The sequence below is a fragment of the Pseudomonas sp. NY11955 genome (assembly GCF_048068035.1).
Classification (GTDB): domain Bacteria; phylum Pseudomonadota; class Gammaproteobacteria; order Pseudomonadales; family Pseudomonadaceae; genus Aquipseudomonas.
Genome location: NZ_JBLUPS010000003.1, coordinates 1 through 57,545, shown reverse-complemented (window position 1 = coordinate 57,545; position 57,545 = coordinate 1). Strand labels below are relative to the sequence as shown.

General features: G+C 62.4%; 49 protein-coding genes (1 of these 49 running past the window's edge). 18 read left to right on the top strand and 31 right to left on the bottom strand.

What is annotated here, in order from left to right:
* From ACNFBR_RS06015 to ACNFBR_RS05990, 6 genes are all read left to right on the top strand, one after another.
* Positions 1-950: the 3' portion of a microcin C ABC transporter permease YejB gene (locus ACNFBR_RS06015; protein WP_060514466.1), read on the top strand. Its footprint begins 124 nt before the window's first position; only the last 950 of its 1,074 coding nucleotides appear in the window; its start codon lies beyond the left edge, outside the window; its stop codon occupies positions 948-950.
* A 1-nt stretch (position 951) separates the two neighbouring features.
* The gene (locus ACNFBR_RS06010) at positions 952-1,971 is read left to right on the top strand and encodes an ABC transporter permease (protein WP_051098975.1); all 1,020 of its coding nucleotides are present in this window, start codon (positions 952-954) and stop codon (positions 1,969-1,971) included.
* A 1-nt stretch (position 1,972) separates the two neighbouring features.
* Positions 1,973-3,580, top strand: a complete 1,608-nt coding sequence (locus ACNFBR_RS06005) for an ABC transporter ATP-binding protein (protein ID WP_416734068.1) — start codon at positions 1,973-1,975, stop codon at positions 3,578-3,580.
* 143 nt (positions 3,581-3,723) lie between these two features.
* The gene (locus ACNFBR_RS06000; RefSeq protein WP_416734067.1) at positions 3,724-4,293 is read left to right on the top strand and encodes a helix-turn-helix domain-containing protein; all 570 of its coding nucleotides are present in this window, start codon (positions 3,724-3,726) and stop codon (positions 4,291-4,293) included.
* 64 nt (positions 4,294-4,357) lie between these two features.
* Complete coding sequence (locus ACNFBR_RS05995; RefSeq protein WP_416734066.1) at positions 4,358-4,924, top strand: HD domain-containing protein; 567 nt, start codon at positions 4,358-4,360, stop codon at positions 4,922-4,924.
* Positions 4,925-5,070: 146 nt separating this feature from the next.
* Positions 5,071-8,001, top strand: a complete 2,931-nt coding sequence (locus ACNFBR_RS05990) for an aminotransferase (protein ID WP_416734065.1) — start codon at positions 5,071-5,073, stop codon at positions 7,999-8,001.
* 3 nt (positions 8,002-8,004) lie between these two features.
* On the opposite strand, the gene ACNFBR_RS05985 is transcribed toward ACNFBR_RS05990, so the two are convergent.
* Entirely contained in the window at positions 8,005-9,240 is a 1,236-nt protein-coding gene (locus tag ACNFBR_RS05985; RefSeq protein ID WP_416734064.1) for an FAD-dependent oxidoreductase, read from the bottom strand.
* A 79-nt stretch (positions 9,241-9,319) separates the two neighbouring features.
* On the opposite strand from ACNFBR_RS05985, the gene ACNFBR_RS05980 reads away from it, so the two are divergent.
* Positions 9,320-10,225 (top strand): LysR family transcriptional regulator, encoded by a 906-nt coding sequence (locus tag ACNFBR_RS05980; RefSeq protein WP_416734063.1) that lies wholly within the window; start codon positions 9,320-9,322, stop codon positions 10,223-10,225.
* A gap of 48 nt (positions 10,226-10,273) precedes the next feature.
* On the opposite strand, the gene ACNFBR_RS05975 is transcribed toward ACNFBR_RS05980, so the two are convergent.
* The 14 genes from ACNFBR_RS05975 to ACNFBR_RS05910 form a co-directional block, all read right to left on the bottom strand.
* Positions 10,274-10,969 carry a response regulator gene (locus ACNFBR_RS05975; RefSeq protein ID WP_416734062.1) on the bottom strand — a complete coding sequence of 232 codons (696 nt, stop codon included), beginning with the start codon at positions 10,967-10,969 and terminating at the stop codon, positions 10,274-10,276.
* Entirely contained in the window at positions 10,966-13,620 is a 2,655-nt protein-coding gene (locus ACNFBR_RS05970) for a DUF4118 domain-containing protein (RefSeq protein WP_416734061.1), read from the bottom strand. The genes ACNFBR_RS05975 and ACNFBR_RS05970 overlap by 4 nt, the downstream gene beginning before the upstream one ends.
* 160 nt (positions 13,621-13,780) lie before the next feature.
* Entirely contained in the window at positions 13,781-14,332 is a 552-nt protein-coding gene (gene kdpC / locus ACNFBR_RS05965) for a potassium-transporting ATPase subunit KdpC (RefSeq protein ID WP_416734060.1), read from the bottom strand.
* Positions 14,333-14,342: 10 nt separating this feature from the next.
* Positions 14,343-16,397: a potassium-transporting ATPase subunit KdpB gene (kdpB, locus tag ACNFBR_RS05960; protein ID WP_416734059.1), complete on the bottom strand. Its 2,055-nt coding sequence runs from the start codon at positions 16,395-16,397 to the stop codon at positions 14,343-14,345.
* Positions 16,398-16,406: 9 nt separating this feature from the next.
* Positions 16,407-18,101 carry a potassium-transporting ATPase subunit KdpA gene (gene kdpA / locus ACNFBR_RS05955; RefSeq protein WP_416734058.1) on the bottom strand — a complete coding sequence of 565 codons (1,695 nt, stop codon included), beginning with the start codon at positions 18,099-18,101 and terminating at the stop codon, positions 16,407-16,409.
* Between the two features lie 9 nt (positions 18,102-18,110).
* Positions 18,111-18,200, bottom strand: coding sequence for a K(+)-transporting ATPase subunit F (gene kdpF / locus ACNFBR_RS05950; protein ID WP_003251485.1), 90 nt, complete (start codon positions 18,198-18,200; stop codon positions 18,111-18,113).
* Between the two features lie 235 nt (positions 18,201-18,435).
* A complete protein-coding gene (locus tag ACNFBR_RS05945) occupies positions 18,436-19,488 on the bottom strand; it encodes an AI-2E family transporter (protein WP_416734057.1) in 1,053 nt (350 codons plus the stop codon).
* Between the two features lie 12 nt (positions 19,489-19,500).
* Positions 19,501-20,295: a DUF4892 domain-containing protein gene (locus ACNFBR_RS05940; protein ID WP_416734056.1), complete on the bottom strand. Its 795-nt coding sequence runs from the start codon at positions 20,293-20,295 to the stop codon at positions 19,501-19,503.
* 109 nt (positions 20,296-20,404) lie between these two features.
* Positions 20,405-21,259, bottom strand: coding sequence for an alpha/beta hydrolase (locus tag ACNFBR_RS05935; RefSeq protein ID WP_416734055.1), 855 nt, complete (start codon positions 21,257-21,259; stop codon positions 20,405-20,407).
* Complete coding sequence (locus ACNFBR_RS05930; protein WP_416734054.1) at positions 21,256-22,044, bottom strand: alpha/beta fold hydrolase; 789 nt, start codon at positions 22,042-22,044, stop codon at positions 21,256-21,258. The genes ACNFBR_RS05935 and ACNFBR_RS05930 overlap by 4 nt, the downstream gene beginning before the upstream one ends.
* A 92-nt stretch (positions 22,045-22,136) precedes the next feature.
* Positions 22,137-22,511, bottom strand: a complete 375-nt coding sequence (locus tag ACNFBR_RS05925) for a hypothetical protein (RefSeq protein ID WP_416734496.1) — start codon at positions 22,509-22,511, stop codon at positions 22,137-22,139.
* A gap of 112 nt (positions 22,512-22,623) precedes the next feature.
* Complete coding sequence (sixA, locus tag ACNFBR_RS05920) at positions 22,624-23,082, bottom strand: phosphohistidine phosphatase SixA (protein ID WP_416734053.1); 459 nt, start codon at positions 23,080-23,082, stop codon at positions 22,624-22,626.
* Positions 23,079-23,426, bottom strand: a complete 348-nt coding sequence (locus ACNFBR_RS05915) for a DUF4389 domain-containing protein (protein WP_416734052.1) — start codon at positions 23,424-23,426, stop codon at positions 23,079-23,081. Before ACNFBR_RS05915 ends, sixA begins: the two co-directional genes overlap by 4 nt.
* 36 nt (positions 23,427-23,462) lie before the next feature.
* Positions 23,463-24,488: an NAD(P)H-dependent glycerol-3-phosphate dehydrogenase gene (locus tag ACNFBR_RS05910; protein WP_416734051.1), complete on the bottom strand. Its 1,026-nt coding sequence runs from the start codon at positions 24,486-24,488 to the stop codon at positions 23,463-23,465.
* Positions 24,489-24,603: 115 nt separating this feature from the next.
* Between ACNFBR_RS05910 and ACNFBR_RS05905 the strand changes: the two genes are divergently transcribed.
* The 5 genes from ACNFBR_RS05905 (at position 24,604) to fabB (ending at position 31,524) form a co-directional block, all read left to right on the top strand.
* The gene (locus ACNFBR_RS05905) at positions 24,604-26,751 is read left to right on the top strand and encodes a TonB-dependent receptor plug domain-containing protein (protein WP_416734050.1); all 2,148 of its coding nucleotides are present in this window, start codon (positions 24,604-24,606) and stop codon (positions 26,749-26,751) included.
* A complete protein-coding gene (locus ACNFBR_RS05900) occupies positions 26,751-27,641 on the top strand; it encodes an ABC transporter substrate-binding protein (RefSeq protein WP_416734049.1) in 891 nt (296 codons plus the stop codon). Before ACNFBR_RS05905 ends, ACNFBR_RS05900 begins: the two co-directional genes overlap by 1 nt.
* Positions 27,638-29,569, top strand: coding sequence for an ATP-binding protein (locus ACNFBR_RS05895; RefSeq protein WP_416734048.1), 1,932 nt, complete (start codon positions 27,638-27,640; stop codon positions 29,567-29,569). Before ACNFBR_RS05900 ends, ACNFBR_RS05895 begins: the two co-directional genes overlap by 4 nt.
* A gap of 207 nt (positions 29,570-29,776) precedes the next feature.
* Positions 29,777-30,292 carry a 3-hydroxyacyl-[acyl-carrier-protein] dehydratase FabA gene (gene fabA, locus ACNFBR_RS05890; RefSeq protein ID WP_416734047.1) on the top strand — a complete coding sequence of 172 codons (516 nt, stop codon included), beginning with the start codon at positions 29,777-29,779 and terminating at the stop codon, positions 30,290-30,292.
* An 11-nt stretch (positions 30,293-30,303) separates the two neighbouring features.
* On the top strand, positions 30,304-31,524 hold the full coding sequence (gene fabB, locus ACNFBR_RS05885; protein WP_416734046.1) for a beta-ketoacyl-ACP synthase I: 1,221 nt from the start codon (positions 30,304-30,306) through the stop codon (positions 31,522-31,524).
* A 170-nt stretch (positions 31,525-31,694) separates the two neighbouring features.
* Here fabB and ACNFBR_RS05880 read toward each other — a convergent pair whose 3' ends face one another.
* Complete coding sequence (locus tag ACNFBR_RS05880) at positions 31,695-32,702, bottom strand: amidohydrolase family protein (RefSeq protein ID WP_416734045.1); 1,008 nt, start codon at positions 32,700-32,702, stop codon at positions 31,695-31,697.
* Between the two features lie 117 nt (positions 32,703-32,819).
* Here ACNFBR_RS05880 and ACNFBR_RS05875 point away from each other — a divergent pair, with 117 nt between their 5' ends.
* Complete coding sequence (locus tag ACNFBR_RS05875) at positions 32,820-33,683, top strand: pirin family protein (RefSeq protein ID WP_416734044.1); 864 nt, start codon at positions 32,820-32,822, stop codon at positions 33,681-33,683.
* 132 nt (positions 33,684-33,815) lie between these two features.
* Here the strand turns inward: ACNFBR_RS05875 and ACNFBR_RS05870 are convergent, their stop codons facing one another.
* From ACNFBR_RS05870 to ACNFBR_RS05855, 4 genes are all read right to left on the bottom strand, one after another.
* Positions 33,816-34,541 (bottom strand): dienelactone hydrolase family protein, encoded by a 726-nt coding sequence (locus ACNFBR_RS05870; protein WP_012273344.1) that lies wholly within the window; start codon positions 34,539-34,541, stop codon positions 33,816-33,818.
* 61 nt (positions 34,542-34,602) lie between these two features.
* The gene (gene htpG / locus ACNFBR_RS05865) at positions 34,603-36,507 is read right to left on the bottom strand and encodes a molecular chaperone HtpG (protein WP_416734043.1); all 1,905 of its coding nucleotides are present in this window, start codon (positions 36,505-36,507) and stop codon (positions 34,603-34,605) included.
* A 69-nt stretch (positions 36,508-36,576) separates the two neighbouring features.
* Positions 36,577-37,059 carry a PaaI family thioesterase gene (locus tag ACNFBR_RS05860; RefSeq protein ID WP_416734042.1) on the bottom strand — a complete coding sequence of 161 codons (483 nt, stop codon included), beginning with the start codon at positions 37,057-37,059 and terminating at the stop codon, positions 36,577-36,579.
* Entirely contained in the window at positions 37,056-37,532 is a 477-nt protein-coding gene (locus ACNFBR_RS05855) for a PaaI family thioesterase (RefSeq protein WP_416734041.1), read from the bottom strand. Before ACNFBR_RS05855 ends, ACNFBR_RS05860 begins: the two co-directional genes overlap by 4 nt.
* A 154-nt stretch (positions 37,533-37,686) precedes the next feature.
* On the opposite strand from ACNFBR_RS05855, the gene ACNFBR_RS05850 reads away from it, so the two are divergent.
* Entirely contained in the window at positions 37,687-37,989 is a 303-nt protein-coding gene (locus ACNFBR_RS05850; RefSeq protein WP_012273348.1) for a hypothetical protein, read from the top strand.
* A gap of 67 nt (positions 37,990-38,056) precedes the next feature.
* Here ACNFBR_RS05850 and ACNFBR_RS05845 read toward each other — a convergent pair whose 3' ends face one another.
* Together ACNFBR_RS05845 and brnQ are read right to left on the bottom strand one after the other, a co-directional pair.
* A complete protein-coding gene (locus tag ACNFBR_RS05845; RefSeq protein WP_416734040.1) occupies positions 38,057-38,806 on the bottom strand; it encodes a DUF599 domain-containing protein in 750 nt (249 codons plus the stop codon).
* 260 nt (positions 38,807-39,066) lie between these two features.
* Positions 39,067-40,380, bottom strand: a complete 1,314-nt coding sequence (brnQ, locus tag ACNFBR_RS05840; protein WP_416734039.1) for a branched-chain amino acid transport system II carrier protein — start codon at positions 40,378-40,380, stop codon at positions 39,067-39,069.
* A 462-nt stretch (positions 40,381-40,842) separates the two neighbouring features.
* On the opposite strand from brnQ, the gene ACNFBR_RS05835 reads away from it, so the two are divergent.
* From ACNFBR_RS05835 to lanM, 3 genes are all read left to right on the top strand, one after another.
* Complete coding sequence (locus ACNFBR_RS05835) at positions 40,843-40,995, top strand: hypothetical protein (protein ID WP_416734038.1); 153 nt, start codon at positions 40,843-40,845, stop codon at positions 40,993-40,995.
* A 77-nt stretch (positions 40,996-41,072) separates the two neighbouring features.
* Positions 41,073-41,228, top strand: a complete 156-nt coding sequence (locus tag ACNFBR_RS05830; protein WP_416734037.1) for a hypothetical protein — start codon at positions 41,073-41,075, stop codon at positions 41,226-41,228.
* An 80-nt stretch (positions 41,229-41,308) separates the two neighbouring features.
* Positions 41,309-44,380, top strand: a complete 3,072-nt coding sequence (gene lanM, locus ACNFBR_RS05825; RefSeq protein ID WP_416734036.1) for a type 2 lanthipeptide synthetase LanM — start codon at positions 41,309-41,311, stop codon at positions 44,378-44,380.
* 63 nt (positions 44,381-44,443) lie between these two features.
* Here lanM and sucD read toward each other — a convergent pair whose 3' ends face one another.
* From sucD to sdhC, 9 genes are all read right to left on the bottom strand, one after another.
* Positions 44,444-45,328, bottom strand: coding sequence for a succinate--CoA ligase subunit alpha (gene sucD, locus ACNFBR_RS05820; protein ID WP_016393102.1), 885 nt, complete (start codon positions 45,326-45,328; stop codon positions 44,444-44,446).
* Complete coding sequence (gene sucC / locus ACNFBR_RS05815) at positions 45,328-46,494, bottom strand: ADP-forming succinate--CoA ligase subunit beta (RefSeq protein ID WP_003254205.1); 1,167 nt, start codon at positions 46,492-46,494, stop codon at positions 45,328-45,330. The genes sucD and sucC overlap by 1 nt, the downstream gene beginning before the upstream one ends.
* 172 nt (positions 46,495-46,666) lie before the next feature.
* The gene (lpdA, locus tag ACNFBR_RS05810; protein ID WP_416734035.1) at positions 46,667-48,103 is read right to left on the bottom strand and encodes a dihydrolipoyl dehydrogenase; all 1,437 of its coding nucleotides are present in this window, start codon (positions 48,101-48,103) and stop codon (positions 46,667-46,669) included.
* A gap of 93 nt (positions 48,104-48,196) precedes the next feature.
* Positions 48,197-49,420 (bottom strand): 2-oxoglutarate dehydrogenase complex dihydrolipoyllysine-residue succinyltransferase, encoded by a 1,224-nt coding sequence (gene odhB / locus ACNFBR_RS05805; protein ID WP_416734034.1) that lies wholly within the window; start codon positions 49,418-49,420, stop codon positions 48,197-48,199.
* Between the two features lie 42 nt (positions 49,421-49,462).
* Positions 49,463-52,294: a 2-oxoglutarate dehydrogenase E1 component gene (locus tag ACNFBR_RS05800; RefSeq protein WP_416734033.1), complete on the bottom strand. Its 2,832-nt coding sequence runs from the start codon at positions 52,292-52,294 to the stop codon at positions 49,463-49,465.
* Positions 52,295-52,540: 246 nt separating this feature from the next.
* A complete protein-coding gene (locus ACNFBR_RS05795) occupies positions 52,541-53,245 on the bottom strand; it encodes a succinate dehydrogenase iron-sulfur subunit (RefSeq protein ID WP_016711649.1) in 705 nt (234 codons plus the stop codon).
* An 11-nt stretch (positions 53,246-53,256) separates the two neighbouring features.
* On the bottom strand, positions 53,257-55,029 hold the full coding sequence (gene sdhA / locus ACNFBR_RS05790) for a succinate dehydrogenase flavoprotein subunit (protein WP_012273354.1): 1,773 nt from the start codon (positions 55,027-55,029) through the stop codon (positions 53,257-53,259).
* 3 nt (positions 55,030-55,032) lie between these two features.
* Entirely contained in the window at positions 55,033-55,401 is a 369-nt protein-coding gene (gene sdhD / locus ACNFBR_RS05785) for a succinate dehydrogenase, hydrophobic membrane anchor protein (protein WP_003254214.1), read from the bottom strand.
* A complete protein-coding gene (gene sdhC / locus ACNFBR_RS05780) occupies positions 55,395-55,781 on the bottom strand; it encodes a succinate dehydrogenase, cytochrome b556 subunit (RefSeq protein WP_008091902.1) in 387 nt (128 codons plus the stop codon). Before sdhC ends, sdhD begins: the two co-directional genes overlap by 7 nt.
* Positions 55,782-56,133: 352 nt before the next feature.
* Here sdhC and gltA point away from each other — a divergent pair, with 352 nt between their 5' ends.
* A complete protein-coding gene (gltA, locus tag ACNFBR_RS05775; protein WP_003254218.1) occupies positions 56,134-57,423 on the top strand; it encodes a citrate synthase in 1,290 nt (429 codons plus the stop codon).
* Positions 57,424-57,545: the final 122 nt, after the last annotated feature.

Below are 57,545 nucleotides of genomic sequence, written 5' to 3'. Positions count from 1 at the left end.
TCGAAGGTTTCGAGGGCGCCACCAGCCGCATTGCCGGTGGCGGCGCCGAGGTTTCCGTGGCCGGCTCCAACTACCGCGGCGCCCAGGGCCTGGACCCGGCGCTGATCGCTGAAATCGAGCGCATGTACGGCTTCGACAAGTCGCCGCCCGAGCGCCTGTGGATCATGATCAAGAACTACGCCCAGCTGGACTTCGGCGACAGCTTCTTCCGCGATGCCAAGGTCATCGACCTGATCATCGAGAAGATGCCGGTGTCGATCTCGCTAGGGCTGTGGAGCACGCTGATCATGTACCTGGTATCGATTCCGCTAGGCATCGCCAAGGCGGTGCGCCATGGCAGCCACTTCGACGTCTGGACCAGTTCGGCGATCATCGTCGGCTACGCCATCCCGGCGTTCCTGTTCGCCATCCTGCTCATCGTGCTGTTCGCCGGCGGTAGCTACTTCGACTGGTTCCCGCTGCGTGGCCTCACCTCCAACAACTTCGACGAGTTGAGTACCACCGGTAAAGTGCTGGACTACTTCTGGCACCTGGTGCTGCCGATCACCGCGCTGGTCATCGGCAACTTTGCCACCATGACCCTGCTGACCAAGAACAGCTTCCTCGACGAAATCAACAAGCAGTACGTGGTCACCGCCAAGGCCAAGGGCCTGAGCCGTTCACGGGTGCTGTACGGCCACGTGTTCCGCAATGCCATGCTGTTGGTGATTGCCGGTTTCCCCTCGGCGTTCATCGGCATCTTCTTCACGGGCTCGTTGCTGATCGAGGTGATCTTCAGCCTCGACGGCCTGGGCCTGATGAGTTTCGAAGCGGCCATCAACCGCGACTACCCGGTGGTCTTCGGCACCCTGTTCATCTTCACCCTGCTAGGGCTGGTGGTGAAATTGATCGGCGACCTGACCTACACCCTGGTCGATCCACGCATCGACTTCGCCAGCCGGGAGCACTGACATGGCCTTGTCCCCCCTCAACCGCCGGCGCTTCGAGCGCTTCAAGGCCAACCGCCGTGGCTGGTGGTCGCTGTGGCTGTTCCTGATCCTGTTCGGCCTGAGCCTGGGCGCCGAGCTGATCGCCAACGACAAACCGATTGCCGTGCGCTACGACGGCGAATGGTATTTCCCGGCGTTCAAGCGCTACCCGGAGACCACCTTCGGCGGCGAATTCCCGCTGGAAGCCAACTACAAGAGCCCCTACATCCGCGAGCTGCTGGCCAAGAAAGACAGCTTCGTGCTGTGGGCGCCCATCCCGTTCAGCTACCAGAGCATCAATTACGACCTGCGCGTACCCGCCCCGGCGCCGCCCTCGGCGGACAACTGGCTGGGCACCGACGACCAGGGCCGCGACGTGCTGGCGCGGGTGATCTACGGGTTCCGCATTTCGGTACTGTTCGCCCTCACCTTGACCGTGGCCAGCTCCATCGTCGGCGTCATCGCCGGCGCCCTGCAAGGTTTCTATGGCGGCTGGGTCGACCTGGCCGGGCAGCGCTTCCTGGAAATCTGGTCGGGCCTGCCGGTGCTGTACCTGCTGATCATCCTCGCCAGCTTCGTGCAGCCCAACTTCTGGTGGCTGCTGGGCATCATGCTGCTGTTCTCGTGGATGAGCCTGGTGGACGTGGTACGCGCCGAGTTCCTGCGCGGACGCAACCTGGAGTACGTGCGCGCCGCCCGCGCACTGGGCATGCGCAATGGCCCGATCATGTACCGGCACATTCTGCCCAACGCCATGATCTCGACCATGACCTTCATGCCATTCATTCTCACCGGCGCCATCGGCACCCTCACCGCCCTCGACTTCCTCGGCTTCGGCCTGCCCGCCGGTTCGCCGTCGCTGGGCGAGCTGGTGGCCCAGGGCAAGTCCAACCTGCAGGCGCCATGGCTGGGTATCAGCGCCTTTGCCGTGCTGGCATTGATGCTGAGCCTGCTGGTATTCATCGGTGAATCCGCCCGCGATGCCTTCGACCCGAGGAAGTGACATGAGTGAACAGAACCTGATCGAAGTGCGCGACCTGGCGGTGGAGTTTGTCACCGGCGACCAGGTCAACCGGGTGGTGGACGGCATCAGCTTCGACATCCGCAAGGGCGAGACACTGGCCCTGGTGGGCGAGAGTGGCTCGGGCAAATCGGTCAGCGCGCACTCGATCCTGCGCCTGCTGCCCTACCCGCTGGCCCGTCACCCCAGCGGCAGCATTCGCTACGAGGGCAAGGACCTGTTGCAGCAGAACGAGAAAACCCTGCAGCGCATTCGCGGCAACCGCATTGCGATGATCTTTCAGGAGCCGATGACCTCGCTTAACCCGCTGCATTGCATCGAGAAGCAGATCAACGAAATTCTCCTGCTGCACAAGGGCCTGACCGGCAAGGAAGCGACTGCGCGCACCCTGGAGCTGCTGGAGATGGTCGGCATCCCCGAGCCACGCAAGCGCCTCAAGGCCCTGCCCCATGAATTGTCTGGCGGGCAGCGCCAGCGGGTGATGATTGCCATGGCGCTGGCCAACGAGCCGGAACTGCTGATCGCCGACGAACCGACCACGGCCCTGGATGTGACCGTGCAGTTGAAGATTCTCGACCTGCTCAAGCAACTGCAGGCGCGTTTGGGCATGGCACTGCTGCTGATCAGTCACGACCTGAACCTGGTGCGCCGCATCGCCCACCGCGTGTGCGTGATGCAGCGCGGGCAGATCGTGGAACAGGCTGAATGCGCCACACTGTTCAGCGCCCCGCAGCACCACTACACACAGATGCTGATCAATGCCGAGCCCAGCGGGCTGCCCGCGCACAACCCGGTAGGAGCACCGTTGCTGGAGGTGGATGACCTCAAGGTGTGGTTCCCGATCAAGAAGGGTTTTCTGCGGCGCACGGTCGACCATGTGAAAGCGGTGGACGGGGTCAACTTCAGCTTGCCGCAGGGGCAGACGCTGGGCATCGTTGGCGAGTCCGGCTCGGGCAAGTCCACGTTGGGCCTGGCGATCTTGCGGCTGATTTCCAGCCAGGGCGGCATTCGCTTCCACGGGCAGAACCTCGAAGGGCTGAACCAGCAAGCCGTGCGCCCGCTGCGGCGTGAGATGCAGGTGGTGTTCCAGGACCCGTTCGGCAGCCTTAGCCCGCGCATGTGCGTGGCGGACATTGTCGGTGAAGGGTTACGTATTCACCGCATTGGTACTGCGCAGGAACAGGAAGCGGCGATCATTGCGGCGCTGGAGGAGGTAGGCCTGGACCCACGCACGCGGCATCGCTATCCCCATGAGTTTTCCGGCGGGCAGCGGCAACGTATTGCAATTGCTCGGGCACTGGTGCTGAAACCGGCGCTGATTCTGCTCGACGAGCCCACGTCTGCGCTGGACCGCACCGTGCAGCGGCAGGTGGTGGAATTGCTGCGCAATCTGCAGCAGAAGTACAACCTCACGTACCTGTTCATCAGCCACGACCTGGCGGTGGTCAAGGCGTTGAGCCATCAGCTGATGGTGATCAAGCATGGGCATGTGGTGGAGCAAGGGGATGCGCAAGCGATCTTCCATGCGCCGCAGCATCCATATACGCGGCAGCTGCTGGAGGCAGCGTTCCTGGAGGTTGAGGCTTCGTGACGCGCAAAGGCAAGCACAGGACCTGTAGGAGCAGCCTTGTGCTGCGAAAAGGCCGGTAGAGCAAAAGATCACCTTCGGCTGCAATGGCCTCTTCGCAGCCCAAGGCTGCTCCTACCGGGACCGGGCCAGCATGGAGGATAGATATGACCCTTTCACCTTCACTCCGCAGCACCCCCATTGGCCCCATGCTAAAACATTGGCGCCTGTTGAACCGGGTCAAACAACTGCACGCCGCACAGATGTTCGGGGTGTGCCAGTCGACCATTTCTCGCTGGGAGTCCGGCGTGCAGGACGCCGAGCCCGAGCAGCGGGCACGTATCGAAGCCTTGCTCAAAGCGAGGCTCAGCAGCGCCGCGGACCACGCACTGGCGCGCCTTGTGTCGGGCAGTTCACAACCTGTGCACCTGGTATGCGACCTCACCCACCGCCTGCTGGCCTGCTCGTCCGCCCGTGAAGCTGAGTTCAGTGTGCCCATCGCTGATTTGCTGGGTGTCTCACTGTGGCCATTCGCAACAGAGGAAATCGCCAGCCAGGAACAACGCTTGGCAAGCATCGGCTGGCGCGACAACCTGGCCTCGCCGACGCTGGAGTTCACCACTGGCACGAATGACTCGGCACTGGTGCCCATCCAGCACAGCCTATGCCGTTGGACGCGGTTCACCCTGTCGGATGGCTCGACCGCCAGGCTGGTCGAAACCCTCGCGCATATTTAATGCGTGGACGCAGGCAAGCGGCGGGTCGAAGATCGCCTTCTGCAATAGCAAAAGGTTACTCGCCGTGCAAAACCAAAACCTTCATGGAAAACTCGAATTCCTGCGCCAAGCCGAAAAGCTCAAAAGCGTGACACGCAGTGCCCATACCTCCACAGGGCGACGTGAAAGCAGTGCCGAGCACAGTTGGCGGCTGGCGTTGCTGGCACTGGTTTTCGAAGAGGAGCTGGGTGATGTCGATATCTGCAAAGTGCTGAAACTGTGCCTGGTCCATGACCTTGGAGAAGCGCTGAGTGGGGATGTGCCTGCACCGCAAGCACATGCGGTTCCAGACAAAGGGGCGAATGAACGGCAGGACCTGATTGCCATGACTTCGATGCTGGAACCTTCGATGCAGGACAACATCGTTGGCTGGTTCGATGAGTACGAGGCGGCCAGTTCGCCGGAGGCCAAAGTGGTCAAGGCATTGGACAAGATCGAAACCCTCCTGCAACACACCCAAGGCGATAACCCGCCCGGTTTCGACTACGCGTTCAATCTTGAATATGGGCGCCGTTACACCGATGCCATCCCGTTCCTGGCCTCGTTGAGGCAAGTAATCGATGAGCAGACCCGCAAACGCCTGAACAGCTGACCTAGTGCTTGTGGGGCCGGCCTTGGGTCGCATCACTGGCTGACAGCCCCCATTATCAGAAATTCTGAAAACAATCGTCTTCCATCATCAGCTGGATCGGGCATAAATTCTCCACCGTCAACTCCCAGCAGCAATGGTAGAGCCTCATGTCCAGCCCACAACATCAGCCCGCATCCCCTGCCCTGGCCACGCTGATCCAGCGTTCCGGCCTGCCCAGCCCAGCGCTCAGCGAAGCCCAGGCACAGGCCTTGCTACAGACGCACTACGGCCTTGCCGGCAACCTGGCCGCGCTGGGCAGCCAGCAAGACCTGAATTTCCGCGTGAGCACGCCACAAGGCGGCTTTGTGCTCAAGGCCTGCCATGGCAGCTATGCCCAGCAGGAACTGGAAGCACAGCACGCCGCCCTGGCCTACCTGCGCAATCAAGGTTTGCCGGTGCCGGCTGTATGCCCGGCAGTCGACGGCCAGGGGTTGCTGGCACTGGACATGGACGGGCAACCACTGCGCGTACGCCTGCTCGAGTACATCGAAGGTCAGCCGCTGACCCGCCTCAAGCACATGGGGCCACGCCTGATGGCTGAACTGGGTGGGCTCTGTGCGAAGCTGGACAAGGCCCTGGTCAACTTCGACCACCCCGGCCTTGCGCGCACCCTGCAATGGGACCCGCAACACGCCCAGGCGCTGATCCAGCACCTGTTGCCTGTTCTACAAGATGCCGAGCAACGCGCCCGCATCGAGCAGGCCACCCAGCTGGCAGCCGAGCGGTTGTCGCCACTGGCCAATCAACTGCCAAGCCAGGCCGTGCACCTGGACATCACCGACGACAACACCGTGTGGGCCCGTGATGACGAGCGTCAGTGGCAACTGCAAGGTGTCATTGATTTCGGTGACCTGCTGCACACCTGGCGCATCGCCGACCTGTCGGTGACCTGCGCGGCGCTGCTGCATCACACCGAAGGCGACCCGCTGCGGATCCTGCCGGCAATCAGTGCCTACCAAGCGCTCAACCCACTGACAGAAGCCGAACTGCACGCCCTGTGGCCACTGGTAGTCAACCGCGCGGCGGTACTGGTGCTGAGCAGCGCGCAACAACTTGCCGTGGACCCAGGCAACCAGTACACCCGCGACAACGTCGCCCATGAATGGGAAATCTTCGACACCGCCACCGCCGTGCCCTTCGCGCTGATGGAAGCGGCAATCCTGCAGGCTGCCGGCCTGCAACCTGCCACGCCAGACCTGAGCGCCTGCGCCCACTTGCTCCCCGAACTGGCCGGGCAGGCGGTAACACGGGTGGACCTGGGGGTACTCAGTACACACTGCGAGGCCGGAAACTGGGAGCAACCCGGTTTCGACCAGCACCTGCTGACTTCGCAAGCCGCTCCGGCTTGCAGCCTGCATGGGCAATATCGCCTGTCGCAAACCCACATTGATCGCCCCGAAGAGCCAGCCACCTGCGCCCTCGGCGTTGAGCTGCACGTAGCCAACGGTAGCCAGGTGCAAGCGCCGGAAACCGGCACCTGGCAGCGCCACGGCGATGGCCGTGGCTGCCTGCGCACCACCCACTGGGCTTTGTGGCTGCAGGGCCTGGAAGACGCACCGGCAGACGGCCAGGCCGTGGAAAAAGGCCAGTCCCTGGGCAGCAGTTGTGGCTTCCTCAGCGTGCAGTTGTGCCTGGACAACGGCGTCCAGCCGCCGCTCTTCGCCACCCCGTCCCAAGCTGCCGCCTGGCTGGCCCTGTGCCCGTCGCCAGCCGCGCTGCTGGGCTTCGATTGCGATGCCGAACCGCTACCCGATCCGCAAGCCCTGCTGGCCCGCCGCGACGCTAGCTTCGCCCGCTCGCAAAAGCACTACTACGCGCAGCCTCCCCACATTGAACGCGGCTGGCGCAACTACCTGATCGACATGCAGGGCCGCTCGTACCTGGACATGCTCAACAACGTCGCGGTGCTGGGCCATGGCCACCCCCGCATGGTCGCCGAGTCGGCGCGGCAGTGGTCGCTGTTGAACACCAACTCGCGCTTCCACTACGCGGCAATTACCGAGTTCTCCGAACGCCTGCTGGGCCTGGCACCCGAAGGTTTCGACCGGGTATTCATGGTCAACAGCGGCACCGAAGCCAACGACCTGGCCATTCGCCTGGCCTGGGCCTACAGCGGCGGGCGTGACCTGCTCAGCGTGCTGGAGGCCTACCACGGCTGGTCGGTAGCCACCGACGCCATCTCCACATCCATCGCCGACAACCCGCAAGCCCTGGAAACGCGCCCGGACTGGGTGCACCCGGTCGAGGCGCCGAACACCTTCCGTGGCCGCTTCCGCGGTACCGACAGCGCCGCCGACTACCTGCAGGACGTCGACGCCAAGCTGGCTGACCTCGACGCCCGTGGCCGCCAACTGGCGGGCATCATCTGCGAACCGGTGTACGGCAATGCCGGCGGTATCTCGTTGCCAGCAGGCTACCTGCGCGAAGCCTATGCCAAGGTGCGCGCCCGCGGTGGCGTGTGCATCGCCGACGAAGTACAGGTCGGCTATGGCCGCCTGGGCGAGTATTTCTGGGGCTTCGAAGAACAGGGCGTGGTGCCCGATATCATCACCATGGCCAAGGGCATGGGCAATGGCCAGCCGCTGGGCGTGGTCATCACCCGCCGCGAAATCGCCGAAGCGCTGGAGGCCGAAGGCTACTTCTTCTCCTCGGCCGGTGGCAGCCCGGTCAGCTGTCGCATCGGCATGGCGGTGCTCGACGTGATGCAGGAGGAAGGCCTGTGGGACAATGCCCGCGACACCGGGCGCTACTTCAAGGCCCGCCTGCAGGCGCTGGTCGACAAATACCCGCTGGCCGGCGCGGCACATGGCTCGGGCTTCTACCTGGGGTTGGAGCTGGTGCGCGATCGCGCAACCCTGGAGCCGGCCACGGAAGAAACCATGACGCTGTGCAATCGCCTGCGTGACCTGGGCATCTTCATGCAGCCGACCGGCGATTACCTGAACATCCTCAAGATCAAGCCACCGATGTGCACCACCCGGGCGAGCGTGGACTACTTCGTCGACAGCATCGACCGGGTGCTGGGCGAAGGGCTGTAAGGATCAAGGCGTGGGCCGAATGGCCGCGGCCCACGCCTGCAATGCCTCAGTCGCTGCCATGGCGATCTGTTCATCCGTGCGGCCACTGAACTGCCGTTCGATCGCATCGGCAGCAATCAGCCCGGCAATGGTGGGCTTGCCTACGGCATCGGTCAGGTCCAGCCATTCACCCCAGCTGGCAGGCTGGTCGTACCAGCGCAGATAACCGGAGCGCGAATACGGCCACCAGCGCCCGTCGAACTGCAGAATCACCTTTTCCAGCTTGCCCATCCCCAGATGGGCCAGCGCTTGTTGCTGGGTTTCAGGTAGTGCGGGAGTAAAGTGCAACGCTTTCAATACCCCCACAGGGACGGTGCAAATGCAGAAATCACACACTTCGTCATTCACTTTGACGCCTGTGCTCGACCAGTCGATGCGCATTACCGGAGTGTTCAGGCGAATATCCAGACGCTTGGCCAGCAGATCGACCAGTTCGCTGTAGCCGCCTGGCAACATGCGATCGCCATACCCGACACCCTCTTCGTCCAACGCACTGACCGACAACCGCTCCACCGGCAAGCAGGCTTCCAGTACAAGGTTGGCGTCGATGGCGAACTGCGTGGCACGTGCGTGCGCAGGCTCGAGTGTGACCATGTAGCGGTTGATCGCCTCAGCCAAAGTCAGTCGCCGATCCAGGCGCTTGGTCAAGGCAATCCAGGCGGCGTCGACATCCGGCAGATCGCCGTCGCTTGCCGCTGCAAGCGGGCAACTGAAGTCGGTCTCGATGCAAGCCAACCCATGTTGCAGCGCTACGGCGGCCAATGGGTTTTCAGCGAAATGCTGAAGCCATGCCGCCCCCTCATCCGCTTTCACGCCGCCCAGCTCGACAGTGTGCGTGCGCCCACCTGTTCGCCCACGTGCCTCCAGCACCGTGCAATCGATACCCTCCGCCCGCAAGCGCTGCGCGGCAGCCAGGCCTGCGCAACCCGCACCAATCACGATCACCTTTCGCGCGCCGGCACTCAAGGCTGCCTCGGCGGCACGCAGTCCATCATTCCAAGCGCCATGCGTCATCGCCGGCGCACCGGCGTTACAGGCTTCTCCGGCAATGACCAAGCGCTCATGCAGCACTTGGCCCAAGGCCGTTCGATGCTGCGGCGTCCCCCCAGGCAACAGCGCGCTGTAGGCTCCGAGGCTGAAGGGGTCTGAACTCCAGTGAGTGACATGCCATGCGGTTGGTCTATGCACGCGCTTCTCCATGAAAGGGGACTGTCCTGTATGGCCATTAATCTTCATAATTTCTAGTAACAAAAGATGATCATCATCAGGTTTACTGACAATGGCCTTTACCAGCGACTCCCTGGCAATTTTCCTCGCGGTGCTGGATGCCGGCTCGTTCTCTGCCGCCGCCCGCAAGTTGGGCCGTGTGCCTTCAGCCGTGAGCATGGCGATCGCCCAACTGGAAGCGGAACTGGACTTGCCGCTGTTCGACCGGGCCACACGCAAGGCCTTGCCCACCAGCGCCGCCCTGGCGCTGGAACCTCAGGCCAGGCAGGTGATCTGCCAGCTCAACCTGCTCGACGCCCAGGCCCTGCAATTGCACAAGGGCCTGGAAAAACGCCTGACCATCGCCATGGCGCCCGAACTGCAGACCGGTCGCTGGAGCCAGCCACTGGAAATGCTCGCCCAGGAATTTCCCAGCCTGGAAATCGAGATACGTTCAGCCACCCAGACCGAAGCCATTCGCCTGCTGCACGATGGCAGCGTGCAGTTGGCACTGGTGTTCGAACGGCCCGGCATCGACGAGCGCGAGTCCTTCCTCGAAGCCGGCAGCCAGTTGCTGGTGGCCGTTGCCTCACCGCGTCATCCCGCCGGGCAGAACAGCGGCACGCCACTGCCCGAGGAGGCCTTTGCCGAACAACGGCAGATCATCGTGGCCTCGGGCAAGGCCACCGGGTCGGACCCGCGCATGGTGCTGTCGCGGCGTATCTGGCTGACCGACAGCTACCTGGCCACGCTGGACCTGGTGCAGTCCGGGCTGGGCTGGGCCTACCTGCCGCAGCCGTTGGTCGAACCACTGATCGCTTCGGGCGCGCTGGCCGAGGTGCGCTTCGACAACATGGCCAGCCGCCTGCGCTTGTGGGTGGACATCATTTGGGTCAAACCGCGTCCCTTGGGCTTGGGAGCGCGGCGCTACCTGGAAGTCATTCGCCAGTTGTTCGAGAAGGAGCCCCCCAGGGCATGAGCCCCTTCAGGGCATTACCGCCCTGTTCTCCTAGACTGCCACAGCGGATCATGCGGCCGGCGCCACCAACCTGTACCCCACCCCCGCCTCGGTGATGATGAACCGTGGCGCCGTGGGGTCATCGCCCAGTTTCTGGCGCAGGTGCCCTACGACGATCCGCAGGTAATGGGTGTCCTCCACATGCGTCGGCCCCCAGATATCCTTGAGCAGTTGCTGCTGGGTGATCACCCGCCCAGGGTGCCCGGCCAACAGCGCCAGCAGGGCATACTCCTTGCGCGTCAGCGCCACCTCAACACCCTCCAGGGTCACTCGGCGAAAGGCGAAATCCACGGTCAGCGGCCCAAAGCTGGCCGCCACCTCCGAGCCACCGGCCTGTGGCACCTGGCGCAGCAAAGCACGTACCCGCGCGAGAAACTCCTGGATACCGAACGGCTTGGTCACATAGTCATTGGCACCGCCATCCAACGCATCGACTTTCTGCACTTCACTGGCACGCACCGACAGCACCATCACCGGCACCGCGCTCCATTCGCGCAGGTCGCGCAGCACTTGCTGGCCGTCCATGTCCGGCAGCCCCAGGTCAAGCACCACCAGGTCCGGCTTGCCCAGTGCCGCCTGAGCCAGCCCTTCAGCACCCGTGGCCGCCTCGAGCACTTTGTAGCCTTGCGAGGCCAGGCTGATGCGCAGGAACTTGCGGATCTGCGGTTCATCGTCGATGACCAACAGCGTGGCGGAGTGGCTCATGGGGTTTCGCTTTCGGCTTCAGGTTGAAGGGGTAGCGGCAAGCATAAAGTGATGCCGGTGCCCTGGCCATCGATGCCTTCGCCCACCAGAATCTGCCCGCCATGGGCGCCGATCATGCCCTGGCAGATAGCCAGGCCCAGGCCGGTGCCCTGCCCGCCCCGGTCGCCGCGAGCGGCGGTATAGAACATGTCGAAGATCTTCTCGCGGTCGGCTGCGGGGATGCCGGGGCCCTGGTCGCTGACGGTAAAACGCAACTGGTCATCATGCACCGCCACCTGCAACTCCAGGCGACCGTTGACCGAGGAGAAGCGTGCGGCGTTTTCCAGCACGTTGACCAGCGCCTGTTCGATCAGCGCCGCATGCACGAACAGCAATGGCAGCTCGGCCGGCACGTCGGTGTGCACCCGCAGCGGTGCCAGCACCACGCGCAGGCGGTTGAGCGCACTGCCGACGATGTCCGCCGGGGCTACCCAGTCGCGGGCCAGCTTGAGGCCACCGTGGCCCAGGCGGGTCATGTCCAGCAAGTTCTGGATGTAGCGATCGAGGCGCTCGGCCTCGTTGCGGGTGCCCTCCAACAGCTCGCGACGGTCTTCAGCCGGGATCGCTTCGCCCAACGCCAGCAGGCTGTCGATGCTGCCACGCATCGCCGTCAACGGCGTGCGCAAGTCATGGGATACAGAGGCCAGCAAGGCGCTGCGCAGTTGCTCGGTTTCGCCGTGCAGGCGCGCGGCTTCCAGTTGTTCGGCCAGGCGCGCACGGGCCAGGGCCTGGGCCAGTGGCTGACCAAGGGCGGTGAGCAGGCGCCGGCGCGGGTCGCTGAGCGGCTGGCCGGTGCGCGGGCGCACGCCCAGCAGGGCCAGCGGCTGCTCGTCCACCGCCAGCGGCCACCACCACCAGCGGCCATTGGGCAAGGTGTCGCTGCCATGGCCGGCGGCCTGGCCATGCTGCCAGGCCCAATCGGCGGCGGCCCGTTCGGTGTCGCTGAAAGCATGGGCTTCGCCACTGGCCACTTGCAGTTGGCCTTCGGCGTTGCGCTCCAGCAGGCACACCTGCATGTCCTGCCAACCATCCAGGTGTTGGCCGGCGGCGCTGAACACGGCTTGACGGTCGGTGGCCACGGTCAGCCGACGCGACAGGTCGAGCAACTGGCTAGTCTGCGCCTGGGTCTCGCGCAGCGCCTGTAGTTGGCGGCGCTGGCGCGCGGCCAGGTTGCCGGTGAGCGCGGCCATGAGCAGGAAAAACACCAAGGTCAGCACGTCTTCTTCGCGCTGGATACTGAACGAGAAGTTGGGCGGGATGAACAAAAAGTCGTAAGTCAGGAACGACAGCGCGGCGCAGGCCAACGCAGGCCCCAGGCTGCTGCGCACGGCCACTAGCAACACCGCCGCCAGAAACACCAGTGAAATGTTGGGTAACGCCAGCACACTCGACACTGCCCAGGCCAGGCCCGCCGCCATCACGGTGGCCAGCAACGCCAGCAGGTAATGGCGCCACACCCATACCCGCCGCACCGCCGAACGGGGCGCAGGCGGCTGCACGTCGCGGTCCAGCACGTTGATTTCCAGGCCATGGCTTTCGCGCAGCAGCCGCGCCGCCACCCCGGCGCCGAACAAGCGCCGGCGCAGGCGGTCGCGGGACTGCCCGACCAGCACCAGGCTGGCCCGCCGCTCGGTGGCATGCTGGATCAACGTGCGCGCCACTTCGCCAGCACGCAGCAGTACCACCTCCCCGCCCAGGCGCTCGGCCAGTTGCTGCGCGGCCTGCAAACGATGCCGTGCGGTTTCGTCACGCAGGCGGCCGTTGTCCACATGCACCAGGCTCCAGGGCAAATGGCGGCGCTGAGCCACACGGCTGGCATGGCGCACCAGGCGTTCGGCCTGGTCGTCGCCATCCACACCCACCAGCAACCGCCCACGCAGGGCCGGGGCTTCCTGGCCGCGCTGACGATAGCCGTGGGCCAGGTCGGCATCGACCTGGGCAGCCGCGGTTTGCATGGCCAGTTCGCGCAGGGCGGTGAGGTTGGTTTGCGAGAAGAATGCGTCGATGGCCGCCCGTGCCTGTTCCGGCACGTACACTTTGCCTTCGCGCAGACGTTCGAGTAGCTCTCGCGGTGGCAGGTCGATCAGCACCAGCTCGAAGGCTTCCTGCAGCACCCAGTCCGGCAGCGTTTCGCGCACTTGCACACCGGTAATGTCGCGCACCTTGTCGTTAAGGCTTTCCAGGTGCTGGACGTTGACCGTGGTGTACACGTCGATACCGGCGGCCAGCAGCTCCTGCACGTCCTGCCAGCGCTTGGCGTGGCGGCTGCCGGGGGCATTGGTGTGGGCCAGTTCGTCGACCAGAGCCAAGGCCGGCGCGGCTTGGAGCAGGCCGTCGAGGTCCATTTCCTCCAGCGTGACGCCACGGTACTGGCTGCGCAGCAAGGGCTGCTGCTGAAGGCCGGCCAACAGCACTTCGGTCTCGGCGCGGCCGTGGGTTTCGACAACACCGGCCAGCACCTGCACACCCTGGCGTTGCTGGGCGTGGGCGGCCTGGAGCATGGCAAAGGTCTTGCCGACGCCGGGGGCGGCGCCGAGGAACACTTTCAACCGGCCTCGGCCTGTGCGCGGGAGGTTAGCCAACAGCGCATCTGCGCGGGCGGAATCACTCATGTTTCATCCTTCAATATTTGCCACAGCCGAGCAAAACCGGGCCTGCTTTGCAGGCCTTCGCGGGCTTGCCCGCTCCCACAGGATGTATGCAACACTCAGTAGCTTCGCTGTACCTGTGGGAGCGGGCAAGCCCGCGAAGGGCCGCAAAGCGGCCCCATTATCAGTGGCTCAGTTGCTCAAGCTTCTGGTTCAACGCCAGCACATTGACCACCGGTGGGCCGATCAATGGTTGGAGGGTGGCCTCTTCCTGCAAGGCTTGCAAGCGCTCCACCGGCAACTGTCGCGCCGCCGCCACCCGCGGAATCTGGTAGGCCACCGCCTCCGGCGGCAGGTGAGGGTCGAGGCCGCTGCCCGAAGTGGTCAGCAATGCCTGCGGCACTGGCCCCTGCTGCGCCTGATACAGTGCCGCCGCCTCGCCCTTGACCCGTTCCGCCAGCGCCGGGTTGCTCGGCGACAGGTTGCTGGCGCTGCTCGCCACGGTGGCGTAGGCGCCTGCCGAGGGCCGTGAATGGAACCAGCCATCGCCCTGGAAGTCCTGGGCGATCAATGCCGAACCCCGCACCTGGCCTTGCTCATCGCGCACCAGGCTACCGTTGGCCTGGTTCGGGAAAGCGACCTGGGCAATACCGGTTACCGCCAGCGGATACAGCGCACCCGTCACCAACGTCATCAACAAAGCCAAGCTCAACGCCGGGCGTACATATGCAGTCATGGCGGCCTCCTCAGACCAGGTTCAGGGCGTTGAGCAGCAGGTCGATCAGCTTGATCCCGGCAAACGGCACCGCAATGCCGCCCAACCCGTAGATCAGCAGGTTGCGCCGCAACAGGTGCGCCGCGCTGGCTGCCTGCACCCGCACACCACGCAGCGCCAGCGGGATCAGCACGATGATGATCAGTGCGTTGAACACAATGGCAGACAGGATCGCACTCTGCGGGCTGGCCAGCCGCATCAGGTTGAGCACGCCCAGTTGCGGGTAGATAGCCGCGAACAGCGCCGGCAGGATGGCGAAGTACTTGGCCACGTCGTTGGCAATGGAGAACGTGGTCAACGCACCACGAGTAACCAACAGCTCCTTGCCGACCTGCACGACGTCCAGCAGCTTGGTCGGATCGCTGTCCAGGTCGACCATGTTGGCCGCCTCGCGCGCGGCCTGGGTGCCGTCGTTCATGGCCATGCCTACATCAGCCTGGGCCAGTGCCGGGGCGTCGTTGGCACCGTCACCACACATGGCCACCAGGCGACCGTCGTTCTGCTCCTGGCGAATGCGCGCCAGTTTCTTCTCGGGCGTGGCCTCGGCCAACACGTCATCCACCCCTGCTTCGGCGGCGATGGCCGCGGCGGTCAGTGGGTTGTCGCCGGTCACCATCACCGTGCGGATGCCCAACTTGCGCAGCTCGGCGAAACGCTCGCGGATACCGGGCTTGACCACGTCCTTGAGGTGGATCACGCCAAGCAGGCGCTTGTCGATGCACACCAGCAATGGCGTACCGCCGCTCTGCGCGATGCGCTCCACTTCGCGGGCCAACGCCGGGGGCATTTCCAGGCGTTGCATGCCGACGAATGCCAGCACCGCATCGACGGCGCCCTTGCGGTAGCGGTGCTGCTGGAAGTCAATGCCCGACAGGCGTGTCTCGGCACTGAAGGCCACCGCTTCGAACTGCCCGGCAGGCGGTTCGACAAAGTCATGCAACTGGCGCAGGTATTCAACAATCGACTTGCCTTCGGCGGTGTCGTCGGCCAGCGAGGCCAGCAAGGCGCCCTCCCCCAACTCGCGGGCGGTAATACCCGGCGCGGCATGCAGCGCGCTGCAGCGGCGGTTGCCGAAGGTGATGGTGCCGGTCTTGTCGAGCATCAGCGTGTGCACGTCACCGGCGGCCTCGACCGCGCGGCCTGAACGGGCAATAACGTTCAGCCGTACCAGCCTGTCCATGCCGGCGATGCCGATGGCCGACAGCAGGCCGCCGATGGTGGTGGGGATCAGCGTCACCAGCAGCGCGGCCAGGAAGATCAGCGGCAGGCTGCCACCCACGAAGTGGGCGAACGGCTGCAGGGTCACCACCACGATCAGGAAGATCAGCGTCAGGCCGATCAGCAGGATGTCGAGGGCGATCTCGTTCGGGGTCTTCTGCCGCTTGGCGCCTTCGACCAGGGCGATCATGCGGTCCAGGGTCGACTCGCCCGGGTTGCTGGTAATACGGATCAGCAGCCAGTCGGAGACCAACCGTGTATTGCCGGTCACCGCCGAGCGGTCGCCGCCGAACTCGCGGATCACTGGCGCGGACTCGCCGGTGATGGCCGCTTCGTTGACGGCCGCGATGCCTTCAAGCACCTCGCCGTCACCGGGAATCATCTCGCCGGCAATCACGCGTACCACGTCGTCCTTGCGCAGCGTGCTGGCGGCAACCGTTTCGTAACTGCCATCACGCTGGCGCCGCTGAGCGGTCAGGCCCTGGCTGCCGGCCTTTAGGCTGTCAGCGCGAGCCTTGCCCCGGCCTTCGGCGAGAGCTTCGGCAAAGTTGGCGAACAGCACGGTAAACCACAGCCACAGGGCGATTTGCACGGCAACGCCGGTACTCACACCGCTGCCGGGGGCGAAGCACAGCACGGTGGTCAGCACGGCGGTCAGCGCTACCACCAACATCACCGGCGAGCGCTTGAGCTGGCGCGGGTCGAGCTTGACGAACGCCTGCACCAGCGCCGGGCGCCACAGCGCGGCGAAGCGGGTCTGGTCTTTGGCACTGTGCCGGGTATTCACTTCAGGAATGGGCATGTTCATGATCGGTCCTCAAAAACCCAGGCTCAGGTGTTCGGCGATTGGCCCAAGGGCCAGGGTCGGCAGGAAGGTCAGGCCACCGACCAGCAAAATGGTCACCAGCAACAGGCCGGTGAACAGCGGGCCGTGAGTGGGGAAGCTGTTCTGCCCCTGCAGCGCGCTTTTCTTCGCCGCCAGGCTGCCGGCCAAGGCCAATATCGGCAGGATGTAGCCGAAGCGGCCGATGAGCATGGCCAGGCCGATCATCAGGTTGTGGTACACCGTGTTGGCAGCGAAACCGGCAAACGCCGAACCGTTGTTGGCGGTGCCCGAGGTGTAGGCGTACAGCAGCTGGCTGAAGCCATGCGCCCCTGGGTTGCTGACCGCCCCCGCCGGGCCAGGCAGGCTGGCGGCGATGGCGCCGAGCACCAGCACGCCGACCGGCATCACCAGCAGGGTTGCCACCAGCAGCTGCACCTCACGGGCCTGCAGCTTCTTGCCCAGGTACTCCGGCGTACGGCCAATCATCAGCCCGGCCAGAAACACCGCAATCAGCACGAACAGCAGCATGCCGTACAACCCGGCGCCGACGCCGCCGAAAATCACCTCGCCGACCATCATGTTGACCATCGCCACCATGCCGGTCAGCGGGTTGAGGCTGTCGTGCATGGCGTTGACCGAACCGTTGGAGGCGGCGGTGGTGGTCACCGTCCACAACACCGAACCGGTGGTACCGAAGCGGCTTTCCTTGCCCTCCATGGGGGCTGCCTGCTGCACCTGGGCGCTTTCCAGCGCTGGGTTGGGCTGGTGCTCGGCCCACAGCGCCGTGCCGCCGCCGATCAGGAACAGGGCAAGCATGCAGGCCAGGATGGCGCGGCTCTGGCGCAGGTCTTTCACGTAGTGGCCGAAGGTGAACACCAAGGCCACCGGAATAAGGATGATCGACGCCACTTCGAACAGGTTGCTCCAGGCCGTGGGGTTCTCGAACGGGTGCGCCGAGTTGACACCGAAGAAACCGCCACCGTTGGTACCCAGTTGCTTGATGGCGATCTGGCTGGCGGCCGGGCCCAGCGGAATGGTCTGGTCAGCACCTTGCCAGGTAAGCGCGTGGGCGTAGTCGGCAAAGGTCTGCGGCACGCCCTGCCATACCAGCAACAGCGCCAGCAGCAAGCACAGCGGTAGCAAGCCGTAGAGAGTGGCACGGGTCATGTCGGCCCAGAAGTTGCCTAGCGTTGTCGCGCTGCGCCGGGCAATGCCGCGGCACAGGGCAACCAGCACGGCCAAGCCGGTGGCGGCGCTGACGAAGTTCTGCACGGTCAGGCCAAGCATCTGGCTCAGGTAGCTGACCGACGCCTCACCGCTGTATGCCTGCCAGTTGGTGTTGGTGACGAAACTGACGGCGGTGTTGAAGGCCAGCGACCACTCCTGGCCTGGCAGGTGCTGCGGGTTGAATGGCAGGTAGCCCTGCAACAACAGCACGGCGAACAGCAGCAGGAAGCCGGCCAGGTTGAACGCCAGCAGGGCCAGGGTGTACTGCCGCCAGTTCTGCTCTTGGTTGGCGTTCACACCCGCCAGCCGGTAACAGGCCCGTTCGACTGGGCCCAGCAGCGGCGACAGCCAAGTCCGCTGGCCTTCCATGACCTTAAAGTAGAACCGCCCGAGCCAGGGTGCAGGTAGCAGCACGATGGCGAAGAATGCCAGGAGCAAGGCGAAATCATAACTGTGCATGGCCGCTCCCTAGCTGCGATCGGCGCGCAGCAGCGCCACCAGCAGGTAAAACGCCAATGCCACTGCCAGCAGCAGTGACAGCCCGTCGAGCATGTTCATGTGTGGTTCTCCCCGTGGTGCGGCTTGGGCCGCTTTGGGGAAATTGTCCGAGGGAGGGGCGTAAAGGGGCGAGATCGGGGGGTGGGGCTGGTTATAAAGAATGCGTAAAGATCATTGTGGGTTATCTGTCATGGCCCTTTCGCGGGCACGCCCGCTCCCACAGGTACTGCACAGGCCTTGAAGGCTATGCAGTACCTGTGGGAGCGGGCGTGCCCGCGAAAGGGCCAATACAAGACTAACGCTGTGGTGGCTGCTGTGCGGCGTTACGGCTCCAGTCCAGCAGCAGGCTGTAACCGACCGCCAGCAAGGTCGGGCCGATGAACAGCCCAATGAAACCGAAGGCAAGCAAGCCACCGAATACACCCAACAGCACGATCACCAGCGGCAAGTTACCGCCACGGCTGATCAAATAAGGCTTGAGCACGTTGTCCACGCCGCTGATGACGAAGGTACCCCAGATCCCCAGGAACACCGCCATGCCATACTCGCCCTTCCACACCAGCCACCCGGTGGCCGGGATCCAGGCCAGTGGCGGGCCCATGGGGATCAGGCTGAGCATGAAAGTCACCAGACCCAGCACGATCGCCCCGGGCACCCCGGCGATCAGGAAGCCGATGAGCGCCAGCAGGCCCTGCGCGGCCGCCGTGCCGATCACCCCGTTGACCACCCGCTGCACGGTGCCGGCTACCAATTGCAGGTAATACTCGGCACGCTCGCCCATCAGCCGGTGCAGCAAGCGCAACACGAAGGCAGCCAGGCGTGGCCCGTCGCGGTAGAAGAAGAACACGAACACCAGGCTCAGGGTCAGTTCCAGCACGCCGCTGCCGATCTGCGCACTGCGCGCCAGCAACCAGTTGCCCACCTGCCCGAAGTAGGGCTTGGCCGAGGCCAGCAAGGCCGCGCCCTGCTGGTCGAGCGATTGCCACCAGTTGACCAGCCGCTCGCCGACAAACGGAATGCCGCCCAGCCAGTCCGGCGCTTCGGGCAGGCCGTCGACCTGTACGTCACGCACGAAGGCCGTAGCATCGCGAATATGATCGGCCAGGTTGAACCCCAGCCACACCAGCGGTAGGGCCACGATGAGGATCCAGGCCGTGGTCAGCAGGCTGGCCGCCAGTGTCTCACGCCCGCCCAGCAAGCGCGTCAGCAGGCGCATCAACGGCCAACTGGCAAAGGCCAGGATGGCGCCCCACAGCAACGCCGAAATGAAGGGCGCCATCACCCACAGGCCGGCACCCAGCAACGCCAGCAGCAGAATCTGGACCAGCAGGCGATCATTGTTAACCATGGTGGTGCTCGTTCAACGAATCAGTTCAAGGTGCAGGCCGTCTGTAGGCGCACTGCCGACTTCAAGGCGGCCAACGCGCACCCCGGCCTTGACCAGCGCCTCGCGCCAGGCTTCGGCTTGGGCGCCGCTGAGGCTGGCGCGCAAGGTGCTGTCGAGGTTCAGGCTGCGGGCCAGCAAGTTCACCCAGGTGTCTTGCGGCGCAGCAAGGTCAGGGTAGTCGAGCTTGCCGGTGTCACGCATTTCACGCAGCACCGTGGCGGCGGTAGGCAGCAATTCACCCAGCGGGCTACCGGCGACGAACTCTTCCACATGCAGGTAGGCGCGGCGGTTACCACGGGTGACGCTGTACAGTGCAACCAGCGTGTCGGCCTCGTCTGCCGAGCGCCGGAGCAGGATGAACGCCTGCTGTTCGTCGCCACCGTTGAGGCGGGCATTGGCGAATACATCGTTGGCCCACAGGCTGGCCTCACCACAATCGCGCCCCTGGCACCAGAACAACGGGTAGCCACCGTCGCGCTGCAGCGCTTCGCGAGCGCTGGTGAACGCTTCGCGGGCAGTACGTTCGACGGGCAACTCGTAGGTCACCGAGCTGACTTGGCCGCGGCTCTCGACCTTGTCGTCGACCCGCAGGCGGCCACTGATCTTGCGTAGTGGGCCCATCGGGTAGACGCGCTCCTGCTCCACGGCTGGGCGTTGGTCGACAACTTTGGCGTCCTGCGGTACCGGCAGGACGCCGGCCCACGACATGGGGCTGGCAAACACCAGGCAGGCGGCGATGGCCCTGCGGATGGCAACAGGCGCGCTCATTGGCGAACCAGGTGGCGCTCAGCGCCGAAAAGAAGCTCCAGGATGTCTGGCAGTTGCATGGTTGTCTCCCTGTTCAACCCGCCAAGCCTCGACACTTGTCCGGTGCAAGTCAAGCAAAGCCAAAGAAGCGATTGATACAGTCTGCGACAAGGGCCGCGCCCTGCTCATCGTTCAGGTGCAGGTGATGGCCGCCAGGCAACGTCACCTGCTCGAAGGGTAGCTGCTCCAGCAGCGCGGTGTGGCGCGCCAGCATGCCGTCGGCAGCTACCACCAATCGTGCCGGGCAACTCACACGCCGCACATAGGCCATGGCCTGTGCTTCACTCAGGCGTACGGGTGATGGCAGTGTCAGGCGGCTGTCGCTGCGCCAGCTGTAGCCACCGGGCACCGGCATCAGGCCTCGTTGGGCCAGCAGCTCGGCGGCCTCACGGCTGACCGCTACCATGCCTTTCATCCGGGCATGCACACCCTCTTCCAGCGTCGCGTACACCGACTTGCGCTTGCCATCCAGCCGCAACTGAGCTTGCAAAGCCATCCCCAAGCGCTCGCCTGCGTCCTGCTCGGCGCCGGTCGGGGGGATGACGCCATCGATCAGGACAAGGTGGCTGACCCGCTCCGGCAGCGCACCTGCCAGTTGAACCGAGATGATCGCCCCAAGCGAGTGGCCCAGCAGGGCAAAACGCTGCCAACCCAGCTGCTCGGCCACACGCAGCACGTCATGGGCATAATCGGCCAGGGCATAACCGGCGCCGAGCGGGCGGTGCTCCGAGTAACCATGCCCGGCCAGGTCCAGGGCGACGATGCGCAGCCCGTTCAGTAGCGGCGCCAGGCGGGCGAAGCTGTTGGCGTTGTCTAGCCAGCCATGCAGGGCAATCACTGGCAGCCCGTCTTCGGGACCGAACAGGTGTGCAGCCAGTTCGATATGGCCCAGGCTCAGGCGGATTTCCTCAACCTGCGCGCTCATGCCTGGCTCCAGCGGTCGAACAGGCCCTTGATCAGGCTGGCGGTGTCGGCCGGTCGCTCCAGCGGGAACATGTGCCCACCCGGCACGCTGTGGTATTCACCTTTGAGCATGCCACGCACGGCCAGGGTGTGGTGGCGGCGAATGACGTTGCTACGGTCGCCGCGCACCATGGCCAGCGGCACCTGCAACTGCCGCGCGGGGGCGGGGCTGGTATGCGGGATGCTGCGGTAGATACTGATTTCCGTAGCCGGGTCGAAGCGCAACTGAAGGCCTTGCTCCACCGCCTGCAGGCCGTGCTCTACATAAGCGTCGAGGCAGTCGGGGTCAAAATGGCGGAACAGTGACTTGCCGGCAAAATAGTCCCGCGCACTGTCACGGTCCTTGAACGTGTCGCGGCGCCCCAGGGTGCGCCCGGCCGGAGTGATTCGGTCGATGAAGCCGAAGCGCTTGGCGGTGCGCAGCAGCCACTGGTCGGCACGGGTGAGCACTGGCGAATCGAGCATCACCACCCCGCGGTAATACTCGGGGCAACGCAAGGCTGCGTGCAGGTGCAACACCCCACCCAGCGAATGGCCGACACCCCAGACCGGCTGATCTTGCTGCGCCAGGTGATGCAATAGTTCATCGACCAGGCTTTGCCAGTTCTCGTCCACTGGAAAACGCGGGTCATGCGCGTGCTGGGCCAGGTGCTGCACCTGGTAGTCTGGCGCCAATGCTGCGAACAGCTTGCCATAGGTGGCCGAGGGGAAACCGTTGGCATGGGCGAAGAAGATCTGCTGCGACATGGCGCCTGATCCGGACGGGAGTGATGGCCCATTGTCGGCATCACGGGGCGGTTCGGCAATGTCCGTAAAGGTCATCGGCGAGGGCGATCAGGTCATGACGAGCGGTCGAAACTGCTCAGAGACCGGCGCAGGCAGGCCTGCATGTAGGCCAATTGGCTCTCCAGCGCTTCGCGGGCCAGGCGCTGGTCCTGGTAGTCCAGTTGCAGCCGGCGCAGGGCCAGGCAACTGGTTTGCAGCAGGTGGGAGACGCGCAGGCAGGCATCCTGCAGCGCGCGCAGGTCTTGCTCGCATTGTTGCCTTGCAGAAGGTTCCAGTTCGAGGTTGCCGTTTACCTTCTGCATCAGCTGGTAAAGCTTGGCATCGGCCGAGTCGCGCAGCAGGCTGTATTGGGCGAAATCCAGCGAAGCCCCCTGGTCAACTTGGTCTATGGTGGCTTGCAGGTCCATGGAGCTCAACAGCTCCTGCATCACACTGCTCATCCGTTGCTCCCTGCCTGATCGCTTTCGAGCAACGCTAGCAAGAGCCCGTCAAGCGCGGCAACTGACAAAAATGCCAGTTGCCTTATCGACTATTGGGGGCTCATGCGGGTGAGTTGATTGCCCGAAGCGTCATCAACCCAGCCAGTGGCCAATCACCTTCCAGCTCCGCCAGGCTTGCCGTGCTCATGGCCGCCGGCTGCTGCTTGTGACCATGCTCCAGCACCCCGACCAAGGTACCTACCAGCGGTTGGTGGCTGACCAGCAGCACATGCTCGAGCCCCAAGCGCTCGAGCTCGCCGATGACCTGCTGCACATCACTCTCGGGCGTCAGCCAAGGCACGGTGCGCACCGGTTCGGCGAAGCCCAGGGTGTCATGCACCAGCGCCGCCGTCTGCTGGGCGCGCACGTAAGGGCTGGCGACAATCGCCTGCAACGGTTGCCCCAGCAGACGAGCAGCACTGTGCAGCACCTGCTCGCGACCATGGCCGGTCAGCCGACGCTCGGCATCGGTATTGGCCCGTGGCTCTGCTTCACCGTGGCGCAGCACCCACAGCTTCACAGCTTGGGCTCCTCGTCACGCACCGGGTGCGGGGCCGGCGCCACGGCGTGGGCGGCTTCACCTTCTGGCGCACGCGGCGTCGGCCAGTCAGCGAACGGCCACGGCTTCTGGTCGCTGTGGAAACTGCCGAAGCGGCCGATCTGCGCCAGGTACTGGCTCAGGCTGTCGCCGAAGTTCATCAGGCTGGCGCTGGGTGCGCCGTACACCAGGCGGTAAATCAGTTGCACCAGCACCAGGCCAGCCAGCAGCAGTTCAGCCAATTGCCAGACCACCAGGAACACCAGCATCCAAAGGACCCGCAGGATGATCGACTCGCGCTGGGCGCGCTCGGGCGTATCGTTCATGTGTTGCTCCTTGCTTGTGTCAGAGCCGCCAAGGGCTCAGTTGAAACCGCTGATGGAAATGAAATCGACATCGGTCTTGGGCTCGGCGCGCATCAGGTGTTCGATCACCTGGTTCAGCGTGCGGCCTTCGAACAGAATGGCATGCAGGCCTGCCACCAGCGGCATGTACACCTGCACTTCCTGGGCCTTGGCCTTGAGCACCTTCAGCGTGTTGACACCTTCGGCCACTTCGCCCAGGCGGTTGACCGCTTCTTCCAGGCTATGCCCCTGGCCCAGCGCGTAGCCAACCTGATAGTTGCGGCTCTTGGGCGAGGAGCAGGTGACGATCAGGTCGCCGACACCGGCCAGGCCGAGGAAGGTCATGGGGTTGGCGCCCTGGCTGACGGCGAAGCGGGTCATCTCGGCCAAGGCCCGGGTAATCAGCATGCTCTTGGTGTTCTCGCCCATCCCCAAGGCCACGGCCATGCCGGCGATGATCGCGTAGACGTTCTTCAGCGCCCCGCCCAGCTCGACGCCGAAACGGTCGGCACTGGCGTAGACGCGGAAGGTACGCCCGTGCAGCACGGCCTGTACCTGCTGGCACAGTTTTTCGTCTTCACTGGCCACCACGGTGGCGGTCAGTGCGTGCTCGGCGATCTCACGCGCCAGGTTGGGGCCCGACAAAACGCCGATGCGCGCCTGAGGGGCGATTTCTTCGAGGATCTGGCTCATCAGCTTGAAGCTTTGCGCTTCGATGCCCTTGGTCAGGCTAACCAGGCCCTTGCCGCTCAGCAGCTCGGCATGCGGTGCCAGCACGCTGCGCAGGGCGCTCGACGGCAGGGCCACGAACACCAGCTCGCTGGCCTGCAGGGTGGCCAGCAGGTCGTTGACCGGCTCGACGCCATCGTGCAGACGGATGCCCTTGAGGTAGCGCGGATTCTCGCGATTGACGCGCATGGCCTCGGCCTGCACCGGGTCGCGCATCCATTGGCGCACCGGCACACCGTTTTCCGCCAGCAGGTTCGCCACGGCGGTGCCGAAGCTGCCGCCTCCCAGAACTGCAACAGGTTGCTGTTCAGTCATATCCAATCCGTTAAAGCCAAAAGTTAAGTGGCGACCCCGCCATTATACGGCTCGCCTGCTACAGAACCAGTACAGGTAACCCAGATCACTGGCAAATACGCCAAGGTCAGTTACCATGCCTGTTTCAACCCTGATACAAGGCTGCTCCGTGTTCCCTGGCACGCCCCCGTACCCGCGTCTGCTCATACTGACCGCCCTGCTCGGTGGCCCGGCCGTGGCCGACGACCTGTTCATCGACACTACCGACCTGCCACAGGTTCTGACTGCCACCCGCTTGAAACAATCCCCGGCGGCGGTGCCAGGCAGCATGACCGTCCTGGACAGCGAACTGATCCGCGCCAGCGGTGCCCGTGACATCCCCGAGCTGCTGCGCCTGGTGCCAGGCATGATGATCGGCTACGGTGCCGGCAACCAGCCCACGGTCAACTACCACGGCAGCAACGTCAACGACGCACGGCGCATGCAGGTCTTGATCGATGGCCGCTCGGTGTACCGTGCAGGCCTGGCCACGGTGGACTGGAGCGACATCCCGCTGGCCATGGAAGATATCGAACGCATCGAGGTGTTCCGCGGCCCGAACACCGTCAGCTACGGTGCCAACGCACTGATGGCGGTGGTGAACATCCTCACCCGCAACCCCGCGGACAGCCATGGCACACGGCTGAAGATGACCCGCGGCCAGGACGGCATCAACGATTTCTACGCCAGCCACGGCTTCGGCTGGGATGGCGGTGACATGCGCCTGTCGGTGTCGGGCCAGCAGGACGACGGCTTCGATGAGAACCAGTTCGGCCAGGATTACCGCGACAGCCGCCGCTTGACCCGCTTCAACCTCAGTGCCAGCCACAACCTGGCGGTCGACCAGACCCTGGAATGGCAACTGGCGGCAAAGGAAGGCAGCAATCAGCGGCCTTACACCTATAAGCCGGTATTCCCCTATGTCACCCAGCAAGGTGACAACGCCGACGTCAATGCCAAGGACTACGCGGGCTCGGTACGCTGGAACATCGACTTCAACCCCGAGCACAGCCTGTATGTCCAAGGCTCGGCGCAGCACTTCGACCGTCAGCAGGTCTGGCGCGCCTGCGATGCGGCGCTGTCATTCAGCCCCGAACTGACCCGGCTGTGGCAGATGAACCCCAATTTCGCCGAGCAGGTGGCGCGGGGCGCCAACAACCCACCCTCCAGCAACAACCCGCAAGAGCAGGCCCTGGTCGATGCCATCAAGGACCAATGGAACAACCAGGGCGGTAGCAACGTGGTCTGTGGTGACGTCGACCAAAGTACCCGCGAAACCCGCTACGATCTGGAAATCCAGGACACCCTGAGCCTGTCCGACAGCCTGCGCCTGCTCAGCGGCATGAACTACCGCTATGACCGTGCCGACTCGCAGACCTACTTCAATGGCAGCCTCGACGACCAGACCTGGCGCCTGTTCGGTCAGTTGGAATGGCGCGCCGACGAGCACTGGATCCTGCAGGGCGGGGCCATGTTCGAAGACTCGCGCCTGTCTGGCAGCTCGCTGACTCCACGCGTCGCGGTGAACTACCTGATCACCCCGCGCCATGGCCTGCGTGCGGTGTATTCCGAGGCAGTGCGCTCGCCCGACATGTTCGAGAACAACGTCAACTGGAGCTACACGGTCAAGAACCTCAGCCCCAACGCGTTCGGCCAGCAGCACGCTGAATACTTCGTCAAGACCCGTGGCCCCGGCAACCTCGACCAGGAACGCATGCGCTCACGGGAGCTGGGCTACAACGGCTACTTCAGCGACATCGACCTGAGCATGGATGTGAAGCTGTTCTACGACGAGATCACCGGCATGATCAGCGAGCCGCTGAAGAACAACCAGTACATCGCCAGTAACGCCAACAAGGCCCGTTTCAGCGGCAGCGAGGCGCAACTGGACTGGCGGCCCACCCTACGCGACCGCCTGCGCCTGACCTATGCCTACGTCGACGCCTGGGCCAGCAACCCCGATGACCGCCGCCTCAGCGCCCACAACAGTGGCTCGGCCGGGTGGATGCGCGAGTGGGGTGCAGGCTGGTCGAGCGCCCTGTTCTACTACGGCGACGACGCCCTCAACCAGTACCGTTATGAGCGTCTGGACCTGCGCTTGGCCAAACGCTTTCGGGTGTATGGCACCGGCCTGGAGCTGGCCGCACTGTGGCAACAGCGCCTGGACGACGAACCCACCACGGCATATCAGAACCGCTACGACAGCCGTCACCGCCTGAGCGTCAGCGCGGAGCTGGAGTTCTGATGGCCGTGTTGCTGCGCCTGCTGTTGCTGTGCCTGTGGCCACTGGGGCCACTGTCGGCCAGTGAGATCCTCCTGGTGGGGGTGGAGGACCAGCCCGGCATCCGCAGTTTCGTCGCCGCGCTGGAAAGCCGTCGGCCCCACGACCATGTCCGCTTCCAGACCACCGCCGACCTGCCTCGCCCAAGCAAGCTCAAAGCGGACCAGCGCCTGATCCTGCTCGACAGCGCCGCACTGGAATGGCGGCTGGGCGAAACCGCCGGCCCACCGGCCCTGGTCATGCGGGTTAGCCGGGTACAGGCTGAACAGCGCCTGGGAAAGTCGCGCCCCGCGTTCCTCACCTTGCTGTGGAGTGACGCGCCGCTGGGCCGGCAATTGCGCCTGGCGCGCTACCTGCTGCCGCAGGCCCAGCGCATCGGCGTGTTGTACGGCGAGCACAGCGGCTTCTTGCTCGACGAGTTGCGCCATGCCGCCCGCCCGCTGGGCCTTGAAATTATCGCCCAGGACTGGTCCGACCCTCGTGACAGTCGGCCGCTGCAGCATCTGCTGGGCAGCAGCGATGTGCTGCTGGGCCTGGATGACCCCAACCTGTACAACTCCAAGACCGCGAAGAACCTGCTGCTGAGCAGCTATGGCCGACAAATGGCGCTGATCGGTCCGAACGCCGGTTTTGTCCGCGCCGGCGCCCTGGCCAGCACCTACAGCGACCAGGATGACTGGCTGGCCGAACTCGACCAGTTGCTCGACCAGCCGCCGGCACGCTGGCCACGCAGCCTTTACCCGGCGCGCTACGGCGTCAGTGGCAACCAGCAGGTGGCCCGCGCCCTAGGCCTTGAACCGATCGATCCGAACGCCGCCGCCAAGGCCCTGGCCGCAGGAGAACCCACCCCATGAGCAAGCGCTTGAGCTGGGACATTCATACCCGCACCCAGATCATCAGCCTCGGCCCTGCCCTGCTGCTGACCTTGCTGTTGATCAGCTTCTTCACATTCGTGCGCATCCAGGACCTGCGCCAGGAGCTCAACCACACCGGGCAACTGATCGCCAACCAGTTGGCACCGGCGTCGGAGTACGGGGTTATTTCGGGCAACAACGAAGTGCTTGAAGGGCTGATGCGCGCCACCCTCAGCATCCCGCATGTGCGCTTCCTGGAAGTGCAGGACAGCCGCAACCACATTCTCGTCTACGTCGAGCAGTCCGACGAAAGCGCCAACCGCGCACAGCAGGTGGAAGTATTCCAGGCGCCCATCCGCCTGCAACAGATCCGCCTGGACAACGACTTTCTGCAACAGGGCAAGGCCACCACCCCGGCCATTGGTGACGACTACCTGGGCCGGGTGATCGTCGGCATGTCCGATGACGCCTTCAGCCAGCGGCAACAGGAAATCGTGATCAAGGCCGGGATCCTGGCACTATTCGCCCTGCTGTTCACCTTTTTGCTGGCACGCCGCCTGGCCCTGAGCCTGGCCAAGCCGATCAGCGACATGGGGCACGCGGTAAAGGCCATTCAGCAAGGCGAGTACAACACCCCCTTGCCGGTGGTCGACGACAGCGAACTGGGCCACCTGGCGCGCCACATCAACAACCTCGCCAGCGCCCTGGAGCAGGCCAGCGATGAACAGAAGCAGGCCATAGCCGAACTGATCCAGGCCCGCGAGGAGGCCGAACAGGCCAACCGCGCGAAATCGGATTTCCTGGCCATGATGAGCCACGAGCTGCGCACACCGATGAATGGCGTGCTCGGCATGCTGCAGTTACTGGAAACCACACCACTGAGCAACGAACAGGCCGACTACACAGCGGTGGCCAGCGAGTCCACCGGGCATTTGCTCAAGGTCATCAACGATATCCTCGACTTCTCGCGCATCGAGCGCGCCGCGCTGCAACTGGAACACATCGACTTCAACCTCGGCGAGCTCATCACCAGCAGTGTCCAGTCGTTCCAGCACAGCGCCCAGCAACGCGGCCTGGGCCTGCACCTGCAACTGCCGACCGGCATCGAGCAGTTGCAGGTGAACGGCGACCCCACGCGCATCCGCCAGATACTGCTGAACCTGGTGGGCAACGCCCTGAAGTTCACCGAACGCGGGCAGGTGCAGGTCGAAGCGCATTGGCAGGTGCTCGACCGGCAGTTGATCTGGCTGACCTGCAGCGTGCGCGACACCGGCATCGGCATCGACAGCACCCGCCTGGAAATGATGTTCGTCGCCTTCCAGCAGGCCGACAGCTCGATTTCCCGCCGTTATGGCGGCACCGGGCTGGGGCTGTCGATTGCCCGTACCCTGGCCGAACGCATGGGCGGCAAACTGCGCGGTGAAAGCCGTGAAGGCCTGGGGTCGACCTTTACCCTGGAGATGCCGCTGGCCCTCGCCAACCCGGCTCCCGTCCCGCTGACACCGCCAGCCACCGCGCCAACGGCGGTGCCGGACAATGATCAGGTACTGCTGGTAGAGGACAATCCGGTCAACCAGAGTGTCATCGAAGCCATGCTGCGCAGCTTGGGCCTGGCAGTGTGCACGGCCGAAGATGGCCTGGAGGCGGTCGACCTGGTCGGGCGGCAGCGCTTTGCCGCCGTGTTGATGGATTGCCGCCTGCCACACCTGGACGGCTATGAGGCCACCCGGCGCATCCGCCAGTTGCCCAACGGCGTCGGGCTACCGATCATCGCCCTGACCGCCAACGCCTTGCAGGGCGACCGCGAGCGTTGCATGGCCGCCGGCATGGATGACTACCTGAGCAAACCCTTACGCCGCACCGAGCTGCAGCGGGTGTTGCAACGCTGGTTACCTGGTCAGACAACCGCGACTGGCGATAAATGCTAAAGTGCGGCAGTCTTAAACACTGGACAGGACCTTCATCGGACCTGAAAATAGACGTTTCAGTGCACACCTGTACTTCTTTCGGCAGGTGCGCTGTGACTTTCACTACAACGCAATAGTCTACCTGTAGGCTGCCGTCTCGAAGCTGTTGGTTTTCGGGCCGGCCGGGAAGATTCATCCCCTGCCACAGGGGGTTATTGAGGAGCTCGCATGACCAAACAACACGCCTTTACTCGGGAAGACCTGCTGCGCTGCAGTCGCGGTGAGCTGTTCGGCCCAGGTAATGCGCAACTGCCCGCGCCGAACATGCTGATGGTCGATCGCATCACCCGTATCAGCGAAGAAGGCGGCATGTACGGCAAAGGTGAATTGGTCGCCGAGCTGGATATCACCCCGGACCTGTGGTTCTTTGCCTGCCACTTCGAAGGCGATCCGGTCATGCCGGGCTGCCTGGGCCTCGACGCCATGTGGCAGCTGGTCGGCTTCTTCCTGGGCTGGCAGGGTCTGCCAGGCCGCGGTCGCGCACTGGGTTCGGGCGAAGTAAAGTTCGCTGGCCAAGTATTGCCTACCGCCAAGAAAGTCACCTACAACATTCACATCAAGCGCGTCCTGAAGGGCAAGCTGAACATGGCCATCGCCGATGGCTCGGTCAGCGTCGACGGCCGCGAGATCTACACTGCCGTAGGCCTGCGGGTCGGCGTGTTCACCTCCACTGACAATTTCTAAGGGTTATTCGCATGCGCCGCGTCGTTATCACTGGTCTGGGCATCGTATCGTGCCTGGGCAATGACAAAGCTACCGTCACCGAAAACCTGCGCAACAGCCGTCCGGGTATCCGTTACAACCCGGAATACAAGGAAATGGGGCTGCGTAGCCAGGTTTCCGGGTCCATCGACCTCAACCTCGAAGAACTGATCGACCGCAAGGTCTACCGCTTCGTCGGCCACGCGGCTGCCTATGCCTACCTGGCCATGCAGGACGCGATCAAGGACGCCGGCCTGACCGAAGAGCAGGTTTCCAACCCGCGTACCGGCCTGGTGGCTGGCTCCGGCGGCGCCTCGACCCTGAACCAGATGGAAGCGCTGGACACCCTGCGTGAGAAAGGCGTCAAGCGCGTCGGCCCGTACCGCGTAACCCGCACCATGGGCAGCACCGTTTCGGCGTGCCTGGCCACCCCGTTCAAGATCAAGGGCCTGAACTACTCGATCTCGTCGGCCTGCGCCACTTCGGCACACTGCATCGGCACTGCCCTGGAGCAGATCCAGTGGGGCAAGCAGGACATCGTCTTCGCCGGTGGCGGTGAAGAAGAGCACTGGAGCCAGTCGTTCCTGTTCGATGCCATGGGCGCCCTGTCGACCAAGCGCAACGAAACGCCGGAACTGGCCTCGCGCGCCTACGACGCCGACCGTGATGGCTTCGTCATCGCTGGCGGTGGCGGCATGGTGGTGGTCGAGGAGCTGGAACACGCCCTGGCCCGTGGCGCCAAGATCTACGCCGAAATCGTAGGCTACGGTGCTACTTCCGACGGCTACGACATGGTTGCTCCGAGCGGCGAAGGCGCCATCCGCTGCATGCAGCAGGCACTGGCTACCGTCGACACCCCGATCGACTACCTGAACACCCACGGCACCTCGACCCCGGTCGGTGACGTTGCCGAGATCAAGGGCGTTCGTGCCGTGTTCGGTGACAAGGCGCCGAAGATCAGCTCGACCAAGAGCCTGTCGGGCCACTCGCTGGGCGCCGCCGGCGTGCACGAGGCGATCTACTGCCTGCTGATGATGGAAAACAACTTCATCGCCGGCTCCGCCAACATCGATGAGCTGGACCCGGAGGTCGCCGACCTGCCGATCCTGCGCAAAACCGAAGAAAACGCCAAGATCGACACGGTCATGAGCAACAGCTTCGGCTTCGGCGGCACCAACGCCACCCTGGTGCTCAAGCGCTGGGAAGGCAAGTAAGACGCTGCTGCGGTAAACGCAAACGCCCCGACTGGTTCGGGGCGTTTTCATTTGTAGCCTGTACCAGTCTCTTCGCGGGCATGCCCGCTCCCACAGGTTATACTGCACAGGTCCCGAAGATTATGCAGTACCTGTGGGAGCGGGCGCGCCCGCGAAGAGGCCGGTACAGATCACGGGCGAGCCTTGGGCAATACCGCCAGAAAATTATCCCGAGCCACTTTGTTGGCGACCTCTACTGGCAAGGCATCCAGAAACGGCTTGAAGCCGTGCATCTGCTCCCCCAGGCTATCAAACCGCCCCACCACATCCGACCCCAGCATGAACCGCTCCGGGTACTGCTCGACCAACGCCACCCATTCCTTACGCGGCACGCCCTTGTCATCCAGCAGGTAAGGCTTTAGCACACTCCACGACAGGTCGACGTACAGGTTCGGGTAATCCTCCAGCAACCGCGTCAGCACCGGCAGCAGAAAGTCCATCTGCGTCTGGTGGCGGTGTATCTCCATGCTGCTGCCAGCATGCGCCCAGATGAACCGGGTATGTGGATGATTGCGCAGCGGCTCTTCGATCTCCGCCAGGTACAGCGGGTTGCGCTCGCGCTTGGAGGTGATGTTGGAATGCACGAGCACCGGCAAGTCACGCTCAGCCGCCAGATGGTAGATACGCGTCATGGCCTCGTTGTTGGCACGCGGGGTATCACCACTGGTCAGCGCGGTCAGGTCATCGTGGCGGGTGAACACTTCGCCAATGCCCTGCCATAATCCCGGGTTCATTTCGAGCATACGCTCGATATGGCTGACGGCGTTCTTGTCCACCGGGTTGAAGCCGGTCAGAAACGGATGAAAGCGCTTGCGCTGCTCACTCGATAACGCCTGCAAGGCCGCAGCCACGTAGGTGTCGGTAGCGCTGTACCAGTAAGCATCGGCGTCGTCACCGGCGTAATAGCGCGGGCGTTTGGGCTCGTCTTCGTGCCATTTCTTGGCCACCGGAACCCCGGAAATCATCGAGTGCTCGATGCCTGCGGCGTCCATGGCCTTGAGCAATGCCGGCATACCCTCGCTTTCCTGAAAGAAGTCGACGTAGTGCAGGTGAGCATCACTGTAGCGGTAGTCGCGTGCTTGCGCCGCTTGGCACAGCCAACCAGACAACAACACGCAGGCCAGCGCTCTGGCGATCATGGGCAGCTTCCTTCTACAAGTAGGAAAACTGTAGACCGACCGGTAAACGAGACGGTTCAGCCGAAGCCGGCAAACCGCTATGCTTGGTGCACTTGCACCTCGCCTGGAGCCCACCCCATGAGCAGCCCCCTGATCATCCGCCCGCGCGCCGAATCAGTCGAGGGCCAGCCGATCCTGCGCCCGCTGCCTTCGGCCCAGTGTCGCAGCGTCGGCCCTTTCGTGTTTTTCGATCATATGCTGGAAACCGACTATGCCCCAGGGCATGGCATGGATATCCGCCAGCACCCGCATATCGGCTTGTCGACCCTGACCTACCTGTTCGAGGGAGCAATCCTGCACAAGGACAGCCTCGGCTCGGCGCAGCGGGTGCTGCCGGGTGACGTCAGCTGGATGACCGCAGGCAGCGGCGTGGCCCATGTCGAGCGCACGCCCGAAGATGCCTTGGCACACGGTTCACGCCTGCATGGTTTGCAGGTATGGCTGGCATCCCTGCGTAAATACGAGCAAGGCCCGGCAAGCTACAGCCATCACCCGGCCGCGAGCCTGCCCGTCAGTGACAGCCTGGGGGTACGCATCTGCATGATCGCCGGCAGCGGGTTCTGCCTGGAATCACCGGTGCCAGTGCTGTCCCCTACCCTTTATGCGCAGGTGCGGATGCAGCCGGCAACCACCTTGCTGGTACCGACCGAGCATGCGCAGCGAGCACTGTACCTGCTGGATGGCGAGTTGCAGATGAACGATGCGGACGTGGAGCCGTGCAGCCTGGTGGTACTGCCAGAGGGCGAAGACGTGACACTGTACGCGGAGGGTGAGTGCCAGCTGGTGCTGATTGGCGGGGACCCACTGGATGGACCGCGGCGGATGAACTGGAATTTCGTGGCCAGTGACCCGGAGTTGATCGAGCAGGCCAGGGCACGCTGGGCTGCGAGGGATTGGCCTGTGGTGCCCGGGGAAACCTCCAGGATCGAGCTACCTCGCTGATTTGGGGCCGCCCTGCGGCCCATTCGCGGCACAAGGCCGCTCCTACAGGAGAACGCGTGGTTCGTGGCTTGCACGGTCCTTGTAGGAGCGGCCTTGTGCCGCGAATGGGCTGCAAAGCAGCCCCGCGCACTATCAGCGCTGGAACACTTCAGTCAGCAGGTTATGCATCGACCGGAACGCCCGCTCCGAGGTACGGCGGTCGTACTGCATCTTACCCGGCACATTGGCATTCGGGTCGGTGAACGAGTGCACTGCCCCACCATAGCTCAGCAACTGCCAGTCCACCTTGGCCGCGTTCATCTCGTCCTCGAACGCCGGCAGCTGCTCTTTCGGCACCAATGGGTCGGCAGCGCCATGCAGCACCAGCACCGATCCCTTGATACGCTTGGCATCTTCCGGGTTCGGCGTGTCCAGGGTGCCATGGAACGACACCGCCGCACGCAGGTCGGCGCCGGTACGCGCCAGCTCCAGCGCACAGCAGCCACCGAAGCAAAAGCCGAAGGTTGCGACCTTGCCCGGCTCCAACAGCGCCTTCGACTGCCCCAGCAACTGCGCCAGGGCTTCCTGCATGCGCTTGCGCAGTTCACTGCGATCATTCTTCAACGGCATCATCGCCGCGCCAGCCTCATCGGCGTTGGACGGGCGCACCGATTGCCCGTACAAGTCGGCAATCAGCACCACATAGCCCTTCTCGGCCACTTCCTTGGCAATGCGCTCGGCACCTTCACCAATGCCCATCCAGTTCGGCGCCATCACCAGGCCGGGCTTCGGCAGCGCACCTGGCTCATAGACCAGGCGGCTTTCATAGGTTTTGCCGGACAGGTGATAAACCAACGATTCGACGATTACCTTGCTCATCAAGCACTCCTTAGCTCACCATTAAAAAAGCCCGCCGAAGCGGGCTTTCCTGTGCATCAACTCAAGCAGACAGCTCGACCAGCAGCTTGTTCAGACGACGAACGTACGCCGCCGGGTCCTTCAGGCTGTCACCGGCCGCCAGGGCCGCCTGATCGAACAGGATGTGCGACAGCTCGGCAAAGCGATCTTCGCTCTGCTCGTTGTCCAACTTCTCGATCAGCGGGTGGCTTGGGTTGAACTCGAAGATCGGCTTGGACTCCGGCACTTTCTGCCCACTGGCTTCCAGAATCTGACGCATCTGCAAGCCCAGGTCCTGCTCGCCGATGGCCAGAATCGCCGGCGAGTCGGTCAGGCGGTGCGACACACGCACTTCGGCCACGCTGTCACCCAGCGCGCCTTTCAGGCGCTCGACCAGGCCTTCCTTGTCCTTGGCGACTTCTTCCTGGGCTTTCTTGTCTTCTTCCGAATCCAGCTTGCCCAGGTCCAGGTCGCCACGGGCGACGTCGACGAAGGCCTTGCCGTCGAACTCGTTGAGGTAGCTCATCAGCCACTCGTCGATACGGTCGGTCAGCAGCAGCACCTCGATGCCTTTCTTACGGAAGACTTCCAGGTGCGGGCTGTTCTTGACCTGCGCGTACGACTCGCCGGTGAGGTAGTAGATCTTGTCCTGGCCTTCCTTGGCGCGGGCCAGGTAGTCGGCCAGGGCAACGCTCTGCTCGCCGCTGTCGTCCTGGGTAGAAGCGAAGCGCAGCAGGCCGGCGATTTTCTCCTTGTTGGCGAAGTCTTCGGCTGGGCCTTCCTTCAGCACCTGGCCGAAGTTTTTCCAGAAGCCCTTGTACTGCTCGGGTTCGTTCTTCGCCAGTTTCTCCAGCATGTCCAGCACGCGCTTGGTCAGCGCGGTCTTCATCGAGTCGATGATTGGGTCTTTCTGCAGAATTTCACGCGACACGTTCAGCGACAGGTCGTTGGAATCGACCACACCCTTGATGAAGCGCAGGTACAGCGGCAGGAACGATTCGGCCTGGTCCATGATGAACACGCGCTGCACGTACAGCTTCAAGCCGCGCGGTGCTTCGCGCTGGTACAGGTCGAACGGCGCACGGGCCGGCACGTACAGCAGCGAGTTGTATTCGAGCTTGCCTTCGACCTTGTTGTGGCTCCAGGCCAGCGGGTTTTCGAAGTCATGGCCGATGTGTTTGTAGAACTCCTGGTATTCCTCGTCCTTCACCTCGGTGCGCGAACGGGTCCACAGTGCGCTGGCGCGGTTGACGGTTTCCCACTCTTCGGCCGGCTGCTCTTCACCTTCGGCGCCAGCCTGCTCTTTGGGCAGCTGGATCGGCAGGGCGATGTGGTCGGAGTATTTCTTGACCACGTTGCGCAGGCGCCAGCCATCGGCGAACTCCTGCTCGTCCTTCTTCAGGTGCAGGACGATGCGAGTACCGCGCTGTGGCTTGTCGATGGTGGCGACTTCGAACTCGCCCTCGCCTTTCGACGACCAGTGCACACCTTCGGCTGCAGCCTGGCCAGCACGGCGGCTGTACACGTCAACCTTGTCGGCGACGATGAACGCCGAGTAGAAGCCTACGCCGAACTGACCGATCAGGTGCGAATCTTTCTTCTGGTCACCGGTGAGGTTCTTCATGAAGTCGGCAGTGCCGGACTTGGCGATGGTACCCAAGTGGGCGATCACGTCTTCGCGGCTCATGCCGATGCCGTTGTCCTCGAGGGTAACGGTACCGGCGTCCTTGTCGAAGCTCAGGCGAATCTTCAGGTCGGCGTCGCCTTCGAGCAGCTCTGGCTTGGCCAGGGCTTCGAAACGCAGCTTGTCGGCGGCGTCGGAGGCGTTGGAAATCAACTCCCGCAGGAAGATTTCCTTGTTCGAGTACAGCGAGTGAATCATGAGGTGCAGCAGTTGCTTCACCTCGGTCTGGAAGCCCAACGTTTCCTTTTGTGTTTCCACAGTCATGGTCTTCGAAACTCCGATCTGATGGCAGTGGCGCCTGGCGGCCGATTCGGCCTGCGTTAACGGCGGATGTCATGCAGATGGGGGCTGCCCGGATGATTTCAAGGGCTTTTCCGGTTCGATCTTGAAATGCGCACGGGCCGTGGCAATCGGTGACTGCCTATCGCCCTGCCAAGCGGTGATGGAGACATTGGTCACCCGCCGGCCCTGGCGCCATAGCTGGCACTGGGCATAGGTATCGCGGAAATGCCCGGCGCGCAGGTAGTCGATGGAGAAGTCGATGATTTTCGGAATGCTTGCGCTCTCGCTGTAGATCAGCAGGTACAGCGCTGCCGACAGCTCCATGAAGCCGGCGATCACACCACCATGGATGGCCGGCAGCAACGGGTTGCCGATGTTGTCCGCATTCGCGGGCAGGCGGAACAACAAGTCATCGTCCTGCCGTTCACATTCGATGCCGATCAGCCCGGCATAGGGAATCAGCGCCAGCAATGGCCGATAGTCGCCCACCGCGTGGGCAGCGTTGAGCTGTTGACGAACCGCGCGCGGGATCATGCCTCGCCTCCTTTCAGGCTGTTGCCAAAACGGATGCCGCCCTTGATCTCCTGGCCCAGGCGCATGAAGGTACCCACCACTTGGCAGATGGGCTGCTCGGGATCGTCCTGGTAGGCAGTGCCACGGGTGAAGATCACGTCGCGGGTAACCCGGTAGCATTGGGCATGGCCGTAGATGTCCTTGCCGGCCTCGGCCGGGTGCATGTAGTCGATGCGCAGGTCCAGTGTCGGGCACACTTCGAAGCGCGGCAGCACGCACAACGTGGCCATGCCGCAGGTGGTGTCCATCAGCGTGGTCAGCGCACCGCCATGCACGGCACCGGTCTGCGGGTTGCCGACAATGGCCGGTGACCAGGGCAGGACCAGGGTCATGCCATCGCCATCGGCCTGCGCCACACGCATCTGCAACAGCTGACAATGTTTTAGCGCCGAGAGAAAACGCTCGGCCATTGCTATCAGGGTTGAATCGCTCATTGGCTGTTCTCACCGGCCGCCGCGCAGCGGCATAAATTCGTTAAAAAGTCTATATAGAACACGGCGTTATATATCTGTAACCTTCGCGGAACTTATTCCGCGTAGTTGCACTCGAAGGAACAAGTCACTTATTCCACCAAGGAGAAACACCCCCATGCGTAAACCTTTTGCTTTTGCTCTGATGCTGGCTGCTGCCATGGGCCTGGCCGCTTGCGATAAAGCGAGCGAAGACAAAGCCCAGGACGCACAGCAACACGCCGAGCAAGCCCAGGAAAAAGCGGGCGAAGCTCAGGATAAAATGAACGAAGCCGCCAAGGAAAACGCCGAAGCCGCCAAAGATCAGGCCGAAGCCGAGCAGAAGGCTGCCGAAGAAGCCGCACCGGCTACTCCGGCTCCGGAAGCCGCACCAGCTACCCCGGCCCCAGAAGCTACTCCAGCCGAACCTGCCAAGCAGTAATCGGCTAAAACAAAAAAACCCGACGTTGTCGGGTTTTTTTGTACCTGCAACTTATGGATTAATCGATTCAGTTGCCCGCAGCGGTACTTTCTTTAACCGGCTCGCTGGGCACACTTTCAGTGGGTGTGAACACCATCACATCCAGCACATCCGAATGGAACTCTCGACGGTACAGAATCAACACTACGCCCACACTCATGGCCATGAACAGCCACGGGCTGATGAACCAGCTCAACATGGCCATACCGAAGTAATACGAACGCAAACCGAGGTTGAACTGGTTAGCGGCCAACGACAACACCCGCGCCGCCCGTGATGCGAATGCCTTGCGCTCCAGTTCATTGACCAGCCGCTCGCCGATCATCGGCGCCGACCCCACCAGTACTGCGGCGAAGTTGTATTGGCGCATGCACCAGCTGAACGTGAAGAAGGCGTAGACAAACACCGTGGCCAGGCACAACAACTTGATCTCCGACATGCCTTGAGAGGTCTGCTGCACTAATGGCAGGTCTGCCAGCAATGACAACGCCCGGTCGGAAGCGCCAAGTACGGTAAGGATACCGGCGAGGATGATCAGGGTACTGGAAGCGAAGAACGACGCGTTGCGCTCCAGGTTACCGATCACACTGGCATCGGCAATGCGGTTGTCACGCAACAGCATGCGGCGCATCCAATCTTCGCGGTACAGGTGCAGCACGCTGGCCAAGCACGCGGTGTCGCGGCCCTTCCAGATGGCATAACGGGTATAGCCACCCCAGCACAGGGCGAACCAGGCGACTGCCAGCAGGTTGTTGAGGTTGCTTTGGATGAAATTCATGCAGGGTTCCCGAGATAACCAGGTGCCTAGAGGATAGGGACCGGGTTTCGACGCTGGCAAGCGGCAAAAGGCACACATCCATGTGGATATCTGCATGGCTGTACGGCCTCTTCGCAGCACAAGGCTGCTCCTGCCTTGCTCAGCGCATGACGCAACAAAAAGCCCCGCATCCTCACGGATACGGGGCTTTGCAGTCTGGACCCTTGGCGAGCACCCTTCGGCTTGTGGCCGGTGCCGCCCTCAGGCTTCGACTAATCCGCTCAGGCCAGCGCCTCGCGCGGCTTGCCAAGCATGCGGTCGCAAGCCACGGCGCCAACCAGGGTCACCACCGAAGGCACCAGCCAGGCCAGGCCCTGGTCGCTCAGCGGCAGATGGGCCATGAAGTCCGGCAGCACGTGGGCAATGCTGCTGCCCTTGATTGCGTCAACCATGCCGAACAGCAGCGACACCAGCATTACCGGCGCCAGGATGCGAGTCGGCGAGTTCCACAGGTCCTTCACGAAGCTCAGGCCAACCACCACGATGCAAGGCGGGTAGATGGCGGTAAGCACCGGGATCGAGAACATGATCAGCTTGGTCAGGCCAAGGTTGGAGATCAGCAGCGAGAAGCCGGCCAGGATCACCACCAGTGCACGGTACGACAGCGGCAGGATCTGGCTGAAATACTCGGCACAGGCACAGGTCAGGCCAACCGCGGTCACCAGGCAGGCCAGCGCAATCAGCACGGCCAGGAAGCCGCTGCCCAGCGAGCCGAAGGTGTGCTGTACGTATGCATGCAGAACCGCGGCACCGTTGGTGGCATCAGCCGCGATGTCATGGCTGCCGGCACCCAGGCGGAACAGGCTGACGTACACCAGAGCCAGGCCGACACCAGCGATAAGGCCAGCGATGATGGCGTAGCGGGTGATCAGCTTCGGCGACTCGACACCGCGCGAGCGAATAGCGTTGACGATGACGATACCAAACACCAAGGCACCCAGGGTGTCCATGGTCAGATAGCCATCGGAGAAGCCCTTGGAGAACGCAGCGGCAGCATAGGCAGGCTGCGCCTCGCCAATGGTACCGGCTGGCAGCGCGAAGGCGGCGATACCCAGCACGGCCAAGGCGATGATCTTCAACGGCGCCAGGAAGCGGCCCACCGTGTCGAGCAACTTGCCAGGGTACATGGAAACGGCCAGCACCACGGCGAAGTACACCAGGCTGTAGATGAACAGCGCCAGCGGGCTTTCACCGGTCAGCGGTGCGACACCCACTTCGAACGACACCGTCGCGGTACGCGGGGTGGCGAACAGCGGGCCGACCGACAGGTAGCATACGGCTGCCAGCAAGCCGCCGAAGAACTTGCCGATCGGGCTGCTCAGGGCATCCATGCCGCCACCGACCTTGGCCAGCGCGACCACGGTGATGACCGGCAGACCCACAGCGGTCACCAGGAAGCCCAGGGCCGCCATCCACACGTGCGGGCCAGACTGCAGACCGACGATAGGCGGGAAGATGATGTTGCCTGCACCTACGAAAAGCGCAAACGTCATAAAGCCAAGCGCCAGGATATCCTGGCCTTTGAGAACTTTCATTTAAGGTAGTACCACACTGCTGAAATCGGGATTCGAGAGGGGATTTCCCTTTGGATGAGGGGAAATGCTGCCCGGCTTGATAGGCCAGACCCGTTTAGCGTGTCGTTCCCTTTTGGGGTACGGGCACAGAGTGAACGCGTAGGGTAACCGTTTTGTCACTTAAACGCACTGGCACAGTGCTGCTTGTCCGATGTGCGTACATCCTTGTCGCCTGCACGACTCTGCGTGAGGCCGATTATTCACCGCTTCGGCCGAAGCGTCTGTGCGGAAATTTCCATCACTCCCATCGAAAAGTCTGATTGGCCCCTCCGCTGTGGCCGGCCTTCTCACGGCCGAGGCACCCTGCACTGTCATGCACATGGCAAGCTGACATCAAGGAAATACATCACGATCTTATTCCTGATATGTGCACGCTATCTTGATGACGCACCAACTCCGGTGCATGACAAACCAGAGGTCATCATGAACGAAGAAATCCTCAACATGTCCGGCAACACTGCAAGTGACATTGCCGCCTTCCAGGCTGCACAACCGGCCAACCACGAACTGGCCGTCGTCACCAACGTGGAATGCGGCTCGCAAGGCTGCACCTCGATTCTCTGTGTGGCGGCGTAACCCTGCACTAAAAAATATCACTATCCAATTTCTAATAAGCGCTGGCTATTCCGGCGCATGACAAACCTGAGGTCGTTATGAACGAAGAAATCCTGAACATGTCTGGCGATATAGCAAGCGACATGGCTGCCTACCAAGCTGCACAACCGGCTAACCAGGAATTGGCCGTCGCCACCGTTCTGGAATGCGAAACGTTAGGAGGCTGCACCTCGATGCTCTGTGTAGCAGCTTAACCCTGCTGTAGCCGGGCATTGGGGTTGCTCGTCATTGCCCGGCGCCGCTGAACCCGCAAAACATCGTCAAAGGGCACACTGTGAATACCCCTTCCCTCCCGGTAATTACCTCAAATGAAGAATTGCTGGCACTGTTCAGCGCCAACCTCAAGCTGCTGCACCCCGACGACAGCAACGTGCAGGCATACTTTGGCGTGAGCCGTTCGCAACTGCTCGACCGCATGCGTAATGAACTGAAAGCGGATGGCAATACCGCTTCCAAACCCAGTGCAATAGCGTATCAGGGTGAACTGCAAAAGCTGATGAACATCAGGCTCGGCACTAACCGCCCCTGCAATGCATCGCCATTCTTTTGGTTCGAACAGCGCTTCTATGTGTACTTCCGGCGGTCATTCATTCGCCACCCAGACCTGCCACCTGTCGTTGAATACCTAAACCTGCGGCGCATGCTCGGTGGTGTCAGGCCCTATGTCGTCAACACCGTGCGGCGCATTGCCGAGGCCGCGCTCACCCACGCCCTGAATCTTGGCATTCAACAGAATACGCTCAGTGACCTTGGTGAGTTTTCGGCAGCGCTGAAAAGCAAATCGGGCATCGCCGCCCTTGCCGAAAGTTACCCTGTACTCTTCGATCTGCTGTTTCAAACACTGCAGGACATCAGCGCCTACCTGGTCCGTATCGTCCAGGACTTCAAGGATGACCACGGGCCTCTCAATACCACTTTTGCCGGTGGTGTGGGCAAGATCGAGCACATTACGCTCGGCCTGGGCGACCCCCACGGCAACTACCAGACGGTCTGCGAGATCAACACCTGCCAGCAGGCCTTGATCTACAAACCCCGCAGTAACCAAGAAGCGGCTTTTTACCAGGAAACGCTATCACTGCTGCACACGCTGACCGGCAGTGACTGGTTCCACGCCCATACCCCCAGGTCGCTGGCCCGCCCAGGCCATTGCTGGACGGAGAAAGTCCTGCACCTGCACTGCCAGAACACAACCGAACACGCCCTGTTCTATCACCGGCTGGGCGCACAGATTGCCGTTATCCACGCCCTGAATGGTATCGACTTCCATTTCGAAAACATCATCGCCCACGGCTGCAGCCCGGTGATGATTGACCTGGAATGCCTGTTTACCGCACCGCTGGGAACCGCCGTCGACGCCACCCCGACCCAATCTTCCTTGAAAGAAGCGCTGCAAACCGTACGTGACTCGGTCTTTGCCAGCGGCTTCGTGCCTTTTGCCCAGCATGCCGGGAACGATGTAAGCGGCCTGACGCCCCAGTGCCGTTTCAGCATTCATGTGAATACGCTGGTTCATGAAAACGGCTTCTATCACCTGCGCAAAATCAGCAAAGATCATGACGCAGCCATTACCCACCAGCCTTTCCCAGCAGACAGCGGCCTGACTGCACGGCACTATCTTCCAGCATTGCTGGAGGGCTTTGACTTCGCCTATGACGCCATCAGTCACCACAAGCATCAGCTGGCGAAGCACCTGGATCAGCACGCTGAACAGCTCACCACACGCTTGCTGATAAAGAACACCCAGCGCTACGTCGATTTCCTTGCAATGAGTTTGCACCCACGCTTCTTGCAAAGGCGGATGGACCGCGAACTGCTGCTTGCCACGCTTTGGTCTGAAGCCAACGGCAACCCACTGAAGGAAGCGGCATTCGAGCCAGAGATCGATGAACTTAGACGCCTGAACATTCCGCGCTTCACGCTGCAGATCAGCAATGCCTTGTTCAGGCCTTCAGTGAACACCGATGCGTTTCTCACGCTTGAGCGAAGCGCTTTGCAAGCCTGCCGCAGCAAGATGCTAGGTTTCTCCCCTACCAGCAAAAGCCTGCAGCGTGCGGTACTGGGTAAATGCCTATCACCTTGTGCCGTCAGCCATTTACCGATGAACATCGCACATACTCGCCACTCGGCAATCGGCCTGGCCCCAGGGGAAGCGCTACACGGCGCAGAAACCATCGCGCAGCGCCTGCGGCAACTGGCAATCGAAGGCGACGACGGCGGCCTGCGCTGGTTGGCATTCAAGATCCATCACACGACGCAAAAGCACTACCTGACCGTGATGAACAACGACCTGTATTCCGGCATGGCTGGCATTGGGCTGTTCTACCTGGGGCTGTACCGCGTCACAGCCAACCCCGCCTACCTGAACATGACCGATCGGATCATCACCTCTATCGCGCAAACACAACAGCACTTCAACAGCGACAACGACCTTAGCGCCTTCCAGGGCCTCGGTGGCTACTTCTACCTCGTCTGGCACCGCATGATGCTGGCGCCAACCGAGGCTTATGACCAGCAGTTGGCGGCATTGACGACGGCCCTATGCGCGCCACCTACCGAGAGTTGCGACAGCGACCTCATCGCCGGAAGTTGCGGAATTCTCAGCCTGCTCAGCGCAATCCACAGGCATGCACCACAGGGGCAACTTGAACAGGCGATCAAGCAACGCGTTCAACACATCCGCAGCGCACTGCAACCGACGGCAAACGGCGCGCTGCGGAATCGCGACGGCTCACCCGCGCTCAGCGGCCTGGCGCATGGCATTTCTGGCGCAGTGCTGTCGCTTTGCAAGGCCTATGAAGCGACACACGACAACCAGATCATCGCCCTGGCCGAACAATTCGTATGCGCCGAGAATACCCTCAAGCAGGATGGCAGCTGGCTCGACCTGCGTGAGTGCCGCACCTCGCAGAGCATGAGCAAATGGTGCCATGGCGATGCGGGCATACTGCTTGCCAGGCAGGCAGTGGTCTCGAGCATGGGCGAGCGACTTTCGCCGGCCTTCATGAGTGAAATACAGGCCGATATCGAATGCTGCCTCAGCAACCTCGACAGCCACGGCCTGGGAAGCGGCTATGGCTTGTGCCATGGCGACTTCGGTAACTTGATGTGCTTGCAAACCTTCTATCGCACACGTGGCGATACCGTCGCCCTGGAGAAAACGCACCAACTGCTGGGCGCCACCCTGCGTGATTTTCTCGGCAACCCGGCGATTGCCGACGACAGTCACCCCGAACTGGGGTTGATGACTGGAATCTCCGGCATCGGTTACTGCCTGCTCAAACAACTCGATCCAGCACTGCCGGACGTGCTGTCACTGGATTTGACAGCAAGCCTCGCTCCCGCCTGATACGCCTGAAAAAACAAAGGCCACCCGAAGGTGGCCTTTGTCTGCGTGGGGGGTGTAGCAATATTACTTCTTGGCTTCCCAGCCAGTCAGCTCGGCCAAGGCCTTGCCGATGTCAGCCAGGGAACGCACGGTCTTCACACCAGCGTCTTGCAGGGCGGCGAACTTCTCGTCCGCAGTACCCTTGCCGCCAGAGATGATGGCGCCAGCATGGCCCATGCGCTTGCCCGCAGGTGCGGTAACACCGGCGATGTAGGAAACGACTGGCTTGGTAACGTTGGCCTTGATGTAGGCCGCCGCTTCTTCTTCAGCCGAACCGCCGATCTCACCGATCATGACGATCGCTTCAGTCTTCGGGTCTTCCTGGAACAGCTTCAGGATATCGATGAAGTTGGAGCCCGGGATCGGGTCACCGCCGATGCCGACGCAGGTCGACTGGCCGAAGCCGGCGTCGGTGGTCTGCTTCACAGCTTCATAGGTCAGGGTGCCGGAACGCGAAACGATACCGACCTTGCCTGGCAGGTGGATGTGGCCTGGCATGATACCGATCTTGCACTCGCCCGGGGTGATCACACCTGGGCAGTTAGGGCCGATCAGGGTCACGCCCAGCTCGTCGCACTTGACCTTGGCATCCAGCATGTCCAGGGTAGGAATGCCTTCGGTGATGCAGACGATCAGCTTGATGCCGCCGAAGGCAGCTTCCAGGATCGAGTCTTTGCAGAACGGAGCTGGTACGTAGATGACCGAAGCGTCAGCGCCGGTAGCTTCCACAGCTTCTTTGACGGTGTTGAACACCGGCAGGCCCAGGTGGGTGGTGCCACCCTTGCCTGGGGTTACGCCGCCGACCATCTTGGTGCCGTAGGCGATGGCCTGTTCGGAGTGGAAAGTACCCTGCGAGCCGGTGAAGCCCTGGCAGATGACTTTGGTGTCTTTATTGATCAGGACGCTCATTACTTGCCCTCCGCAGCTTTGACAACTTGTTGAGCAGCGTCGGTCAGGCTGGTTGCCGCAATGATGTTCAAACCGCTTTCTGCCAGTACTTTAGCGCCCAGTTCGGCGTTGTTGCCTTCGAGGCGAACCACAACCGGAACTTTAACGCCGACTTCTTTCACTGCACCGATGATGCCTTCGGCAATCATGTCGCAGCGAACGATGCCGCCGAAGATGTTGACCAGAACGGCCGCGACATTGCTGTCGGACAGAATGATCTTGAACGCTTCGGTAACGCGCTCTTTGGTAGCACCACCGCCAACGTCGAGGAAGTTGGCTGGCTTGCCGCCGTGCAGGTTGACGATGTCCATGGTACCCATGGCCAGGCCGGCACCGTTGACCATGCAGCCGATGTTGCCTTCGAGGGCAACGTAGTTCAGTTCGAACTTGGCAGCGTGGGCTTCACGGGCGTCGTCCTGCGACGGGTCGTGGAAGGTTTTCAGCTTAGGCTGACGGTACATGGCGTTGGCGTCGATGTTGATCTTGGCATCGAGGCAGTGCAGGTCGCCGTCGGCCTTGATCACCAGCGGGTTCACTTCCAGCAGCGCCAGGTCGTGATCCTTGAACAGCTTGGCCAGGCCAACGAAGATCTTGGCGAACTGTTGAACTTGCTTGCCTTCCAGGCCCAGCTGGAAAGCCAGCTCGCGACCCTGGAACGGCTGAGCGCCGACCAGTGGGTCGATGGTGGCCTTGAGGATCTTCTCAGGCGTTTCGTGAGCGACTTTCTCGATGTCCACGCCACCTTCGGTGGAAGCCATGAACACGATACGGCGGCTCGAACGATCGACTACAGCGCCCAGGTACAGCTCTTTGGCGATGTCAGTGCAGGATTCGACCAGAATCTTGGAGACGGGTTGACCGTTGGCATCGGTCTGGTAGGTAACCAGATTCTTGCCCAACCACTGTGCAGCGAACGCCTTGGCGTCTTCCTTGCTGCGAACCAGCTTGACGCCGCCCGCTTTACCGCGACCACCCGCGTGAACCTGGGCTTTGACAACCCACTCGTTCCCGCCGATCTTGTCGCAGGCTTCTGCAGCTTGCTCAGGGGTATCGACTGCGAAACCCTTGGAAACTGGCAGGCCGTATTCAGCGAACAGCTGCTTACCCTGATACTCGTGAAGATTCATGCTTTTTACCGTCTTCGTTAGGTACTGCGCTTCGGCGCTGCGCCATCACTGGCGCCGCACCACCTGTGACCGTTGACCCCGGGTTTTCCCGTGTGATCCGGTCCGGCGGACGTTCCGCGGTGAGTCATGCACGCAAGACTCACGACGGGCTGCCCGCCGTGGTTTCTTATAATTAACGCTTCTTACGGTTGGCCACGTGAATGGCGCCGCCATTCACTGCCAGCGCTGCTTCATGCAACGCTTCGGACAGGGTCGGATGGCTGAAGACCATCATGCCCAGATCCTCGGCACTGGTGCCGAATTCCATTGCGATTGCGCCCTGCTGCACCAGTTCGGCAGCCGATGGGCCAATCACGTGCACACCCAGGACGCGGTCGGTCTTGGCATCGGCGATGACCTTGACGAAACCACCGGTGTCGTTGGCCGCCATCGCACGGCCGCTGGCCGCGAACGGGAAGGTGCCCACGTTAACCTCAACGCCCTCGGCCTTCAAGGCCTGTTCGGTCTTGCCGACCCACGCGATTTCCGGGTGGGTGTAGATGACCGACGGGATCAGGTCGTAGTTCATCTGGGCCTTGTGGCCTTTGATGCGCTCGACCACCATGATGCCCTCTTCCGAGGCCTTGTGGGCCAGCATCATGCCGCGTACCACGTCACCGATGGCATATACGCCCGGAACGCTGGTGGCACAGTGATCGTCGACGAAGATGTAGCCACGCTCGTCGATGGTCACACCGCTGTCGGCAGCCAGCAGATCGGTGGTCACCGGGCGACGGCCGACCGCGACGATCAGCTTGTCGAAGGTGATCTTCTGCTCGCCTTCGGCGTTGGTGTAGGTCACTTCAACTTCGTTGCCGTTGACTTTCGAGCCAGTGACGCGAGCGCCCAGCTTGATGTCCAGGCCTTGCTTGGTCAGGGTCTTCTGGGCTTCTTTCGACACGGCGGTGTCGGCAGCCATCAGGAAGGTGTCCAGGGCTTCCAGGACGGTGACTTCAGCACCCAGGCGAGCCCATACCGAGCCCAGCTCCAGGCCGATCACGCCTGCACCGATCACGCCCAGGCGCTTCGGTACGGCCTGGAATTCCAGGGCGCCGGTGGAGTCGACGATGACATTCTGATCGACCGGAGCCGGTGGAATGTCGATCGGGCGCGAACCGGAAGCCAGGATCACGTTTTCGGCTTCGATGACTTCGGTGGTGCCGTCAGCCTTGGTGACTTCGACTTTCTTGCCAGCCAGCAGCTTGCCGTGGCCCTGGATCGAAGTAACGCCGTTGGCCTTGAACAGGGTGGCAACGCCACCGGTCAGGTTCTTGACGATGCCAGCCTTGCGGCCAACCATCGCGGCGACGTCCATCTTCACTTCGCCAGTGGAGATACCGTGGACGTTGAAGCTCTCTTTGGCTTCCTTGTATTTCCAGGAGCTGTCCAGCAGCGCCTTGGAAGGAATGCAACCTACGTTCAGGCAGGTGCCGCCCAGGGCCAGCTTGCCCTCGGCGTCGGTGTACTTCTCGATACAGGCAGTCTTCAGACCAAGTTGGGCAGCCTTGATGGCAGCCACATAGCCGCCAGGACCTGCACCAATCACCACTACGTCGAATTTCTGGGTCATAAAAGATTCCTTATCAGCTACAAGCTACAAACCGCGAACCGCGCGGCATGGCTTCTCGCGAAGCCAAGGCCGGCACGGTACGCAGCCGGAGGGTTAGATGTCCAGCAGCAGGCGAGACGGATCTTCCAGCAGGTTCTTGATGGTGACCAGGAAGGTTACCGCTTCCTTGCCATCGATCAGGCGGTGATCGTAGGACAGTGCCAGGTACATCATCGGGCGAATGACCACCTGGCCGTTGACGGCCATCGGACGCTGGATGATGTTGTGCATGCCGAGGATCGCGGCCTGCGGCGGGTTGACGATCGGGGTCGACATCATCGAGCCGAAGGTACCGCCGTTGGTGATGGTGAAGGTGCCGCCGGTCATTTCTTCGATCGACAGTTTGCCGTCACGGGCTTTCTTGCCGAAGGTGGCAATGCCGTTTTCGATTTCAGCCAGGCTCATCGATTCGGCGTTGCGCAGTACCGGTACCACCAGGCCACGGTCGCTGGAAACCGCAACACCCACGTCGGCGAAGCCGTGGTAGACGATGTCGTTGCCGTCGATCGAGGCGTTGACAGCCGGGAAGCGCTTCAGGGCTTCGGTGGCGGCCTTGACGAAGAACGACATGAAGCCCAGGCGCACGCCGTTGTGGGTCTTCTCGAACAGGTCCTTGTACTTCGAACGCAGGGCCATGACTTCGGTCATGTCGACTTCGTTGAAGGTGGTCAGCATGGCCATGTTCGACTGGGCTTCGACCAGACGCTCGGCGATCTTGGCACGCAGACGGGTCATCGGTACGCGCTTCTCGGTGCGGTCGCCAGCAGCGACGACAACCGGTGCAGCAGCGGCGGCGGCAGGCTTGGCAGCCGGTGCGGCGGCAGGTGCCGACTTCTTGTTGGCAACAGCAGCAACCACGTCTTCCTTGGTGACGCGACCGCCTTTACCGGTACCGGCAACGGTAGCCAGGTCGATGCCGTTTTCTTCAGCCAGCTTGCGCGCGGCCGGGGCAGCAACCGGGTCATCTTCGCCAGCGTCAGCGGCAGCAGCGGCCGGAGCAGCAGCAGGCGCGGCTGCGGCGGCTGGAGCGGCGGCGGCACCGCCTTCAACGATCGAACCCAGCACTTCGTCGGACAGGACGGTGTCGCCCTCGCCCTTGACGATGTCGCCCAGCACGCCGTCGGCGGTTGCCAGGACTTCCAGGACAACCTTGTCGGTCTCGATGTCGACGATCAGCTCGTCACGCTTGACGGCTTCGCCCGGCTTCTTGTGCCAGGTGGCAACGGTGCCATCGGCAACCGATTCCGGGAAGGTTGGGGCTTTGATCTCGATAGCCATTATCTGTGTTTCCTTAAATTCGGTTTCAGGTGCGCGAAGGCGTTAGACAGTGAAGGCGTCTTGCAGCAGTTTTTCCTGCTGTTCGGCGTGCTTCGAAGCGTAACCACAGGCTGGCGCGGCAGAAGCGTCGCGACCGGCGTATTCCAGGACCAGCGCCTTGTTGTGGCGGCCCAGGATACGGCGCATGTGATGCTGGCTGCTGTACCAGGCGCCCTGGTTCATCGGCTCTTCCTGACACCAGACCGCATGCTTGAGGTTGGTGTACGGCGCCAGGATTTCGACCAGGTCGTCCTCAGGGAACGGATACAGCTGCTCGATACGCACGATGGCGATGTCTTCGCGGCCTTCGGCACGGCGTTTTTCCAGCAGGTCGTAGTAGACCTTGCCGCCGCACAGGACCAGGCGTTCGACCTTGGCCGGATCGAGGCTGTCGATTTCCGGGATCACGGTCTGGAACGAGCCTTCTGCCAGGTCTTCCAGGGTCGAGATGGCGAGCTTGTGGCGCAGCAGCGACTTCGGCGTCAGGACGATCAGCGGCTTGCGCAGCGGACGGATGACCTGGCGGCGCAGCAGGTGGTAGATCTGAGCCGGGGTGGTCGGTACGCAGACCTGGATGTTGTGCTCGGCGCACAGCTGCAGGTAACGCTCCAGACGCGCGGAGGAGTGCTCCGGGCCCTGCCCTTCATAACCGTGTGGCAGCAGCATGGTCAGACCGCACAGACGGCCCCACTTGTGCTCGCCGCTGGTGATGAACTGGTCGATCACCACTTGCGCACCGTTGGCGAAGTCGCCGAACTGGGCCTCCCAGATCACCAACGCGTTCGGCGTGGTGGTCGAGTAGCCGTATTCGAAGGCCAGTACTGCTTCTTCCGAAAGGAAGGAGTCGTACAGCTCGAACATCGGCTGGCCTGGGAACAGGTTCTTCAGCGGTACGTAGGTGCTGGCATCCTTCTGGTTGTGCAGCACCGCGTGACGGTGCGAGAAGGTGCCACGGCCGATGTCCTGGCCGGTCATGCGGATCGGATGACCTTCGAACTGCAGGGTGGCGTAGGCCATGGTCTCTGCATAACCCCAGTTGATCGGCAAGCCACCGGCCTGCATCTTCTGACGGTCTTCGTAGATCTTCGACACCTGACGCTGGACGACGAAGCCTTCCGGCAGTTCCAGCAGCTTGGCCGACAGGTCTTGCAGGGTCTTGAGGTCGAAACGGGTGTCGTGACGCGCGGTCCAGGCATGGCCCAGGTACGGACGCCAGTCGACGAACAGCTCGCGGTTGGGCTCTTTGACCAGGCTTTTCACTACGTGCAGGCCATTGTCCAGCGCGTTGCGGTACTCGTCGATCTTGGCCTGAGCGCGCTCGGCGTCGATTCGACCGGCCTGGATCAGCGCCTCGGCGTACAGCTCACGGGTAGTGCGCTGCTTGCTGATCTGCTGGTACATGAGCGGCTGGGTGCCGTTCGGCTCGTCAGCTTCGTTGTGACCGCGACGACGGTAGCAGACCAGGTCGATGACCACGTCACGCTTGAACTGCATGCGGTAATCGATGGCCAGCTGGGTAACGAACAGCACGGCTTCCGGGTCATCGCCGTTCACGTGCAGGATCGGTGCCTGGATCATCTTGGCAACGTCGGTGGCGTACTCGGTGGAGCGCGCGTCCAGCGGGTTGCTGATGGTGAAACCAACCTGGTTGTTGATCACGATGTGCACGGTGCCGCCGGTCTTGAAACCGCGGGTCTGCGACATCTGGAAGGTTTCCATGACCACGCCCTGGCCGGCGAATGCCGCGTCGCCGTGGATCGAGATCGGCAGCACCTTGTCGCCAACGGTGTCGTTGCGGCGGTCCTGACGGGCGCGCACCGAACCTTCGACCACCGGCGAAACGATTTCCAGGTGGGACGGGTTGAACGCCATGGCCAGGTGAACTTCGCCACCGCTGGTCATCACGTTCGAGGAGAAGCCCTGGTGATACTTCACGTCACCGGAGCCCAGCTCGTTCATCTTCTTGCCTTCGAACTCGTCGAACAGCTCGCGCGGGTTCTTGCCGAAGGTGTTCACCAGTACGTTCAGGCGGCCACGGTGGGCCATGCCGATCACGACTTCCTTGGTACCGTAAGAGCCGGAACGCTGGATCATTTCGTCCAACATCGGGATCAGGCTCTCGCCACCTTCAAGGCCAAAGCGCTTGGTGCCCGGGTACTTGGTGCCCAGGTACTTTTCCAAGCCTTCACCGGCGGTCACACGCTCGAGCAGGTGGGCCTGCACGTCAGCGGAAAATTCCGGACGGCCGCGCACGCTTTCCAGGCGCTGCTGGAACCAGCTGCGCTGCTCGGAATCGACGATGTGGGTGAATTCGGCGCCAATGGTGCGACAATATGTCTTCTGGAGTGCATCGAAGATGTCGCGTAGGCTCGCCTCCTCTTTGCCGATGAACAGGTCGCCGGCACGGAAGGTCGTATCAAGATCGGCATTGGTCAAGCCGTAGTGATTGATCGACAGGTCTACGGGCGCAGGACGCTGCCACAACCCCAACGGGTCGAGCTTGGCAGCTTGATGGCCGCGCATACGATAGGCCTGGATCAGTCGCAGAACTTCAACCTGCTTCTTCTCGTGTTCACTGCTCACGCTCCCGGCGGAAACCGGTTGGGCGCGGCGCTGGTTCTTTGCCAGCAGTACGAAATGGTCGCGGATTGTCGAGTGCGATACATCGGTAGCGGTGCTGCCGTCGGCTGGCAACTTCTGGAAGTAAGTGCGCCACTCTTCTGGCACAGCGTTAGGGTCGTGCAGGTAGAGCTCGTAGAGCTCTTCCACATATGCAGCGTTACCACCTGAAAGGTGGGCGCTATCCCACATGCGCTGCATCACGCTTTCTTGCATGCTTGGTCACCCTCGATTAGGGGACTGATCGGCGAGAGCCACAGCAAACCTGGAAAAGTCCGAAAACAGCGACTGTACCACGCCACTTGGATCCTGCTGATTTTCCGGGTACCAGCCCGGAAAGCCCCTGCTGGTCTCATATCTTCATAGGTAATGAACGCGGGCTTTGTGGGCCCTTGTTCGGGTTTTACCTCAGTGCGGGCTCACCACCCGCACCTCGGCTTACTGCAGGTACAACGCTTTGTATCAGGTGCCGCTTTGCAGCAGCATGTTACGTACGTGACCGATTGCCTTGGTCGGGTTCAGACCTTTCGGGCAAACGTTTACGCAGTTCATGATCCCGCGGCAGCGGAATACGCTGAACGGGTCATCCAGGGACGCCAGGCGCTCCTGAGTCTTGGTGTCGCGGCTGTCGGCCAGGAAGCGGTAGGCTTGCAGCAGTGCTGCCGGGCCCAGGAACTTGTCCGGGTTCCACCAGAACGACGGGCAGGAAGTCGAGCAGCAAGCGCACAGGATGCACTCGTACAGGCCGTCCAGCTTGTCGCGGTCTTCCGGCGACTGCAGGCGCTCGATGGCCGGTGCCGGGGTATCGTTCTGCAGGAACGGCTTCACCTTCTCGTACTGCTTGTAGAAAATGCTCATGTCGACCACCAGGTCACGAATGACCGGCAGGCCTGGCAGCGGGCGCAGAACCAGCTTGTTGCCTTTCACCACCGCCGACAGCGGGGTGATGCAGGCCAGGCCGTTCTTGCCGTTCATGTTCATGCCGTCGGAACCGCAAACGCCTTCACGGCAGGAGCGACGGTACGAGAAACCCTCGTCCTTTTCCTTGATCAGTGCCAATACATCCAGCACCATCAGGTCCTTGCCGCCGGTATCGACGTCGAACGACTCCATTTTTGGCGCCGAGTCGGTGTCCGGGTTGTAACGATAAACTTCGACTTTCAACATAGCAGCCACCCTTAGTAAGTCCGGACTTTTGGTTCGAAGGCTGGAACAGTCTTCGGCGCAAAGTTGACGCCGCGCTTGGCAACGCGCTTCTCACCCGGGTAGTACAGGGTGTGGCACAGCCAGTTTTCGTCGTCACGGTCTTCGAAGTCTTCACGGGCGTGAGCGCCGCGGGACTCTTTACGGGCTTCGGCCGCGATGGCGGTAGCTTCGGCGACTTCCAGCAGGTTCTGCAGCTCCAGCGCTTCGATACGCGCGGTGTTGAAGGCCTGGGACTTGTCGTTGATCTTGACGTTGGCGATACGGTCACGCAGACCGGCCAGCTGCTCGATACCCTTCTGCATGTATTCGCCAGTCCGGAATACACCGAAGTAGTTCTGCATGCAGCTTTGCAGCTCGCGCTTGAGGCTGGCAACGTCTTCGCCAGTGGTGCGCTCGTTGAGCTTGTTCAGGCGGTTCAGGGCAACGTCGATGTCGGTGTCGCTGGCGTCGAGGTGTTCAATGCCATCGCTCAGCGCCTTCTCCAGGTGCAGACCGGCAGCACGGCCGAATACAACCAGGTCGAGCAGCGAGTTGCCGCCCAGACGGTTGGCACCGTGGACCGATACGCAAGCCACTTCACCTACAGCGAACAGACCAGGGATGATGTGATCCTTGCCTTCCTCGTCCATGGTGATGGCCTGGCCATGAATGTTGGTGGCAACGCCGCCCATCATGTAGTGGCAGGTCGGCACGACCGGAACCGGCGCAACGACCGGGTCGACGTGGGCGAAGGTCTTGGACAGCTCGCAGATACCAGGCAGGCGGCTGTGCAGCACTTCCTCGCCCAGGTGGTCCAGCTTCAGCAGTACGTGGTCCTTGTTCGGGCCCACGCCGTTGCCGGCGATGATTTCCTTGACCATGGAACGGGCTACCACGTCGCGGCCAGCCAGGTCTTTGGCGTTCGGCGCGTAACGCTCCATGAAGCGCTCGCCGTGGGCGTTGATCAGGTAACCACCTTCACCGCGGCAACCCTCGGTGACCAGTACACCGGCGCCGGCGATGCCGGTCGGGTGGAACTGCCACATTTCGATGTCCTGCACCGGCACGCCAGCACGCAGGGCCATGCCGATACCGTCACCGGTATTGATCAGGGCGTTGGTGGTGGAGGCGTAGATACGGCCAGCACCGCCAGTGGCCAGTACGGTGGCCTTGGACTTGATGTACATGGTTTCGCCGGTTTCGATGCAGATCGCGATCACACCGACGAAAGCGCCTTCCTGGTTCTTCACCAGGTCAACGGCATAGTACTCATTGAGGAAGGTGGTGCCGGCTTTCAGGTTGCCCTGATACAGCGTGTGCAGCAGCGCGTGACCGGTACGGTCGGAAGCGGCACAGGTACGGGCAGCCTGGCCGCCTTTACCGTAATCCTTGGACTGGCCACCGAACGGGCGCTGGTAGATACGGCCGGTTTCGGTACGCGAGAACGGCAGGCCCATGTGGTCCAGCTCGAAGACCGCAGCCGGGCCTTCCTGACACATGTATTCGATAGCGTCCTGGTCACCGATGTAGTCGGAACCCTTGACGGTATCGTACATGTGCCAGCGCCAGTCGTCGTTCGGGTCGGCCGAAGCGATGGCGCAGGTGATGCCGCCCTGGGCGGATACGGTGTGCGAACGGGTCGGGAAGACCTTGGTGACTACGGCAGTCTTGTGGCCGCCTTGAGCCAGTTGCAGCGCTGCGCGCATGCCGGCGCCGCCACCACCGATGATGATGGCGTCGAAGGAAATGGTTGGAATGCTAGCCATGGATCAGATACCCCAGAGAATCTGCACACCCCAGACGAAGTAAGCGAACATCGCAACGCCGCATACCGCCTGGAACAGGAAACGAATCGCAGTTGCCGACTTGCCGAACGACATAGGCGTCAGGTAGTCGGTTGCAATGGTCCACATGCCGACCCAGGCGTGAGCGCCCAGGGCAACGAGGGCCAGCAGACTGAAGATCCGCATCGCGTTGTTGGAGAACAGACCATGCCACTGGGTGTAGTCGATGCCTGGGTGGGCGACCACGTAGCCGATCAGGAAGAGGAAGTAAGCCGCGAGAACGACCGCAGAAACGCGCTGCGCCATCCAATCATAGAGGCCCGAACGCGACAGGTTCGTGACATTGGTTACCATACCCAAACTCCCACCAGAACGATCAGCACCACGGAGATGACGATCACGATTTTCGAGCCCAGCTTGCCGCCTTCCAGCGTCTCACCGATGCCCATGTCCATGATCAGGTGACGTACACCTGCCACGAGGTGATAAAGCAGGGCGGACAGCAGGCCCCAGGTCACGAACTTGGCCAGCGGGCTGGTCAGACACGCCTTCACCTCACCGAAGCCTTCCTCGGAACCCAGCGACTTGCCCAGTGCATAAAGCATGATGGCAAGGCCGATGAACAGGATGACGCCGGAGATACGGTGCAGGATGGACGTGTACGCAGTGACGGGGAGCTTGATGGTCCTTAGGTCTAGGTTTACAGGTCGTTGGCTTTTCACGGCTTTTTTCACACTGAAGAGCCCCTAGCGAATCAGGGCAAAGTTGTTGGTAAGTGTACTGGTCAGGTACCCACCACCCAGGGAAAGGCGACCCCCAGCAGTTCGGGCTTGCAAGCCCCTGGCGGTCGGGTGCCGAGTATAGACAGTTAGGCTGCTTATGACAACGTGACGGGGTAGCCCAAATAGCGCATTGCCTTTAACGAACAAAAGGCGTAAATGGGCGAGAATTTCGGGAAAAATCAGGCTTGAATGCCTGATTCAACAAGCCTTTAGGCAAATTGACATCTGAATTTATCCCTCTATAGTGGTGCGGGCCCTGCGTGGGGGGTCTGTCTGATGATTTCAAGCATTAATAGGAGGCCACATGGCTGACAAAAAAGCGCAGTTGGTCATCGAGGGCGCTGCCCCCGTCGAGCTGCCCATTTTAACCGGCACCGTTGGTCCTGATGTAATCGACGTCCGCGGGTTAGGGGCCACTGGTCACTTCACCTTCGACCCTGGTTTCATGGCGACCGCCTCGTGCGAGTCGAAGATCACCTACATTGACGGCGACAAAGGTATCCTGCTGCACCGCGGCTACCCGATCGAGCAACTCGCCGAACAGTCCGACTACCTCGAAACCTGCTACCTGCTGCTCAACGGCGAACTGCCGAATGCCGAGCAGAAGGCCCAGTTCGTCAGCACCGTCAAGAACCACACCATGGTTCACGAACAGCTGAAGTCCTTCTTCAACGGCTTCCGCCGCGACGCTCACCCAATGGCGGTGATGTGCGGCGTGGTCGGCGCCCTGTCGGCGTTCTATCACGACTCCCTGGACATCAATAACCCGCAACACCGCGAAATCTCCGCGGTGCGCCTGGTCGCCAAGATGCCGACCCTGGCCGCGATGGTTTACAAGTACTCCATGGGCCAGCCGATGATGTACCCGCGCAACGACCTGTCGTACGCGGAAAACTTCCTGCACATGATGTTCAACACCCCGTGCGAGATCAAACCGATCAGCCCGGTGCTGGCCAAGGCAATGGACCGGATCTTCATCCTCCACGCCGACCACGAGCAGAACGCCTCCACCTCCACCGTTCGTCTGGCTGGCTCGTCGGGCGCCAACCCGTTCGCCTGTATCGCCGCCGGCATCGCCGCACTGTGGGGCCCGGCCCACGGCGGTGCGAACGAAGCCGTACTGACCATGCTCGATGAAATCGGCGATGTTTCGAACATCGACAAGTTCATCGCCAAGGCCAAGGACAAGAACGACCCGTTCAAGCTGATGGGCTTCGGTCACCGCGTCTACAAGAACCGCGACCCGCGCGCCACCGTGATGAAGCAGACCTGCGACGAAGTCCTGCGCGAGCTGGGCATCAAGAACGACCCGCAGCTGGAACTGGCCATGCGCCTGGAAGAGATCGCCCTGACCGATCCGTACTTCATCGAGCGCTCGCTGTACCCGAACGTCGACTTCTACTCGGGGATCATCCTCAAGGCGATCGGCATTCCGACCAGCATGTTCACCGTGATCTTCGCCCTGGCACGTACCGTGGGCTGGATTTCGCACTGGAAGGAAATGCTCTCCAGCCCGTACAAGATCGGCCGCCCGCGCCAGCTGTACACCGGCGAGCAGAAGCGCGACATCGTCGCACTGAAGGACCGCAAGTAAGCTTTAATAGCCGAACGCAAAAAGGCTGCCCTCGGGCAGCCTTTTTTATTCATCCTGTGCCGGCCTCTTTTGCGGCGGACCCCCCGAGGAGGCCGCCGCCGTCGAGCCCCGGCCCCCCGTTC

Coding starts and splice junctions, on each gene's coding strand:
- ACNFBR_RS05800 (WP_416734033.1), bottom strand. CDS start 52,294: ATGCAAGAAAGCGTGATGCAGCGCATGTGGGATAGCGCCCACCTTTCA.
- brnQ (WP_416734039.1), bottom strand. CDS start 40,380: ATGAAAGTTCTCAAAGGCCAGGATATCCTGGCGCTTGGCTTTATGACG.
- sucC (WP_003254205.1), bottom strand. CDS start 46,494: ATGAATCTTCACGAGTATCAGGGTAAGCAGCTGTTCGCTGAATACGGC.
- ACNFBR_RS05915 (WP_416734052.1), bottom strand. CDS start 23,426: ATGAACGATACGCCCGAGCGCGCCCAGCGCGAGTCGATCATCCTGCGG.
- kdpB (WP_416734059.1), bottom strand. CDS start 16,397: ATGAACATGCCCATTCCTGAAGTGAATACCCGGCACAGTGCCAAAGAC.
- ACNFBR_RS05910 (WP_416734051.1), bottom strand. CDS start 24,488: ATGACTGAACAGCAACCTGTTGCAGTTCTGGGAGGCGGCAGCTTCGGC.
- ACNFBR_RS05895 (WP_416734048.1), top strand. CDS start 27,638: ATGAGCAAGCGCTTGAGCTGGGACATTCATACCCGCACCCAGATCATC.
- ACNFBR_RS05835 (WP_416734038.1), top strand. CDS start 40,843: ATGAACGAAGAAATCCTCAACATGTCCGGCAACACTGCAAGTGACATT.
- kdpA (WP_416734058.1), bottom strand. CDS start 18,101: ATGCACAGTTATGATTTCGCCTTGCTCCTGGCATTCTTCGCCATCGTG.
- kdpC (WP_416734060.1), bottom strand. CDS start 14,332: ATGACTGCATATGTACGCCCGGCGTTGAGCTTGGCTTTGTTGATGACG.
- gltA (WP_003254218.1), top strand. CDS start 56,134: ATGGCTGACAAAAAAGCGCAGTTGGTCATCGAGGGCGCTGCCCCCGTC.
- ACNFBR_RS05925 (WP_416734496.1), bottom strand. CDS start 22,511: ATGCAGGAGCTGTTGAGCTCCATGGACCTGCAAGCCACCATAGACCAA.
- ACNFBR_RS05880 (WP_416734045.1), bottom strand. CDS start 32,702: ATGATCGCCAGAGCGCTGGCCTGCGTGTTGTTGTCTGGTTGGCTGTGC.
- lpdA (WP_416734035.1), bottom strand. CDS start 48,103: ATGACCCAGAAATTCGACGTAGTGGTGATTGGTGCAGGTCCTGGCGGC.
- ACNFBR_RS06010 (WP_051098975.1), top strand. CDS start 952: ATGGCCTTGTCCCCCCTCAACCGCCGGCGCTTCGAGCGCTTCAAGGCC.
- sdhD (WP_003254214.1), bottom strand. CDS start 55,401: ATGGTAACCAATGTCACGAACCTGTCGCGTTCGGGCCTCTATGATTGG.
- ACNFBR_RS05795 (WP_016711649.1), bottom strand. CDS start 53,245: ATGTTGAAAGTCGAAGTTTATCGTTACAACCCGGACACCGACTCGGCG.
- ACNFBR_RS05870 (WP_012273344.1), bottom strand. CDS start 34,541: ATGAGCAAGGTAATCGTCGAATCGTTGGTTTATCACCTGTCCGGCAAA.
- ACNFBR_RS05975 (WP_416734062.1), bottom strand. CDS start 10,969: ATGAGCCACTCCGCCACGCTGTTGGTCATCGACGATGAACCGCAGATC.
- ACNFBR_RS06000 (WP_416734067.1), top strand. CDS start 3,724: ATGACCCTTTCACCTTCACTCCGCAGCACCCCCATTGGCCCCATGCTA.
- ACNFBR_RS05905 (WP_416734050.1), top strand. CDS start 24,604: ATGCCTGTTTCAACCCTGATACAAGGCTGCTCCGTGTTCCCTGGCACG.
- odhB (WP_416734034.1), bottom strand. CDS start 49,420: ATGGCTATCGAGATCAAAGCCCCAACCTTCCCGGAATCGGTTGCCGAT.
- ACNFBR_RS05990 (WP_416734065.1), top strand. CDS start 5,071: ATGTCCAGCCCACAACATCAGCCCGCATCCCCTGCCCTGGCCACGCTG.
- ACNFBR_RS05845 (WP_416734040.1), bottom strand. CDS start 38,806: ATGAATTTCATCCAAAGCAACCTCAACAACCTGCTGGCAGTCGCCTGG.
- ACNFBR_RS05855 (WP_416734041.1), bottom strand. CDS start 37,532: ATGAGCGATTCAACCCTGATAGCAATGGCCGAGCGTTTTCTCTCGGCG.
- fabA (WP_416734047.1), top strand. CDS start 29,777: ATGACCAAACAACACGCCTTTACTCGGGAAGACCTGCTGCGCTGCAGT.
- ACNFBR_RS05940 (WP_416734056.1), bottom strand. CDS start 20,295: ATGAGCGCGCCTGTTGCCATCCGCAGGGCCATCGCCGCCTGCCTGGTG.
- ACNFBR_RS05900 (WP_416734049.1), top strand. CDS start 26,751: ATGGCCGTGTTGCTGCGCCTGCTGTTGCTGTGCCTGTGGCCACTGGGG.
- ACNFBR_RS05930 (WP_416734054.1), bottom strand. CDS start 22,044: ATGTCGCAGCAGATCTTCTTCGCCCATGCCAACGGTTTCCCCTCGGCC.
- ACNFBR_RS05980 (WP_416734063.1), top strand. CDS start 9,320: ATGGCCTTTACCAGCGACTCCCTGGCAATTTTCCTCGCGGTGCTGGAT.
- ACNFBR_RS06005 (WP_416734068.1), top strand. CDS start 1,973: ATGAGTGAACAGAACCTGATCGAAGTGCGCGACCTGGCGGTGGAGTTT.
- ACNFBR_RS05850 (WP_012273348.1), top strand. CDS start 37,687: ATGCGTAAACCTTTTGCTTTTGCTCTGATGCTGGCTGCTGCCATGGGC.
- fabB (WP_416734046.1), top strand. CDS start 30,304: ATGCGCCGCGTCGTTATCACTGGTCTGGGCATCGTATCGTGCCTGGGC.
- ACNFBR_RS05935 (WP_416734055.1), bottom strand. CDS start 21,259: ATGAGCGCGCAGGTTGAGGAAATCCGCCTGAGCCTGGGCCATATCGAA.
- sucD (WP_016393102.1), bottom strand. CDS start 45,328: ATGAGCGTCCTGATCAATAAAGACACCAAAGTCATCTGCCAGGGCTTC.
- htpG (WP_416734043.1), bottom strand. CDS start 36,507: ATGACTGTGGAAACACAAAAGGAAACGTTGGGCTTCCAGACCGAGGTG.
- ACNFBR_RS05860 (WP_416734042.1), bottom strand. CDS start 37,059: ATGATCCCGCGCGCGGTTCGTCAACAGCTCAACGCTGCCCACGCGGTG.
- kdpF (WP_003251485.1), bottom strand. CDS start 18,200: ATGAACATGCTCGACGGGCTGTCACTGCTGCTGGCAGTGGCATTGGCG.
- sdhA (WP_012273354.1), bottom strand. CDS start 55,029: ATGGCTAGCATTCCAACCATTTCCTTCGACGCCATCATCATCGGTGGT.
- ACNFBR_RS05875 (WP_416734044.1), top strand. CDS start 32,820: ATGAGCAGCCCCCTGATCATCCGCCCGCGCGCCGAATCAGTCGAGGGC.
- ACNFBR_RS05970 (WP_416734061.1), bottom strand. CDS start 13,620: ATGAGTGATTCCGCCCGCGCAGATGCGCTGTTGGCTAACCTCCCGCGC.
- ACNFBR_RS05985 (WP_416734064.1), bottom strand. CDS start 9,240: ATGGAGAAGCGCGTGCATAGACCAACCGCATGGCATGTCACTCACTGG.
- ACNFBR_RS05945 (WP_416734057.1), bottom strand. CDS start 19,488: ATGGTTAACAATGATCGCCTGCTGGTCCAGATTCTGCTGCTGGCGTTG.
- ACNFBR_RS05830 (WP_416734037.1), top strand. CDS start 41,073: ATGAACGAAGAAATCCTGAACATGTCTGGCGATATAGCAAGCGACATG.